General features: G+C 73.4%; 27 protein-coding genes (1 of these 27 running past the window's edge). 18 read left to right on the forward strand and 9 right to left on the reverse strand.

Annotation, left to right across the window (positions count from 1 at the left end):
- Positions 1–1130 (reverse strand): ALF repeat-containing protein (locus JXZ78_RS11235; RefSeq protein ID WP_238782833.1); only part of this gene is annotated, 1130 nt, incomplete at its 3' end.
- A 364-nt stretch (positions 1131–1494) separates the two neighbouring features.
- Between JXZ78_RS11235 and JXZ78_RS11240 the strand changes: the two genes are divergently transcribed.
- The 3 genes from JXZ78_RS11240 (at position 1495) to JXZ78_RS11250 (ending at position 4235) form a co-directional block, all read left to right on the forward strand.
- Positions 1495–2022 (forward strand): hypothetical protein, encoded by a 528-nt coding sequence (locus tag JXZ78_RS11240; protein WP_238782834.1) that lies wholly within the window; start codon positions 1495–1497, stop codon positions 2020–2022.
- 135 nt (positions 2023–2157) lie between these two features.
- Positions 2158–3693: a trypsin-like serine protease gene (locus JXZ78_RS11245; protein WP_238782835.1), complete on the forward strand. Its 1536-nt coding sequence runs from the start codon at positions 2158–2160 to the stop codon at positions 3691–3693.
- 287 nt (positions 3694–3980) lie between these two features.
- Positions 3981–4235: a hypothetical protein gene (locus tag JXZ78_RS11250; protein ID WP_238782836.1), complete on the forward strand. Its 255-nt coding sequence runs from the start codon at positions 3981–3983 to the stop codon at positions 4233–4235.
- Between the two features lie 101 nt (positions 4236–4336).
- Here the strand turns inward: JXZ78_RS11250 and JXZ78_RS11255 are convergent, their stop codons facing one another.
- Positions 4337–7114, reverse strand: a complete 2778-nt coding sequence (locus JXZ78_RS11255) for a helix-turn-helix transcriptional regulator (protein WP_238782837.1) — start codon at positions 7112–7114, stop codon at positions 4337–4339.
- 280 nt (positions 7115–7394) lie between these two features.
- On the opposite strand from JXZ78_RS11255, the gene JXZ78_RS11260 reads away from it, so the two are divergent.
- The 8 genes from JXZ78_RS11260 to JXZ78_RS11295 all read left to right on the forward strand — a co-directional run bounded on the left by JXZ78_RS11260 (position 7395) and on the right by JXZ78_RS11295 (position 17950).
- Complete coding sequence (locus JXZ78_RS11260) at positions 7395–9053, forward strand: Rossmann-fold NAD(P)-binding domain-containing protein (RefSeq protein WP_308280997.1); 1659 nt, start codon at positions 7395–7397, stop codon at positions 9051–9053.
- Complete coding sequence (locus JXZ78_RS11265; RefSeq protein WP_238782839.1) at positions 9043–10158, forward strand: Gfo/Idh/MocA family oxidoreductase; 1116 nt, start codon at positions 9043–9045, stop codon at positions 10156–10158. The genes JXZ78_RS11260 and JXZ78_RS11265 overlap by 11 nt, the downstream gene beginning before the upstream one ends.
- A gap of 418 nt (positions 10159–10576) precedes the next feature.
- The gene (locus JXZ78_RS11270) at positions 10577–11461 is read left to right on the forward strand and encodes a B12-binding domain-containing radical SAM protein (RefSeq protein WP_238782840.1); all 885 of its coding nucleotides are present in this window, start codon (positions 10577–10579) and stop codon (positions 11459–11461) included.
- Positions 11458–12606: a Gfo/Idh/MocA family protein gene (locus tag JXZ78_RS11275; RefSeq protein ID WP_238782841.1), complete on the forward strand. Its 1149-nt coding sequence runs from the start codon at positions 11458–11460 to the stop codon at positions 12604–12606. The genes JXZ78_RS11270 and JXZ78_RS11275 overlap by 4 nt, the downstream gene beginning before the upstream one ends.
- Complete coding sequence (locus tag JXZ78_RS11280; RefSeq protein WP_238782842.1) at positions 12603–13532, forward strand: class I SAM-dependent methyltransferase; 930 nt, start codon at positions 12603–12605, stop codon at positions 13530–13532. The genes JXZ78_RS11275 and JXZ78_RS11280 overlap by 4 nt, the downstream gene beginning before the upstream one ends.
- Positions 13533–13651: 119 nt before the next feature.
- Positions 13652–15313, forward strand: coding sequence for a serine hydrolase domain-containing protein (locus JXZ78_RS40710; RefSeq protein WP_238782843.1), 1662 nt, complete (start codon positions 13652–13654; stop codon positions 15311–15313).
- A gap of 82 nt (positions 15314–15395) precedes the next feature.
- Positions 15396–16481 (forward strand): methyltransferase, encoded by a 1086-nt coding sequence (locus JXZ78_RS11290; protein ID WP_238782844.1) that lies wholly within the window; start codon positions 15396–15398, stop codon positions 16479–16481.
- A gap of 188 nt (positions 16482–16669) precedes the next feature.
- Entirely contained in the window at positions 16670–17950 is a 1281-nt protein-coding gene (locus JXZ78_RS11295; protein ID WP_238782845.1) for a cytochrome P450, read from the forward strand.
- Positions 17951–18086: 136 nt separating this feature from the next.
- Here the strand turns inward: JXZ78_RS11295 and JXZ78_RS11300 are convergent, their stop codons facing one another.
- From JXZ78_RS11300 to JXZ78_RS11310, 3 genes are all read right to left on the reverse strand, one after another.
- Positions 18087–19328 (reverse strand): hypothetical protein, encoded by a 1242-nt coding sequence (locus JXZ78_RS11300; protein WP_238782846.1) that lies wholly within the window; start codon positions 19326–19328, stop codon positions 18087–18089.
- Positions 19329–19524: 196 nt separating this feature from the next.
- Positions 19525–19875 carry a hypothetical protein gene (locus JXZ78_RS11305; RefSeq protein WP_238782847.1) on the reverse strand — a complete coding sequence of 117 codons (351 nt, stop codon included), beginning with the start codon at positions 19873–19875 and terminating at the stop codon, positions 19525–19527.
- A gap of 100 nt (positions 19876–19975) precedes the next feature.
- On the reverse strand, positions 19976–20695 hold the full coding sequence (locus JXZ78_RS11310) for an SDR family oxidoreductase (protein ID WP_238782848.1): 720 nt from the start codon (positions 20693–20695) through the stop codon (positions 19976–19978).
- Positions 20696–20895: 200 nt separating this feature from the next.
- On the opposite strand from JXZ78_RS11310, the gene JXZ78_RS11315 reads away from it, so the two are divergent.
- A complete protein-coding gene (locus JXZ78_RS11315) occupies positions 20896–21048 on the forward strand; it encodes a hypothetical protein (protein WP_238782849.1) in 153 nt (50 codons plus the stop codon).
- A gap of 357 nt (positions 21049–21405) precedes the next feature.
- On the opposite strand, the gene JXZ78_RS11320 is transcribed toward JXZ78_RS11315, so the two are convergent.
- Positions 21406–22446 carry a serine hydrolase domain-containing protein gene (locus JXZ78_RS11320; protein WP_238782850.1) on the reverse strand — a complete coding sequence of 347 codons (1041 nt, stop codon included), beginning with the start codon at positions 22444–22446 and terminating at the stop codon, positions 21406–21408.
- A 304-nt stretch (positions 22447–22750) separates the two neighbouring features.
- Complete coding sequence (locus JXZ78_RS11325) at positions 22751–23587, reverse strand: helix-turn-helix transcriptional regulator (RefSeq protein WP_238782851.1); 837 nt, start codon at positions 23585–23587, stop codon at positions 22751–22753.
- A 198-nt stretch (positions 23588–23785) separates the two neighbouring features.
- On the opposite strand from JXZ78_RS11325, the gene JXZ78_RS11330 reads away from it, so the two are divergent.
- The gene (locus JXZ78_RS11330; protein WP_238782852.1) at positions 23786–25252 is read left to right on the forward strand and encodes an MFS transporter; all 1467 of its coding nucleotides are present in this window, start codon (positions 23786–23788) and stop codon (positions 25250–25252) included.
- A gap of 51 nt (positions 25253–25303) precedes the next feature.
- On the opposite strand, the gene JXZ78_RS11335 is transcribed toward JXZ78_RS11330, so the two are convergent.
- Positions 25304–26257 carry an aldo/keto reductase gene (locus JXZ78_RS11335; protein WP_238782853.1) on the reverse strand — a complete coding sequence of 318 codons (954 nt, stop codon included), beginning with the start codon at positions 26255–26257 and terminating at the stop codon, positions 25304–25306.
- Positions 26258–26411: 154 nt separating this feature from the next.
- On the opposite strand from JXZ78_RS11335, the gene JXZ78_RS11340 reads away from it, so the two are divergent.
- The gene (locus JXZ78_RS11340; protein WP_238782854.1) at positions 26412–27332 is read left to right on the forward strand and encodes a helix-turn-helix transcriptional regulator; all 921 of its coding nucleotides are present in this window, start codon (positions 26412–26414) and stop codon (positions 27330–27332) included.
- An 87-nt stretch (positions 27333–27419) separates the two neighbouring features.
- Here the strand turns inward: JXZ78_RS11340 and JXZ78_RS11345 are convergent, their stop codons facing one another.
- A complete protein-coding gene (locus JXZ78_RS11345; protein ID WP_238782855.1) occupies positions 27420–27848 on the reverse strand; it encodes a TetR family transcriptional regulator C-terminal domain-containing protein in 429 nt (142 codons plus the stop codon).
- A gap of 18 nt (positions 27849–27866) precedes the next feature.
- Between JXZ78_RS11345 and JXZ78_RS11350 the strand changes: the two genes are divergently transcribed.
- The 4 genes from JXZ78_RS11350 to JXZ78_RS11365 form a co-directional block, all read left to right on the forward strand.
- On the forward strand, positions 27867–28010 hold the full coding sequence (locus JXZ78_RS11350; RefSeq protein ID WP_238782856.1) for a hypothetical protein: 144 nt from the start codon (positions 27867–27869) through the stop codon (positions 28008–28010).
- Positions 28011–28801: 791 nt separating this feature from the next.
- Entirely contained in the window at positions 28802–35650 is a 6849-nt protein-coding gene (locus JXZ78_RS40205) for a non-ribosomal peptide synthetase (RefSeq protein ID WP_275127684.1), read from the forward strand.
- Between the two features lie 7 nt (positions 35651–35657).
- Positions 35658–51962: a non-ribosomal peptide synthetase gene (locus JXZ78_RS11355; RefSeq protein WP_275127698.1), complete on the forward strand. Its 16305-nt coding sequence runs from the start codon at positions 35658–35660 to the stop codon at positions 51960–51962.
- A protein-coding gene (locus JXZ78_RS11365; RefSeq protein ID WP_238782857.1) for a non-ribosomal peptide synthetase crosses the window boundary here: on the forward strand, positions 51959–57671 show its 5' portion. The gene runs 1406 nt beyond the window's last position; 5713 of the gene's 7119 nt are visible here — the first part of the coding sequence; the start codon lies at positions 51959–51961; its stop codon lies beyond the right edge, outside the window. The genes JXZ78_RS11355 and JXZ78_RS11365 overlap by 4 nt, the downstream gene beginning before the upstream one ends.

Genomic DNA, 57671 nt, shown 5'->3' on the forward strand with positions numbered 1-57671 from the left:
GCCGCCGCGTCGCGTGCCTGCTCGGCGGCCTGGCGGGCCGCCTTGGCCTGTCCGGCGTCCGACACCGCGGCGTTCGCCGCGCGGTAGGCGCGGGACGCGGCCTGGCTCGCCGCGGCAGCGGCGGAGGCGGCGTTGGAGGCGGCGCGCGCTGCCGTACGGGCCGCGGCCACCGCGTTGTTGGAGGCGCGGATGGCGGTACGGGCCGCATCGGCGGCGCCCTCGGCGGCCTGTGCGGCCTTGGTGGCGAAGCGGCCGGCCTTGTCCGCGTCGGACTTGGCCGCCGCGGTCTGCCGCGCCGCCTCCTCGGCGGCCGCCTTGGCCTTCGCCGCGGCCTTGTCCGCGACCTCGGCAGCTTCCAGTGCCTCGTCGGTCTGGACCTTGGCCTTCTTGCCGGCCTCGGTGGCGACTCGGGCCAGCTGCCCGACCGTCATCGATTCCTGGTCACGCGCCCGGGCCAGTTCCTGGCCGCGCTCCAGGAACTCGGCGATCTCCTCCGCGTCCCCGTTCAGCGCACGCTCGGCGGCCTGCTTGACGGCCGGTCCGCCGGAGTTCATCACTTGCAGGACTTCGAAGCGGTTGTCCTCGTTGGTGGCCTTCTCCAGGCCCTCCTGGAGGAACTTCTCCAGCACCGCGGGGGCGCCGTCGTCCAGGGCCCGCTGGCCCTCGCGGTTGACGGCCTTGCCGCCCGCGTTCATGGCGCGCAGGACCGCGAAGCGCCGGTCGTCCTGGAGCGGCTTCTCGTATCCGTCCTTGACGAAGGCGAGGACCTCTTCGTCGGAGCCGGTCAGAGCCTTGTCCGACGCGGCGGACACGCCCTTGCCGGCGCTCGCCATCGTCTTGAGGATGGCGAACCGGGCGTCTTCCACCTCGGCCCGGTGCAGCGCACCGCCGAGGAACGCGTTCATGTCGGCGGCCGAGCCGGTCAGCGCCTTGGCGGCCTCCCGCTTGGTCGCCGCGCCGCCGGCCTTCCAGGCCTCCACGGCCTGCGCGCGGGCGTCCCCGGCGGGCGCCCCTTCGCCGGGTTGTGCCGGGAGCGCGTGCGCCACGGTCGTACCGAATATCACCGCTGCCGTGGCCGCTGCGGCCACGGCGGTGAGTCTGCCGCGCAGCTGCCGAACTTGGCGCGACATGCTTGACGGTTTCATGTCAGGTGCTTCCCCATCCGGGATCTCTTGTTGAAGTCGAGAAGCGCGGCCACGCGTTCGGAAAGATGATCACACACGCAAAACCTTGACAATGGGGGCTTCTTGCGAGTGGTGAGCCCGTGAGCGGAAGCGGAGCGACGGGCGCGGAGCGTCAACCACCGCCCGGGTAAAGGGAGTTGGGGGTGGAGCGGTACCCGGGTATCGATGGATACGTGAGCCGATAAGTGGACGGGTGACGCTTTGATAACAAAGCTCCAGGGTTTGATGATGTGTGACGCCGAGTGATAATCCTTCCGCTGGGGGGCGGTTTGCTCCCTTCAGCCTTCACCAACCGAAACGTGAGTCATCGATGCGGATACCCCTGCGACCGCTGGCCGTCGGCCTGACCGGAAGCGCCCTCGTCGCCGGCGCCGTCCTGCTGACCGGAGCGGCCAGTGCCGCCGACCAGACCTCGGGCCCCCGCGCGGACCGGATCTCGGTCGCCGCCGGCTCGTCCGAGCAGCCCCCGCTCGCCATCGAGGACTTCTCCTACCCCGGTGCGGACCGCATCCTCAAGGAGAAGAACCTCAAGCTGAAGCACGGTGACGGCCACATCGTCCTCGCCGAATGCGACAGCAGCCCGAACCTGCTTCGGTTCATCGCCCGCGACCGCGCGGACTTCTGCTTCAAGGTCTCCGGGGACAGCGGCTACCTCGCGCTGGAGGTCCCCGCGGTCGGCGGCGTGCAGAGCCACGACTACAAGGCCAAGGTCAACATGACCGTCGGCACCGAGAAGAAGTCCTTCGACGTCCCGAAGAACTCCTGGAAGGGAATCGGCGAGAACGCCGACCCCGCGGGCCGGGAACACACGCTGCTCGAAATCATCGCGAGCAAGTAGTCCCGTCCGGGTCCGGGCTCCCCGCCAGGCGGGCCCGGGCCCCTGTCAGGCGCTGCCGTGCCGGCCCTCGTGTGCGCCGCGCGCCTTTCCCGCCCCCTCCCAGCAATCTCCCTCCCAAGAATTGAGGAAGCAAAAGTGTTTGGCAGACGTCCGCGCGCCGCGTGGCTCACCGGACTGGCCGCGACCACTGTCGCAGCCGGCGTCCTGACCGGCACCCCGGCCAACGCTGTCGTGGGTGACGCCGCCAAGGACGGGACGTACCCGTTCACGGCGAAGCTCGACATCGGCAGCGGCCAGCGCGCCTGCACCGGCGCCCTGGTCGATGCGCAGTGGCTGCTCACGGCCGCCAGCTGCTTCGCCGACAAGCCCGGCCAGGACCAGGTCGCCGCCGGCAAGCCGAAGCTGGCCGCCTCGGCCACCATCGGCCGCACCGACCTGAGCGGCAAGGGCGGACAGGTGCGCACCGTCACCGAACTCGTGCCGCGTACGGACCGGGACCTGGTGATGGCGAAGCTGTCCGCACCGGTCGACGACATCGCCCCGGTCACCGTCGCCTCCGCCGCTCCCGCCAAGGACGACACCCTGCGCGTGGCCGGCTACGGCCGCACCAAGGACGAGTGGGTCCCCGGCCGCCTGCACAGCGGCGGCTTCTCCGTCGACGCGGTGGACAAGACCACGCTCGCCGTCACCGGCAAGGACGGTGCGAGCGTCTGCAAGGGCGACACCGGCGGCCCGGCCCTGCGCGAGACGCAGACCGGCGGGTACGAGCTGGTCGCGGTCAACAGCGCTTCGTGGCAGGGCGGCTGCTTCGGCTCCGAGGAGACCCGTACGGGCGCCGTCGAGACCCGCGTCGACGACGTGCACCGCTGGGTCCAGCAGATCCGGCTGACGGCCCTGCACAGCGGTGTCACCGATGTCGTCACCAGCGCGGACTTCAACGGCGACGGCCGTCCCGACGTCGCAGCCGTCCTCGACGACAAGAACCTGCACGTCTTCTACACCGGCCCGGACGGCACGCTCGAATACGGCCGCGAGCTGTGGAACCACGACGGTTCCTGGGGCCGCAAGCGCGCGATGACCGCCGGCGACTTCGACGGCGACGGCCTGACCGACATCGCCGCCCTCAACGTCGACGGCTACCTCGACCTGTACCCGGGCACCAAGAGCGGCAAGCTGGGCTCGCCCCGCTCGATGGCCAAGGAAGGCTCCTGGAAGACCGTCTCCAAGTTCGCCCGCTACAAGGCCGACGACTCCGGCCGCGACGGCCTGGTGGGCATGTGGAACGACGGCTCGCTGTACGCCTACACCACCGCCGCCGACGGCCGCCTGTCCGGCTTCAAGCGTCAGGTCTGGCACGACAAGACCTGGTCCAAGAAGCACCTGACCACCGCCGACTTCAACGGCGACCACCGCGACGACATCGCGGCGGTCTCCCAGACCGGCGGCCTGGGCCTGTACACGGGCAACGCCAAGGGCGCGTTCGACTACGACAAGGCGATGTGGCCCGACGAGAGCTGGGGCGGCTTCCGGGCCGTCATGGGCGGTGACTTCAACGGCGACGGCAAGGCCGACATCGCCGCCATCAACAGCTCCGGCGGCCTGTACCTCTACCCGGGCAACGGCAAGGGCTCCCTCGGCTCGCGCACTGCCATGTGGCCCAGCACGTCCTGACCCCCGCACCAGCGCATGACGAGAGGGGCACCCGGCCAGGACGGCCGGGTGCCCCTCTCCGTTCTGCCCCCTGGCCAGGCAGGCGCCCCGCGCGGTGCTCGCTCGTTACGGCTGGTCACGCTCGACGGTGGCGGATGAGACGCGCCGCGATTGCGGTGCGGGCCGGAAAGTGTTCCAGCGCCGCGTCCACGTCAGCTCACCGCCAGGCCCGGCCTGGTCATTCCGTACCGTCGCCAGCGCGGCCGGGCCGAACTCCCGGCGTGGAAGCCACCTGGCACGATGACCTCATGAGTGCCAATGAATCACGGGAATCCGTGCCGACCGTCAACGTGCGGCTGTGGCGCGCCGATGCCCTCGTGCTGTTCGACTGGCTGAAGAGCACCGACCTGAACGCCGTGACGATCACGCACCCGGCTCAGAAGCAGGCGCTCGCAGATCTGCTGTCCCGGTTCGCGTGGGCATGCGATGCAGACATCACGGAATCCACTGCGGAAGAGATCGCCGCAGCCCAGGAAGAGGTGGCCAAGGACATGGGCTGGTAGATGTCTGGGACGGTGCGTGGCGAACCCATGGACGATGGGGGGAGCTGACCGGAGCGTTCCTGCCGGTAGGCAGGTCGGTCGCGGTCGCGGTCGGGCGCCGGTCACCGTACCTCGTCGAATGCCATTCCGCGCAGTTCGGCGCGGGACCCCACACCCAGTTTGGGGAACGCCTTGTAGAGGTGGTAGCCCACGGTACGGGGACTCAGAAAAAGGCGCGCGCCGATTTCGCCGTTGCTCAGCCCTTGTGCCGCGAGATGTACGACCTGATGTTCCCGCACGGTGAGGGAGGTCTCGTCGGCGGCCTTGGCAGGCGCGGCGGCCCGGGCGGAGCGGTCGCCCGCCGCTGCCAGTTCCATACGGGCCAGCCGGGCCCACGGCAGGGCGCCGATCCTGTGCAGATGGTTTTCGGCCAGCCGCAATTGCTTGCGGGCGAACTTGATGCGGCGCTCGCGGCGCAGCCACTCGCCGTACAGCAGCAGGGTGCGGCCCGTTTCGAAAGGGGAGACGTCGGCCTTGTCCAGGGCGGCGGTGAAGAGTTCTTCGGCGCGGTCGCCGTGGGCGAGCAGGGCTTGACAGCGCAGCCGGGCCGCGAGCAGATGCGGGCCGTCGTGCGGGTGGAGGCCGCCGATGCGCCGTAGTGCCTCCTCGGCGCGCCGGGGTTCGCCGGCCCGGACGCCGGCCTCGACGTAGTCGGGGAGGACGAGGCGGCGCAGCATGAAGTGGCCGGCCGTACCGCCTTCCGCGCAGACCTCGCCCAACAACTGCGCTGCGTGCGCCGGCCGGCGCTCGGCCAGGCTGTTCAGGCCCAGTGCCCAGTGGCCGAGCGTCACCGCGCTGGCGATGCGGCGCGGTACGGCGATGTCCAGGGACTCCCGCGCCAGGAGCAGACAGCGGGCACTGTCACCCTGGGCAGCGGCCATCCAGGCGAGCATCGCGCGGAGGTGGCTCGCGGCGCCGAGCTGTCCGGTCTCCAGGGCCAGGGAGAGGGCTTCGTTGCCGTGGGCGGTGGCCTCGGACCACGGGCCGGTGACCATTTGGAGGGCTACCAGCGGCGCCAGAGACATGGGCAGCGCGCCGATCGCGCCGTTGCGGCGCAGGGTGTCCACGGCCCGTTGGAGGGTGTCGCGCAGGGGCAGGGTGGCGTTCAGCAGGTGCGGCAGGAACGTCGGCGGCCAGACCCACGGGCGGGGGTCCTCGGGGCGGATCCAGGTGTCGGGGATGCGCGCGCCGCGTACGTCGGCGTCGGCGGAGCCCGGGGGAGCGGTGGTGCGGTCGGCGGCCAGGCCGCTCAGGTACCGCAGGTGCCGGGCGAGCGGATCGGGGGACTCGCCCCGCTGAACGCCGGTACGGTCGCCGTCCGGCGTGGCCAAACGTTCCAGCAGACCGGCCACGTGTGCCAGCCGGCCGGGATCGTCGGCGACCCACGCGGAGCGGGCGGCCATGGCCAGGGTCTCCCGGGCGTGGTACGGATCGGAACGCCCGGTCAGCTCGGCGCCTTCGAGGAGTGTCACGCACGCTATGGACGGGTCGCCGGAGGCATGGGTGATGGTGCCGCGCACCCGCACCAGCCGGGCCCGCAGAGCCGGCCGGTCCACCAGCGGCTCCGCCTCCTTGAGGAGGGCCTCGGCCTCGGCGGCCTGGGCCGCGGTCCAGGCGCAGTCGGCGGCGTCGATGAGCAGCTGGGCCCGTAAAGGGGGCGACGGCGCGAGGGCGGCGGCGCGGCGCAGGGCCTTGGCGGCGGTGGCGACGCCCCCGGTGGACCGGGTCCGGGCGGCCATCTCCGCCAGCAGGTGGCAGACCTGCTGGTCCGGGCCCACGGCTGCGGCGGCTCGATGCCATACGTGCCGGTCGTCGCCCGCGTCGAGGGTCTCGGCCAGGGCGATGTGCGCGGCGCGGCGCAGGCTCAGGGGCGCGCCCTGGTAGAAGGCGGAGCGGACCAGGGGATGCCGGAAGCGCAGGTGCTGCTGGTCGAGGGTGAGCAGGCCCGCGCTCTCCGCGGCGGCCAGTTCGTCCATGGCCCGGTCGGTGTCGCCGGCGGCGCGCAGGATCACGGCCAGTTCACCTTCGCCCTCGGCCGCGGCCAGCAGGCAGGCGTTGCCCGGCCGGGCGAGCAGGTCGCTGATCCGGTGCCGGTAGAGCCGTTGCAGCCGTTCGGTGAGCGGCAGTTCCTCGGGCAGCGCCGCCGCGCCGTCGAGCTGGGCGCGGCTGAGGGCGAGGGGGAGTTCCGTCAGGGCCAGCGGATTGCCGCCGGCCGCGCGCAGCAGCCTGTCGCGGGTGGCGGGGGCGGTGTGCGGCAGGTGCCGGGCCAAGAGGGTCGTGGCGGCGGCGGGGGCCAGCGGGCCGACGGGCAGCTCGGCCAGGCCCGGTGCGGGAAAGGGGCGCGAGCCGTCGCGTACGGCGAAGACGATGCCGACGGCTTCCGCGCCCAGACGCCGGGCGACGAACAAGAGGGCGTCCGCCGACGGGGCGTCGAGCCATTGGGCGTCGTCGACCAGGAGCAGCAGCGGGGTGGTACGGGACGCCTCCGACAGGAGGGTGAGCGCGGCGAGCGCCACCAGGAACCGGTCGGCGGGGGCGCTCTGCAGGCCGAAGGCCGAGCGCAGGGCGACGCTCTGGGGCGGCGGAAGCCGGTCCACGGAGCCGAGTAAGGGCAGGAGTAACTGATGCAAAGCAGCGAAGGGGAGTTCGGCCTCGCTCTCGACGCCGACCGCGCCGAGCACCGTCACGTCCGGCTGCGCCTCGTGCCTCAGCTGCTGCAGCAGTGCGCTCTTGCCGATACCGGCCGCGCCTCTCAGGACAAGAGAGCCGCTCCGGCCCTCCCGCAATGCGGCAGCGATCTGCGTCAGTTCACGTTCTTCCTGCTCACGCCCGACGAGCATTCGGTGTGCCTCTCTCGGTGACCGCCCCCCGTCGACTGATGCATTGACTGATGCGCGGCGGTTCATGCCGTCCCGTTACGTGATCCTCGCCCGCCGTGCCGTACAGAAAGCGCACAGAAAGACTCGTAACCCGACAGATGCCCGGCCGTCGGTCCCCGGCGGAAGGTAGCTGCCGAGGCCGATCACCGGATGCTTTGCACAGAGCACCGACTCGGCCGCACAGGACCGTTCTCACGAGGAATGCACGCCTGGCGTGGGTGGATATATGTCGGTATCTGAAGTGGATTCGAGTCACGCTCAGCATGCGGCGGAAGCGCCGCACTCCGGCCCACCGGGCCCGTTCGAGGTGGTGGACGGCCGGCTGGAGCCCGCCGAGATCCTGGCGGCGGTGCGTACGGTGATCGCCGGCCAGACCTGGCCCCGGGGGCCGGCTCGGCTGGAGGACGAAGGGCCCGGCCGGTGCACCGTGCGCGTCGAGGACACCGCCTTGACGATCCGCAGCGCCCCCCTGCCGCACCGGCCACCCGGCACGCTCGACCCCGTTCCGTCGGGACCCGGCGACCGCCGCGTGCTGGTGACGGCGTCCGGACCGCTGCCTCCCCGTGCGCAGACGGTGTTCGCCGCGCTCGTGGAAGAGCTCGGCCGGCGGGCCCGCTGCTACACCGACGCCGAGATCGCTTCCATCGTCGACGCGATGCCGCTGCTCAGCCGCTTCGACGCCCCCGAACCGGCCCTCGCCGACTGGGCCCTGGTCTTCCGCGACCACTACGTGGAGAACAGCGTCGGCTTTCTGCTCGCCATGGAAAGGGCCGGGCTCGACCCCGCGTGGGTCTACGCCCTGTCCAAGGGCGACCGCACCCTGCACCGCGACCGGGTGCACGCGTGGTTCGTGCATCGCGGCTACGCCAGCGACGTGCTGGACAACTCGGTGATCAACGGTACGGCGGACGAGTCCGCCCGTGCCGAGGCGCTGGCGGTCGACGCCCGTGTGGAGGACTTCATCCGCCGGGCGCACGCCGTCGGCCGCAGGGTCCTCGTCATCGACGACGGCGGCCTGCTCGCCCAGGGCCGCGGGAGCGACAACGGCCTCGTCGAGCGGGTGGACGCGGCCATCGAACTCACCGTCAGCGGTCTCAAGCGCATCAGGAACGCCCCGGGCCGGCTCGCCGTCCCGGTACTGAACATGGCCCGCTCGCGCCTGAAGTCGCACCTGGGCTACAACGAGATCGCCGACTCCTGCATCCGCCGGCTGCGGGCCATCGTCCCCGGCGAGAAGTTCATCGGACGGCACGTCCTGCTCCTCGGTTACGGCACGCTCGGCAAGCGCGCGGCGCAGGCGCTGCGCGGGCTCGGCTGCCGCGTCCACATCGTCGACACCGACATCCTGGCGCTCATCACCGCCGCGGAAGACGGCTTCGAGACGCACCGCACCATCGCCCAGGCGCTCACCCTGCACCGCCCTTTCCTCGTCGTGGGCAGCAGTGGCGGCACCGCCATCACCGAGCAGGACGTACCGCTGCTGCCCGACGGCACGTTCCTGGCAGGCTTCGCCACCAAGGACTTCAGCGTGCTCAGCGAGGGCCGCTGCGGTGCCACGGCGACACCCGTCCCGCACGTCGGGGTGCGCCACCACCTGCCGCACGGCGCGACGGTCACCCTGCTCGGCGACGGCCGCTCACTCAACCTCTTCGAGTACGAGGGCATCGCCAACCGGGGGTACGACGCGTACCGGGCCGGAACCCTGCTCGCGGCGAAGAGACTCTGCCGCGACGCGGATTCCTTCCCCCCGGGGGTCCACCTCGACGTCGTCGACGAACTCATCGACGAGGCTGGACTCTTCGCCGCGTACTACGACTGCTACCTGCGCGACGGGCAGCCCGGCGGCACCCGCCCGTACGGCACCGCCGCCGCGCCCGCGGGGGACGCACATGCCCACTAGGACACACGTGTGCGTCATCGGCCACGGTGTCGCGGGCCGGCTGCACCACCAACTGCTCACCGGGCTGGGCGTACGCGTCACCGTCGTCGACCCGTTCGCCGCCACGCTGCCGTCCGCCACCCCCGCCGTCACCCGGATCGAGGACGTACCGCACGATCCGCCGGTCGACGTCTGGTCGGTGTGCACGCCGACCGCCGCGCACCTGGAGACGGTCGCCGCCGTACTAGAGCGGGACCCACGCGCCCGGCTGCTGGTGGAGAAGCCGGTCTGCCGTTCCTGGGAGGCTCCCGAGCTGTCCGCCCTGCTCGCCACGTACGACGAGAGCCGTCTGGTGGTGATGAACCAGTACGCGCACACCACGGCACTGGGCGTACTCAAAGCCGCCATGAAGGAGTGGGCGCCGGGCCACCCCGTCGACACCGTCCGGATCGCCTTCGCCAAGGACCGGCGGGCGGACATAGCGGCGGGCCGCTTCGTCGACCGGGACTACGGCGTGTTCGGCTACGAGTGGCTGCACATGCTCGCCCTGTTGGGCGGGATCCTGCCGCGCCACGTCCAGCACCGCTACCTGACCGCCGACCCCCGCCCGGGGGACCTGCGGGTCGCCCATGACCCGGAACTGACCAGCGTCGCGGCCCACGACCTGTCCCGCCCGGACGGTGGCCCCACCGTGGAGCTGTACTCGACGATCACCGGGCCCCGGGCGGCACCCGGCTGGACGGTGCCCGCGTGGTGCCCCCGTCCGCTGCCGGGCCGCGAGAGCCGGCAGCGGCTGGTACAGGTCGGTGCCGGCCCGGTGCGCTTCACCCTCGAACTGGCCCCGGTCAGCCTGCCCGGCGGCACTCCACTGCCCCGCAACATGCACCGGCTCACCATGTGGCGGCCCGCAGGCGAGCGCGAGTGGCTCATCCACGACTCCCCCATGGAGAACGCCCTGCGCTGGGCCCTGTCCGCGCTGTTCGCCCCGGGAGTGCGCCCGGAGGCGGACCTGCGCGGCATCGGCCGTATCAGCCGGCTCGCCGCCCTGGCCCGCAGCCGTGAGCGGCTGCCCGTCGGCGCGCTCAGCCGCCGTGTCCCGGACCCGACTGTGGAAGTGAAGCCATGAGCAGTGTCTGCCTCGTCATCCCCAGCAACCCCTTCGACCAGTACTTCATCCAACTGCCCCTGGACGCGGTGACCGCGGCCGGCCAGTTGCGGGCCGCGGGCCACTCCGTCACCATCTGGGACCAGCGCCTCCAGGACGCGCCGGCCGACGCCGCGTATGACGTACTGGTCGTCTTCACGGCCATCGCGGACCGGGCCCAGTGCTACCCCCTCGACCTGGACCCGGTACGGGCGGCCGTGGAACGGGCCGTCGCCCGCTTCCCCGCGGCCCGCACCGTCGCGGTCGGCCCGCACGGCACCCACCTGCCCGGATCGACCCGCGCCGACCTCGCCGTCGATCACATAGCCGTCGGCGAGACCGACTCGGCGACCGTCGGCGCGGTCGCCGACGTACTGGCGGGCGTCGAAGAGCCGGTGCTGTGCGACCGCGGCGCCCCCACAACCTGCTGGACTCCCCGGACTCCCGCCCGCGGCCCTACCCCAACATCCCCCTCGACGCCTTCGCCTTCCCCGCCTTCGACCTGGTGCCCACCGCCGACTACACCGCCGAGGTCATCTCCGGCGGGCTGCCGCTCCCCGGCCCGTGCGGCATGGTCCTGGCCGCCCGCGGCTGCACGTACGGCTGCACCTTCTGCCACCTGCCGTTCGGCACCCGCATGCGCAACCAGCCGCTGGACCGGGTGCTGGCGGAGATCGGCGCCCAGCAGGCCGCGGGGCTGGAGTTCGTCTTCTTCCTCGACTATGTCTTCGGCATCAACCGCACCTTCTACGGCGAGCTGTGCGAGCGACTGCGCGGCCGCGGCCTGGGCTGGGTGGGACAGACCCGGGCGGAGATCGTGCTCAAGAGCGACGTGTCCCAGTGGGCGCGGGCGGGCTGCCAGGGCATGTGGCTGGGCGCCGAGTCCCCCGCCATCGCCGGTACCGGCGTGCGCAAGCGGGTCAGCGAGGAGCAGATCAGCCAGGCGGTGATCAAGCTGCGCGACGCCGGCATCGTGCCCTTCGCGTTCGTCCTCATGGGCCTGCCGGACGACGAGGCGTGCGTCTCGGGCCGGCTGGTCGACTGGGCCGCCGGACTGCCGGCCTGGTTCGGCATCAACCAGCTCTACCTGCGGCCGGGCACCACGCTCTACGACCAGCTCGCACCCGCGCACAACGGCGGCCGGACACCGACGACCTGGCGGGAGGTGCAGGAAGTCACCCGGCACTACCGCGCCACCTACCCGGCCGACCTGGACGCCCAGCAGCAGAGGCTGACCGAGCTGCCGAACTACCTGGGCAACGCCATCGTCCCGGCGGCGGGGTGAGCGCCGTGCTGCGCTTCGGCATCATCGGATGCGGTGTGCTCGGCTCCTTCCTCGGACGGCTGCTGACCCATGAGCGGGAGGGGCTGCCGGACGCGGCCCGGCTGACGGCGGTGGCCGGCCGCGACCCACAGCGCACCAAGGACACGGCCGACGCCCTGGGCTGCGACCCGCTGACCGTCACCGACCTGCTCGCCCGTCCGGACATCGATGCCGTGGTCGTGTGCACCCCGAGCGGCACCCACGCCGAGCTGGGCGTCCGGGCGCTGCGCGCGGGCAAGCACGTACTGGTCGAAAAGCCCATCGACGTCACCCCCGAGGCCGCCGACCGGCTGCTGCGTGCCGCACGAGAGACCGGCCTGACCCTCGGCGTCGTCTCCCAGCACCGCTTCGACCCCGCCGTCCGCATCGTCAAGTCCGCCGTGGACAACGGCCGCTTCGGGCGTCTGACCTCGCTCGTCGTCGAACTGCCGTGGTGGCGCGAGCAGGCGTACTACGCCGTCGGCTCCTGGCGCGGCACCCGGGAACTGGACGGCGGCGGCGCCCTGATCAACCAGGCCGTGCACCTGGTCGACCTGGCCCAGTGGCTGGCCGGGCCGGTCACCGAGGCCACCGCCCACACCGGGCTGCTGGCACACCACGACATCGAGGTCGAGGACGTGGCGACCGCGAGCCTGCGGTTCGCCTGCGGCGCGCAGGGCGTGCTGCTGGCCACCACGGCCGCGTACCCGGGACGCACCGCTCGCCTGGCGGTGCACGGCGACCGCGGCAGCGCGGTGATCGACAACGACGAGCTGGTCTACTTCCACGCGGCCCGGGACGGCGAACACGCCGCGGTCTACGGGGCGTTCGACGCGGGCAACCAGGTCGCGGACATCCTTCCACGGCAGCGGACCGAGCTGGTGCGCGACCGGAGCGGGCTGTTGTACCAGCCGCACCGCGACCAGATCGCCGACTTCTGCGCCGCCGTGCGCGAAGGCCGTCCACCCCTGGCCGACGGACCCGGCGCCCGCCGGGCGCTGGAAGCGGTGACCGCCGTCTACGCCTCGGCCCGCGCCGGCACCGCGGTCCGTACCCGCCATGACGCTCCCACGGATCCTGCCGGCTCCGCCGACAGGCCGGACGCCCCCGAAAGGACAGCACCGTGACCGAGACCGCGCCCGCGCAACTCGTCACCGACGCCGCGCCGCGACCCACCGCGCAGGACCGCAAGGCCGCGCTCGCCGGGCTCTTCGACCGCAGCGCGCCGACCTACGAGCGGGTCGGCGTCGACCACTTCGCCGAGCTGGGGCGGCGCCTCGTCGGACACGCCGCAGTCCTCCCCGGCGACCGGCTGCTGGACGTCGGGTGCGGCACCGGCGCCGTACTCGTCCCGGCCGCCGAAGCGACCGGCTCCACCGGCAGTGCGACCGGCGTCGACCTGTCCTCCGGCATGGTCGCGCGCTCTCGCGAGGCGCTGCGTGAGGCGGGCCTGACACACGCCCACGCGGTGGTCGCCGACGCCGAGACGATCGACTGGGACGCCGGGGAGCACGCGGTGCCGCCGCCCGCGAACGGGTCGCTCGACGCCGTGTTCGCCGGCATCTCCCTGTTCTTCTTCCCGCACCCGCACCAGGCCGTGGCCCGCTACCGGGAACTGCTGTCCCCCGGGGGCCGGCTCGCCATCTCGTGGTGGGGACGGCCGGACCCCCGCTGGGACCCGGTCTTCGCCGCCAGCGCGCCCTACGGACGGGGAGGCTCCTCGCACGCCTTGCCCGAGGACAGCCCCTTCCGCTCCGTCGACGCGCTGCACACCATGCTGAAGGAGGCCGGTTATGCCTCCGTGGAGACGGACGAGCAGCAGTACGTGACCCGTTTCCGAGGAGCGCACCAGTGGTGGGACTGGGTGTGGTCCACCGCCGGGCGGATGTTCTGGGAAGGCGTACCGGCCTCGTCGATGGAGCGCGCCAAGGCGGCGGTCGACGCCGAGCTCGACCGGCTGCGGGCCCCCGACGGCAGCCTGACCAACACCTCGGCGGTGCGCTTCACGATCGCGCGTACGCAGCCGTCGACGGCCACGGAGACGATGCCGTGACGGGGGTCGGCGAGACGGTACGGGCCGATACCCGGGCAAGCTGTGAGGCGGCACGGGCCGATGCCGGGGCGGGGAGCCGTGAGGTGGTACCGGCCGATGCCCGGACAGGGATTCATACGGTGGCACAGGCCGATGCCCGGGCGGCCACCGCCCCTGCCCCCTGCCCCCTCTTCTCCCCGCGCTGGCTCCGGTGCGCCGCCGAACTGACGGGCGCCGGCCCCCTGGACACGTCATCGGCGCCGGCCCTGGGCCTGTGCCTCACCGACGCCCCGGCCGGCACCGCCGATCGCATCCTCGTCCGGGCCGACCTGTCCGCCGGCCATCTGCGCTTCACCGGCGAGGGCTGGGACGAACGGCCCACCCTGGTACTCACCCTGAGCGTCGCGGACGCCGCCGTCCTGTTGTTCGGGGACGGCAGACAGCGGGTGCAGTTGTTCGAACATGGTGGGCTGCGTCTGGAAGGCGTCTTCCTGTTCGTCTTCTTCTTGGACCGCATGCTCCAACAGGACCGGTCCGGCGTCCTGGCCCGGCTGCGGACCGTGACCGAGGGCCTGGCTCCTGCCGCGGGCCACGGCCCGGCCGCCGCGCAGGGGACATCCGCGGGAACCGGTCGCCGCCCGTCGTACCCGCCGGAGTCCGAAACCGGCGACGAGGACCCGGACACGGAGGCGAGAAGGCAGGCTGAACGGCTGCTGCCGCGCACCATGTCCGTACTGCGCGACGAGATCGGCCGCAGTACGCCCGGCGCGCAGTTCGCCATCGCGCACCACGACTCGGGCACCAGGCTGTCCGTGGCCCTCGGCGACTGCCGGCCCGGCGTACCGTTCACCCGCGACGCCCTGCCGATCTGGTACTGCTGCTCCAAGCCGGTCGGCGCCGTGGCTGTCGGCCGGCTGTGGGAGCGGGGCCTGCTCGACCCGATGCGGCCGGTCGCCGCGTACCTGCCGTGGTTCACGGGCGACGGCAGGGAGACCGTCACCCTGTACCAACTGCTCACCCACACCTCGGCCGTGCCGATGGGGCTCGACCCCCTGCACGGCACCATGGCCGCACCCGTGGCGCTCCGCCGCGAGCAGCTGCGCGCGATGACGGTGCCCCGCGACGTCCGGCCGGGCACAAAGATCACGTACGGACCGTGGTGGGCGTGGTTCCTGCTCGCCGATGTGGTCCGGGCGGTCGACGGACGTGCCTACGAGCAGTTCCTCGCCGAGGAGGTCCTGGCGCCCTGCGGCATGCGCGACACCCGGGTCGTCCTCACACCGCGGGAGTACCGGCGTACGGCGGACCGGCTGCCGCTGATCCATGTCGCCGGGGGCGGCGCCCCCATCCAGCCCACCCACTGGTACGCCACCGAAGCGTCCTGCACCCGGCCCATCCCCGGACTCAACCTGCGCGGCCCGATGTCGGACCTCGCGCTGTTCTTCGAGGCGCTGATGAACGGCGGCCAGGGCCGGGTGGACCGCGTACTGCGGCCCCAGACCGTCATGGCGCTCACCGCCCGCCACCGGGTGGGCCTGGTCGACCCCTTCGGCAACGCCGACTGGGGACTGGGCTTTCGCAACGAGTCGCACCATCTGGGCGACATCTGCACGGCCTTCAGCCGCCACGCCTCGCTGCGCACGTTCGGCCACTACGGACTGTGGACTTCGGCGGCCTTCGCGGATCCTGACGCCGGACTCGTCGTGGCGCTGCACCTCAATGGCAAGACGTGGCAGGAGGAGCATCAGCAACGCATGATCGCGATCGGCGACGCCCTCTACGAAGACCTGGGCCTGGCGTGACCCGACCGTTTTCTCTCCTTCCTCCTCCCTCGGCCTTCCGGCCGACGGCCCTCCTTACTCACGACCACGAACGGAGTCCCGCATGACCAAGCCCCCGGTGTCCGACTCGCCGCACGCCATCATCGATCTCGCGGTCGCCCTCTGGAAGTCGAAGGTCCTGCTGAGCGCCGTGGAGCTCAACGTCTTCGCGACCCTGGCCCGGCAGCCGGCGACCGGTGCGGAGCTGTGCGCCCGCCTCGGCATCACCGGCCGCGGCGGCGCCGACTTCCTCGACGCCCTGGTGTCGATGGGCCTGCTGGAGCGGCAGGACGGCGTCTACCGCAACTCCCCGATGGCCGACCGTCATCTCGACCCCGGCAAACCGGGCACCGACATCTCGGGGTACCTGGAGTTCCTCAACGCGGGCTTCCCCTGCTGGGCCGGTCTCACCGAAGCCCTGCGCACCGGCGGACGGCTCGACTTCTCCCGCGCGCTCGCCGTATCCGGCGGTTCCGGCGAGGCGGCACCGGCCGACCCCGAACCGCTCGCCTCCGACGCCGGCAACGACACCTTCGGTGCCGCGTTCGCCGCCCCGGACCAGGTGACCGGCTTCCTGCGGGCGATGACCGGATACAGCATGGGCGCCAACCACGCGCTGGCCGAGACGTACGACTGGCGCACGGTCGGCTCCGTGGCGGACGTGGGCTGTGCCGAGGGCGCTCTGCTGGCCCAGATCCTCACCCGCCACGAGCACGTGGAAGGCATCGGCTTCGACCTGCCCGCGGTCGAAGCGGGGTTCACGGCCCACACCAAGCAGCTGGGCATCGCCGACCGGGCGCGGTTCGAGGGCGGGGACTTCTTCACCGGGCCGCTGCCGACGGCCGACGTCCTCATCATGGGCCACGTCCTGCACGACTGGGACCTGGACACGAAGAAGATGCTCATCCGCAAGGCGTACGACGCGCTGCCCCAGGGCGGTGCGCTGCTCATCTACGAGTCCCTGATCGACGACGACCGCAAAGCCCGTACCACCGGCCTGCTGATCAGCCTCAACGTCTCGCTGGTCTCCGCCGGGGGACTGGGATACACCGGCGCCGACTGCCGGGCGTGGATGGACGAGGCCGGTTTCCGGAACGCGTCCGTCCGCCACCTCGACGGTCCGGAGTACCTCGTCGTCGGTACCAAGTAGCCGGCATCGAAGGAGCGGGCGTGACGGGAGCGGCAGACGGGTGACGTGGGGGCGGGTGACGTGGGGGCGGGCAGGCGGACAGCCCGGCGTCCGGCTGCCGCCGTACGGTCGTTCGTCCGGCCGTCCCCGTCCGACCGCCTCCTCCGGGCTGCCCCACCCACCCCTCCACGGGGAGAGAGCGAGCACCGATGAACCACCCGGCCCGGCCCGGCGAGGCCGCACCTGACAGTCCCTGTGTCCCCGTTCCCCCCACGCCCGCCGACCACCTCGACCTCGCGAGAACCACCCAGCGCGGGCCGCTTCCCGATTTCCTGCCCACCGGGGACAGCGTCGCGGACGTCGTCCCCGTCGTCGCTCCCACGGGTGACCACATCTGGCTCGTCACCGGCTTCGGCCTGGGCCGCAAGGTCCTCACCGACGACCGGTTCAGCCGCGCCGCGGCGGTCGCCCCCACCGCACCGGCCATCCACCCGTTCCGGCCCGACCCGGCCGCCCTCACCAGCCTCGATCCGCCGCAGCACACCCGGCTGCGCAGACTGGTGAACCGATCCTTCACCCCGCAGGCCGTCGCCCGCCTGGAGGACGGCATCCGGCACACGGCCCGCCGGCTGCTCGCCGGCCGCACCCGCATCGACCTCGTCGCCCAGTACGCCATGCCCCTGTCGGCCATGACGATCTGCCGCGTACTCGGCGTCCCGGAAGCCGACCACGCGCGTTTCGCCGGCTTGGCGGACCGCGCCCTGGGCATCACCACCGGGATCTTCGAGGAGCAGAGCCTGGCCCGTGACGCGCTGCGCGACTACATCAGGGATCTGATCACCGAAGCCCGGCGCCGCCCCGGCGGCCACATGCTGGGCTCGCTGGCCACCGCGCACGACGAGAGCGGAGCGCTGAGCCACCAGGAGCTGACGGCCCTGGTCGAGCTGCTTCTCAACGCGGGCTACGAGACCTCCGTCGGCCAACTGGGCCTGGCCGTCGTCGCCCTGCTCGACCACCCCGAGCAGTGGCGCCTCCTGGCCACGGCGGCGCACCCGGAGCGCGCGTCGTCCGCGGCTGTGGAGGAAATGCTGCGCTACGCCCCCGTCGTACCGATGAGTTTCTCCCGCGTCGCGCGGCAGGACCTGGTCCTCGGCACGGTCCGGATACGTGCCGGAGAAGCCGTCGTGGTGTCCCTGCTGCACGCCGGTTTCGACCCGCGTACGCATCCGGACGCCTCCCGGCTGGATGTCACCCGCCCTCACGCCCGCCACCTGACCTTCGGACACGGCGCCCACACCTGCCTGGGCGCCCAACTGGCCCGCACCCAGCTGCGCGTGGCCCTGGAGGAACTGGCCGCGGCGGCTCCCGGCCTCACCCCGCGGGTCCCGCTGCCCTCCCTCCGCTGGCGGCGGCCCGAAGCAGTCGTCCGCGGGCCGGTCGCACTGCCGGTGACCCTCTCCGGGGACGCCTCGGGTACAAGGACGGGTTGACCGGTTGTCGAGGGCGTCGCGCTTGCGGCCGGCACCGGTGGTGTCGAGGCCGGGCTCGGAGCAGGGATGCGAAGGGCCCCGCACGGAACCGGGAGGTCCGGGTTCACGTGCGGGGCCGCTCACGGAGTGTGGGTCGTCAGACTCCGATCAGGGTGTACGTACCCGTACCGTCCGGCCGGCCGCTGGAGTACTGGCGTATGAACTCCCCGTCCGCGTACCGGTCATGGCCCATCATGGAGCCGGTGTACTTGTTCTGCACACCGATCTTCGAGCTGCCGGGTACGTCGCGGTAGATGTAGAACCGCTGGAGGTCGTCCTCCGCGCAGGGGGCCGTCTGCAGGACCGCCCGTTCGGTGGACGCGTTCTGCGAGGCGATGGTCGCGCACCCGCCGTTGCCCCAGTTCCACAGGGACGCCTCAAGAACCCCGTCGCGCTCCGTCACGTTGCACAGGCGCCAGTTGTCCAGGTGGGCGCTGAAGATCGACGAGGGCCGCAGGCGGACACCGTCGGCCGCCAGGAGCGGGGCGCCCCAGGACAGGGGCTTGCCGGGTACGGCGATCTTGTAGACCTGGGCCTGGCAGTCGAGAGCGGCCCGCGCGCCACGCCCGGTGGCCTTGGACTGTTCGGCAGACGTGCTGCCGGTGAGCGCCGGGTGCTGTACGGGGCGGTCCCGCACCTGCTTCGCCGTCGGCGCCACCGCACCCGCCGGGTGCTCGGCCTTCGCGGCGGCCGAGCCGCAGTCGAGGAGGGCCTGTGCCTTGGCCATGATGCTGCCCGGGGGCACCTGGTCCTGGCAGCGCACCGCGCCTTCCTCAAGGGTGGTGTAGGTGGTGAAGTTGCCGCCGTCGGGACCCTCGGTCCACTTCAACGCCCAGCTGCCGCCGCTCTGTTGCACGCGGTTGCAGTTGAGGCTCGCGTAGGTGCCGGTGACCTTCTTGGTGCCCTTGTAGGCGCCGTAGTAGCCGGGCTGGTTGAAGTTCCACGTGACCGCGTTCGACTCGGTGCTGGTGGAGGTGTAGTCGACCTTGACGTCCAGGCCCAGGGTCGCGCCGACCTTGCCGAGGGCCTCGGTGCCGAAACCGCCCTCGACCTTGCCGCTGAGGCCGACGGAGACCGTGATGGTCGTCTCGGTGGTGGTGGTGACGGTCTGGGTGCCGGTTGTGCCTTCGGTGACGTACCAGCCCTTGAAGTGGGTGATCGTCGGGGACACTTCGGTGGACTTGATGTACGGGTGGCGTCTGCCGAGGTCGGCCGCCGTACAGGTGTCGCCGGGCGCGGGCGTCTGCGCCGTCGTGGTGGTGGGTGCCGCGGCAGCCGGTGAGGCGGCGAGGCCCATGGCGGTGACCGCCACGGCGGCCGCCGTGGCGGTCACCGCCATGGGCGATCTTCCGACGTGTCTGACGGGTCTGGTGGGGCGCATCGTTGCCCATTTCCCCCTGGTCGTGTACATGTCCGGTCGTGGGTGAATGTAGCGGCCACAGGGGTGGTGACGTGAGGCCGGAACTGGCCACAAGAGCCGTGGAGGGGCTTATTCCGCCCTGGCGCAACCGGGCCGGTTCAGTCAGGGCCGGGCTTCACAGCCACCGCTTGGCTGCCTCGACGCTGTCGCCGCCGCTGGTGTTGAACGCGAGGGAGGCCCCTGGCGCATGCCGCCGGACCAGGTTCACGACCTGCTCGAAGAACGTCACAAGGGGTTCGGGCTTGCGTATCCCGCCCCCGATGACGACGACGTCCCACTCTTGTCGGGAGAGTGCCGCGACCACCGTGGTCTCGGCTGATGCGTCCGGCGCGATCAGCGTCATGGACGCGTCGATGGCATGGTCGCCGAAACGGGCCAGTTCCTTGTCCAGGACAGCGCGCATGGCGTCCCCGTCCATACCAGGCACTGCGTGAGGGTCGAAACCCAGAATGAGAACGGAAGGCATGCTGTACTGGACGATCAGTCCAGCGTGTCGGTTCCCGATACACGAAGTTGCCGTTCCCGCGTGAGACGGCAACTTCGCTCACCACCTTGTGAACAGCGCTCTAACGGCCGCCGAGACTGCTTCCGCCGTCGACGTCGAGGACGTGGCCGGTGATGAACCCCGCGTCGTCGGACAGCAGAAAGGCCACGGCCGCGGCGACGTCGTCGGGAGTGCCCAGGCGTCCCAGCGGGACCGAGGCGATGGCTGCGCGTTCCGCTTCGCTGCCGACGGGACGCGTACGGCGGAACAGTTCGGTCGCGGTGGGGCCGGGCGAGACCGCGTTGGAGGTGATGCCGTCCGGCGCGAGCTCCAGGGCCCAGGCACGGGTGCACCCCACGAGCGCGCTCTTGGCCGCCGCGTAGGAAGTCCGGTTCCTGGCACCGTACGTCGCCCGCGAGGTGATGTTGACGATGCGGCCGAAGCGCTCCGCGCGCATGCCCGGCAGCAGGGCCTGGACGATCTGGACCGATGCCCGCAGGTTCAGGTCCACCACCTGATGCAGGGTCGCCAGATCGAGGTCCTGGAGGGGCTGGGGCTCGGCGATTCCGGCGTTGTTGACGACCCGGCACACCGCGCGTTCCCGGGTGACCTCGTCCAGCAGCCGCGCGGTGGCGTCGGTGTCGGAGAGGTCGCAGCACAGGAACGTACCGGGAAACTCGCCTTCGGGCGCGGTCCGGGCCACGCCGATCACCTCGTACCCCGCCTTCGCGAGCCGCCGGGACAGCGCGAGCCCGATGCCCTTGCCGGCGCCGGTGACCAGTACGCGCGATACCTCTGACATGCCGTTCACCTTGCTCCCCGGTCTTCCGCTTGCCATGTTGTGCCGCGCCGTCGCGCCGGTCGGCGGCAAGGACCATCGTGGCTGGACAGCACCCTTGACCCTGCTGAAACGTGACAGCGAGTCTGTTCGAGGACAGAAGGCTCAGAAGCCTACTCCAGTCTCATGCTCCACCCCCGTATGGAGGTTGCATGGACGTCCGGATGAGCATCGAGGTCGACGGCGACCTCGGTGAACTTGAGGTACGTGAGATGGACGAGCTGCAGGTCAGCGGTTCGTCCACGGCCTACAACCACATCGCTGAGAACGTTTCAGGACGGATGGCATGGACCTTCTGCTGCTCTTTCCGCCGCTGACGGAGGCAACCCTGCTCTTCGAAGACGGTGGCCAGACCGTGCACGTCGTACCGCACGCCGTCAACCAGGACCTCCTGCGCTGGGTGAGGCATGGGATTCCTCGAAGTCACCGACCTGCGCCAGGGAACACAGCGGCGCGTCAGCATGCGCAAAGTGAACAAAGGGAAGCCGACGGCACTGTTGGACGGTGCCTCTGCCTCTGATTTTCGGCGAGGAGACATCGCGGCGTTCACGAAGGCAGGCCTCTTCACCAGATCGGCTCCCCTCCGTGGTGGCTGCCCTCCCGCATCACCCGCTGGCCGGTCGTGGGGTGACGGAGCGGAACAAGGGCCGCGAGAGCTGAGACCTGGGAGACGGTCAGTCGCACAGGGCGGCTGCGGGGGCTTTCTGCAGCCCCTTGCTCAGCGGGAAGGGGGGCTTTCCCTCCAGCTCGGCGCCGAGGTCGTAGACGTTGGCGGCGAGGACCAGCTGCCGTGCGCCGTCGGCGGTGGTCAGGGCGATGCTGAAGAACCCGGGACCGCCGCCGTCGGTCTCCCAGGCCGTGACCGAGTTGGCGTCCGGCTCCGTGCCGCACGACACGTCCATGCGCTGCACCCCGAGCCCGTACGCGGGAGCATCGGGAAACCGCACCGTGGTCTGGAGCTCGCGCTGCTGGGCCGGGCGCAGCAAGGCGCCGGTGAACAGCGCCCGGTGGAAGCGGGCCAGGTCGTCGGCAGTGGAGATCATGGCTCCGGCCGTCCAGTCGTAGGACGGGCTGAAACGGGTCAGCTCCCGGCCCTTGAGGTCGTAACCGTGCAGGTGCGGGCCGTGGATGTCCGGGTCGGTCAGCGGGAAGGAGGTGTGCCGCAGGCCGAGCGGCGCGAGGATCCGCCGTTGGATCTCGGCGGGCGCGCCGTGGTGGGTGACCGCCTCGATCACCAGCCCGGCGAGCAGGTAGTTGGTGTTGGAGTACTTCCAGCCGGTGCCGGGCGCGAAGTACGGTGCGTGCCGGACGGACCGGGCGATCACCTCGCGCGGGGTGTAGACGTGGCCCCAGTCGTGGTCCTTCAGGTAGGGGGCGAAGAACTCCGGCTCGTTGGTGGGGTCGTAGATCCCCGACGTGTGGTTGAGCAACTGGCGGATGGTGATGGCCGCGCCGTCGTTGCCGTTGCCCTGGACGACGCCAGGCAGCCACCTCTCCACACTGTCGCCGAGCGAGAGCCGCCCCTCGCCCTCCAACTGCAACAGCACCGTCGATACGAACGCCTTGGTGTTGCTGGCGATCCGGAACCGATGGTCCGGCCGCGCCCGCTCGCCGCGCGCCGTGTCCGCGAGTCCGGCCGCCGGCCGCGACTGCCGCTCTCCGCGCCTGACGTACGCCACCGCACCCGGGAAGCCGTCCGCGACCATCTGCTCCATGGCCTCCTGGAGACGGGCGGACGGTGAGGCCGGCGCCGTGGACCCGGCGGCAGCCGATCCCGTCTTCGCCAGAGGTACGGGACCGGCCACCGCCGGGACGGTCCCTGCCACCCCGACCGCCACTGCCACCGCGCACACTCCCGCCCACCGTGTCGCGGCCCTTGCCCGTGCCTTCACCACTGCTCCCGCATCTGTCGCCCGCATCGTTCGTGCCCCAGCGTGCCGTGCTGCCCCATCAGTCGCCCATCCTGCTGACACCCGGGCTGTACGGGGGAGAACCCCCGTACGGCTGATGGCCCGCCGTTCAGGCCGACAGACGCAGCAGCGCCTCGTGATCCGGTGTCCCCGGCGGCGCCTGGTAGACGATCAGCCGCTGGCCTTCGCTGCGGGCCACGTCGTACGCCTCGTAGGTCAGCGACAGCCGGCCCGCCACCGGGTGGCGGTACACCTTGCGCCCGTTGGTGCGCGCCCGGACGTCGTGACGCTGCCACAGGGAAGCGAAGGCGGCGCTGCGGCCGGAGAGCTCGTCGACGAGTTCGCGGAGGTCCGGTGCGCCGGGGTGCAGCACCACGGCGGCGCGCAGGTGGGCCACCACGCCGTGGGCCACGTCCTCCCAGTCGGCGTACAGCTCCCGGGCGGAAGGGTGGAGAAAGGCGTAGCGCGCGGTGTTGCGTTCCCGCTCGGGCCAGTCATCGATGCCGGGGAAGAGGCGCAGCGCCCCCTGGTTGGCGGCCAGCAGGTCGCTGGACCGGCTCAGCACACAGGCCGGGTACGGGTGCGTGATGTCGAGCATCCGGCGTACCTCTTCCCGGACCGTGCGCGCGGCACTGCCCGTCCGCGCGTCGGTGAACGGGGCCGGCGGCCGGCCGCGGCTCAGCTCCGCGAGATGGCGGCGCTCGTCGTCGGTCAGCTTGAGCACCTGCCCGATCGCCTCCAGCACCGCCGGACTCGGCCGCTGCTGCTTGCCCTGCTCCAGGCGTCGGTAGTACTCGATGCTGACGCCGGCCAGGATCGCGACCTCCTCACGCCGCAGCCCGGCCGTACGCCGACGCCCCGCCGACGGCGGCAGACCTGCCTCCTGCGGCGCGACGCGGCCCCGCCGGCTGCGCAGGAAGTCACCCAGCTCCGTTCTGTTCCCCATCGGCACGTTGCTCACAGCGGCAGTATGCATTCACCGGGCCGGGCGAGGGGGGCCCTGCCAGGGCACCCCTCGGCAGGGCCTCCCTGCGGCCGGGCTTCCGGGGCACGCTGAACCCACCGCGGCGATCTGCGCGCGGCGGGCAGGGAACCTGACAGGGGCGACGCGGAGGCCCACGAAGAAAGGACGGTGGGCCCGGCTGTGTCCACTCAAGCCGAACTCACCCGCCGGGGACGCCATCTCGTCCTGGCGGTCTGTTGCACGAGCGTCTTCCTCAGCAACCTCAACAACACGGTGCTCAACGTGGCGCTGCCGGCGATGCAGCGTGATCTGGGCAGCCCGCTCTCGGGACTGCAATGGACCATCGACGCCTACCTGATCGTGCTGGCCGCGCTGCTGATGCTCGCCGGTTCCGCCGGGGACCGGCTCGGTCGCCGCCGCGTCTTCCGGACCGGCCTGGCCCTGTTCACCCTCGGCTCGCTCCTGTGCGGCCTCGCCCCGGGCCTGGGCTGGCTCATCGCCTTCCGCACGGTCCAGGCGGCCGGGGCCTCGATGCTCAACCCGGTGGCCATGTCCATCCTCACCAACACCTTCACCGGACCACGGGAACGCGCCCGGGCGATCGGTGTCTGGGGCGCGGTGATGGGGGTGTCAATGGCGGTGGGCCCGATGGTGGGCGGGGTGCTCGTCCAGGGCCTGGGCTGGCGGTCGATCTTCTGGCTCAACCTGCCGATCGGACTGGCCGCGTTCGTCTGCGCCGCGCGCTTCGTACCGGAATCCCGTGCGCCCCGGCCGCGCCGGATGGACCCGGTCGGACAGGCCATGGTCACGGTGCTGCTCGGCTGCCTGACGTACGCGATCATCGAGGGCCCCGGCACCGGCTGGACCGCCCCGCGCACTCTCGCCTGCGCCCTGGCCGCACCGGCCGCGCTCCTCGCGCTCGTCCGCTACGAACGGCGGCGCACCGAACCACTGGTGGACCTGCGGGTCTTCCGCAGCGCCGGGTTCAGCGGCGCCAGTGTCACAGCGGTCTGCTCCTTCTTCGTACTCGGTGGCTTCCTCTTTCTCAACACGCTCTACTTGCAGAACGTACGCGGCCTGTCGGCCATGACCGCGGGCCTGTACCTGCTGCCCATGGCGGTCATGAACATCGTCACCTCGCCGCTCTCCGGACGGCTGACAGCCACCCGCGGGCCCCGGCTGCCGCTCCTCCTGGCCGGGGCCGCCACCACCGCGGGCGGTGCCCTGCTCGCCACCGGCGGCGCTCTCACGACGGACACGCTGCTCTTCACGGCGTACGTCCTGATCGGCGTCGGTGTCGGACTGGCCAACACGCCGGTCACCGACGCGGCCATGTCCGGCCTGCCGCGGGAACAGGCCGGTGTGGCCGCGGCGATCGTTGCCACCAGCCGCCAGTTCGGGCAGGCACTGGGGGTCGCGGTGCTCGGCGCGGTGCTCACCGCCAACCTGCACCGATCCGGTACGCCGTTCACCCGGGCGGTGCTCCCGGGATATTGGATCGTCACCGGCTGTGGCCTGGCCATGGTCGTCCTCACGTTGGCCACCACACGCCGTACCGCGCCCGCCGCCGGGGCCGCCGCGCCCGCGCGGCAGCCGTCGGCTCCGGAGGTGGCCGAGGTGGCCAAGATGCCCGAACCGCGGGCTTGACGCGGGCCGGGCCCGGAACGGACGCGGTCCCTCCTCCGGTTCCGGCCGCTGCTACATCTCCTGCTCCCACCAGCCGCGCGTGTCGACGCCCGCCGCATCCGCCAGCGCCTCCAGTTCCGCGACCTCCTCGTCGGCGAGCTCGATGCCGCGGGCGCGGACCAACCCGTCGAGGTAACCCGCCTTCGTGACCCCGATGACCGGGGTGGTTCCCTTGGCGATGGCCCAGGCGGTGGCGACATCGGCGGCGGAGGCGCCCCGCTCCTTGCCGATCACCCCCATCCGGTCCGTCAGCGCCCGCAGCTGGGGCAGGATGCCGTTGTACACGGCCGCCCGGCTGCTCCCCTCCGGCAACGGATTCGCCGGGCTGTACCTGCCGCTCAGCGCTCCTTGTTCGAGGACCATGTAGGAGAAGAACCGCACGTCGTGCTCGCGGCAGTGGTCCAGGATGCCCGCGCGCTCGGAGTTCCGGTACAGGAGGCTGTAGTGATTCTGGACCGCCTCCACGCGGAAGCCGGCCTCGCCGAGGATCCGATCGGCTTGAGCGATCTCCTCCTTGTTGTGGTTCGAGACGCCGACATGCTTGATGGTGCCGCTCTTGAGCAGCGGGATCAGAGACGGCGTCCATCGCGCCACGTCGGCAGGGTTGTGGATCCAGAAGAGATCCACGTAGTCCGTACTCATGCGGTCGAGGCTCTGCCCCAGCATGTCCGCGACCGGATCGTCGCCGTCGCCCGCGAGCTGCGGGGTGAACTTCGTCGACAGTTGGTATGCGCTGCGGTCATAGTCCGACAGTGCCTTGGCGAGGACGGTCTCCGAGCGGCCCATGCCGTACGCCACCGCGGTGTCCCACAAGGTGAGCCCGTTCGACTGCGCCTTCTCCACGACCTCTCGCAGGCCGGACTCGCTCAGCTGACTGCCGAAGTAGCCGTCGCCCGCCTGGCCGCTGTCTCCCCAGGCCCAGGTGCCCAACGCCACCGGCGGCACCGTCAGCGCCTTGCTCGTCATGTCCGGTCTCCGTTTCTCCGTTGTCTGTTCCGGGAACGTGTCGGAACGTTCGCACCCCAGCAGACCGCGACCGCCGCCACCGGAGAAGGTCGCGTCTATGGGGGGTACAACCTCAACCCCCCTCGCGCCGTGGCCGGTGGCTACCATGGAGGACATGGACCAGCAGCCCGGAAACCGCGGCGAGATCCGGGACTTCCTGGTCAGCCGACGCGCCAGGATCACCCCGGCGCAGGCCGGACTGCCGACCAGTACCCGCCGCCGGGTCGCCGGGCTGCGGCGCGAGGAGGTCGCCGTCCTCGCCGGCGTGAGCACGGAGTGGTACACGCGGTTGGAGAAGGGCCACATCGGCGGCGTGTCCGAAGACGTCCTCGACGCGGTCGCTCGTGCCCTGCGGCTGGACGACGACGAACGCACCCACCTGTTCGACCTGGCCCGGTCGTCGCGGCACACGAGCCGCACGCCGTCGCGTCGCGGGGACGTCGAGGTGCCGACCCGGGTCCAGTGGCTGCTCGACTCCATGACGATGTCCTCGGCGTTCGTACGCAACGGCCGTACGGACATCGTCGCCGGCAACCCCCTGGCCCGGGTCCTGCTCGCGCCGATGTTCGACAGCGCCACCATCGACAAGCGCGGCCGCCCCAACATCGCCCGCTATGTCTTCCTCGACCCGGGCGCGCAGGACTTCTTCGCCGACTGGGGCGCCGCCGGCGTCGCCACCGCCGCCCTGCTGCGCGCCGAGGCCGGGCGCGAGCCCCGTGACCGGGCACTGCGCGAACTCGTCGGCGAGCTGTCCACCCTCAGCCCGGAGTTTCGCAGCCAGTGGGCCGCGCACGACGTCCTGATGCGCCACGACGGCGTCAAACGGCTGCGGCACCCCGACGTCGGCCACCTGGAACTGACCTTCCAGTCCCTCGGCCTGCCCCTGCCGGGCCGAGCCGTGCACGACCTGATCATCTACACCGCCGAACCCGGCACCCCGTCCGAGGACCGGCTCAAACTCCTCGCCATCTGGGCAGCCACGGAATCCCGGGCGGCACAGCCCACCCGCGATGCTCCTCGGTCCGGGCCGCTCTGATCCGTCGCGGTTCCGTCCGCCACGAGGCGACCGTTCCCGTCGCCGCCGGCCATGACCGGCTGTGAACCAGCGCACGGGAAACGCGCCCTACCGCGCGCCCGGCTTCTCGGAGGTCCGTGCCGGGATCAGTGCCTCCAGCCCGCGGTCCAGGGCGCGTACCAGGACGTCGTGGGTGTGGGGTGTGTACAGCATGCGCAGGGCCAGCCCGTCGGAGAGGGCGATCACCGCGTCGGCGATCGCCAGACAGTCCGCGGCGGGGTCGGGGCCCTGACCGTATCCGGCGGAGGCGAGCCAGTGTGCGAGGGGTCTCCCGGACCTCCCGGTCGACCCGGCGGCGTACTTGGGCGAGTGGTGCGTGGTGTGCGGCACGGACGGCGAAGACAGCTGGGCCGCTGCCTCGGCCCGGCGTTCGGCGTCCACGGGCAGGGCGGTCAGCACCAGGGCTCGAAGGGCCGCGCGCGCCGGCAGTCCGGGATCGACGGCGGCCGTCCGTGCCTCGATGCGCTCGCCCGCCATCTCGGCGGCGGGGTGATCATGTCGGCGGTCTGGGGTGTGCGGTGCCTGCGCAAGGAGGAGCTGGCCTTCTACTGGCCTGTGACGCCGTTGGGGACCTGGGCCGCGGTGCTGGTCGCCATCGCCCTGTGGCCGCGGAGTGAGGGGGAGGGCGGGGAGGGGTGAGGGGGACTGTGTGGTGCGGCCGAAAGTTGTTTCTTCGACGTTAACTTTCCCGCTTTCGGGCGGTGTTGGGGTTTGAGTGAGGCGTTGTGGGGTGCCGTGGGGTGCCGCGTGGGCTGATGTGCCGGGGGTCGGTCCGGCAGTGGGGGCGGTGGGGCACCTCCGCGTGCACCGGAAGTGCCCTTCCCGTGGGTCCGACTGCCCTTTCCGTGCGATGGAGATGCCCTTCGCGTGCGCCTGAATGGCCCTTCCCGTACGCCGGATTGCCCTCCCCGCCCCGGCCTGTCGGCGCCGCCGGGTCACGTTGCTTCCGTGGTGCCTCCCGGGGTTCCGTGGCGACCGGAATGACGTGTGCCGGGTGCGTCGGCGCAATGACTCAAATCGCATGGGACGGGCGGTCGGTTTTCGTCATGATCGTTCGGTTCGCGCCGTGGGTAACCATGTAACCGGTTTCATGTCTGCCACTCTGACCAGCGAAGGCGTCTCGCGGCGCGGTGTCGGTGGGGGTTAAACGTGACGTGAGGCACGTGGTGTTCGAATGTTGAACCTCTGTATCGTCCTTCGCGTCGGGCAGGTTATGCCCCTCCGACCCGAAATCCGCTCATTCGAACATCACACTGCCGCTCTCCCGGGGCGGCCCGCAGGCCGCACCGTCTCGTCGGCGGCCCGTACCGGCACCCCGAACCCGCGCGACCCGCCACGGCATGCGGTACCCCGCACGCCCACGGGCCGTCCGCGCCAGGGCAGCGGCGCGGTTTCCACCTGCTCCGCCGCCCGGCGGGCATCGCAAGAAGATGGGAAGGGTAGTGCCCGGTACTCCGCACCACAGCCGGCCCCTGTCGTCGGCGCAGCGTGGCATCTGGTTCGCGCAGCAGCTCGACCCGGACAGCCCCAGCTATCACACCGCCGAGTACGTGGAGATCGAGGGCCCCCTCGATCTGCCCGCGTTCGAAACCGCGGTGCGGCGGGCGGTGGCGGAGACCGACTCGCTCAACGTCCGCTTCACCGACGACGGTCAGGGGCCGCACCAGACGGTCGAACCCGTGGGCGACTGGCCGTTCCGCATACTCGACGTCGGTGCGGAGCCGGACCCGCGTGCGGCTGCCGAAGCCTGGATGCGGGCGGAGACGGCCCGGCCGGGTGGCCTGGAGGCGGGCCGGACGGTCACCTTGGCGCTGCTGCTGGCCGGGGCCGGCCGCACCTTCTTCTATCTGCGCGCCCATCACCTCGTCACCGACGGCTACATGTGCGCGCTGTTCACGCACCGGGTGGCAGAGATATACACGGCTCTGGTCACCGGGGCGCCACAGCGCGAGGACGGCAGCGGCTCGCTGGACCTGCTGCTGGCCGACGACGCCGCGTACCGGGAGTCGGAGCGCTTCGCGCGTGACCGGGACCACTGGCTGGACCGGCTGGAGGGCCGTCCCGAGCCGGTGAACCTCGCGGGCCGGACGGCCCGGGTCTCGCGGAGTTTCCTGCGGTACGGCACTCGCGTACCGGACGCGACCGCCGACGGCCTGCGGGCGTTGGCACGACGGCTGGGCGTCGGCCTGCCGGTGCCTCTGATCGCCGCCACGGCGCTCTACCTGGGCCGGATGACCGGCGCCGACGAGGTGGCTCTCGGTATTCCGGTGACCGCGCGCAACGGTGGCGGCCGGCACATCCGCGGACCGATGTCCAACGAACTGCCGCTGTGGGTCGAGGTCCGGCCCGGCATGAGCGGCCGGGATCTGGTTCGCCAAGTATCCGACGAGGCCCGGCAGTTGCTCAGGCATCAGCGGTACCGGTACGAGGACATCATCCGCGATCTCCGGTCGGTCGGCGGCGAGCGCCGCCTCTTCGGCCCGACCGTCAACATCATGTCCTTCGCCTCCGAACTGACCTTCGGCGAGGCCAAGGCGACCGCCCACAACCTGTCCATCGGGCCCGTCGCCGACCTCTCCGTCCGCGTCGACGACCGCCTGGGCGGCGGCGCGCTGCACCTCGACATCGACGCCAACCCGGCCCTGTACGACGCGGCGGAGACCGCCGCGCACCAGCAGCGCTTCCTGCGCCTGCTGGAGAGCTTCGCCACGGCCGACCCGGAACGGCCCGTCGGTCGTATCGACTTTCTGCTGCGCGGCGAGCATGCAGCGGTGCTGCCCGCGCAGCCTGCGGCGAACGGCTTCAAACAGGGTTCCAAGGCGGCGGACGGCACTGAGCCCGGCGCTCCCGGCCTCACCCTGCCGCTGCTGTTCGAGGAGCAGGCGGCGCGCACCCCCGGCGCCGTCGCCGTCGTCACCGAGAACGGCGAGCTGACCTACGCCGAACTGAACGAGCGCGCCAACCGGCTGGCCCGACTGCTGTTGAAGCGGGGAGCGGGCCCGGAGCGGCTGGTGGCCGTGGCGCTGCCGCGCTCCGCCGACCTGGTGGTGGCGCTGCTCGCGGCGGTGAAGACGGGCGCCGGGTACCTGCCGGTCGATCCTGGTCACCCGGCGGAGCGCATCGCACTCATGCTCCGTGACGCCGACCCCGTGTGCCTGGTCACGACGGGCGAACCGGCCGGCGGGACTCCGTACGGAGCGGACGGCGTGCGGGTCGTGCGGCTGGACGGCGACGCCACCGTCCGGGCCCTGGCCGACGGGCCCGGAGGCGACCTGACCGACGCCGAGCGGGCCGGGCGGCTCGATCCCGCCCATCCGGCCTACGTCATCTACACCTCCGGGTCGACCGGCACCCCCAAGGGCGTGTCGGTCCCGCACCGCAACGTGGTGCGGCTGTTCCGGCAGACCGAGGCGTGGTTCGGCTTCGGCCCCGACGACGTGTGGACGCTGTTCCACTCCTACGCCTTCGACTTCTCCGTGTGGGAACTGTGGGGAGCGCTCCTGCACGGCGGCCGCCTGGTCGTCGTCCCGCAGGACGTGAGCCGTTCGCCCGAGCGTTTCCTCGACCTGCTCGTACGCCACCGGGTGACGGTGCTCAACCAGACGCCGTCCGCCTTCTACCCGCTGATCCAGGCCGATCAGGATCACCCGGAGCTGTCCGCGCGGCTGGCCCTGCGCACGGTCGTCTTCGGCGGTGAGGCGCTGGACCCCGGCAGGCTGCGCGAATGGTACCGGCGCCACCCGGCCGACACACCGCGCCTGGTGAACATGTACGGCATCACCGAGACCACCGTGCACGTCACCCACGCCCCGCTGGACGAGCGGGACGCCGCCGCCGACCCGCCCCGCAGCGTGATCGGCGAGCCGATACCCGACCTGCGTGCCTACGTGCTCGACAACGCCTTACGGCCGGTTCCCCCGGGCGTCACCGGTGAGCTGTACGTGGCGGGCCCCGGCCTCGCCCGCGGCTACCTCGGCCGTCCCGGCCTGACGGCGGAGCGGTTCGTGGCCTGCCCGTTCGGCGCGCCGGGCATGGGGGTCCCCCCGGCCGAAGGCTGGGGGAGGATGTACCGCACCGGGGACCGGGTGCGCAGGCACGCGGACGGCCGGCTGGACCACGCGGGACGGGCGGACGACCAGGTCAAGCTGCGCGGGTTCCGTATCGAGCCGGGAGAGGTCGAGGCCGTACTGGCCCGGCACGAGACGGTGGCGCGGGCCGTGGTGCTGCTGCGCGAGGACCGGCCCGGCGACCGGCGGCTGGTGGCCTACGCGGTGCCCGCTGACGGCCCCCGCCCTGAGCCCGCCGCACTGCGTGAGTTCGCCGGGCGGCACTTGCCGGGACACCTGGTCCCGGCGGCCGTCGTCGTCCTGGACCGGCTGCCCCTGACGGCCAACGGCAAGCTGGACCGGGCCGCCCTGCCTGCTCCGGAGTACACCCCGGCCGCTGTGCGGCGCCCGGCGCGCGACGCGGCCGAGCGGGTGCTGTGCGACCTGTTCGCCGAGGTCCTCGGCGTGGATCAAGCGGGTGTCGACGACAGTTTCTTCGACCTCGGCGGGGACTCCCTGCTGGCGACCCGGCTGCTGAGCCGGATACGGACCGTCCTCGGCGCCGAACTGCCGATCCGCGTCCTGTTCGACACGCCGACCGTGGCGGGACTGGCCACGGCGGTACGGGAATCGGGCGCGGAAGCCCGGCCGGTCGTGCGGCGCGCGGAGCGGCCCGAGGCACTGCCGCTGTCGTTCGCCCAGCGGCGGCTGTGGTTCCTCAACCGGCTGGAGGGCCGCGAGGCCGGAGCCGACTACAACATGCCGTTCGTCCTGCGGCTGGAGGGCGCCCTCGACCGGGCCGCCCTGGAGGCGGCGCTCACCGACGTCGTCACCCGGCACGAGAGTCTGCGTACGGTCTTCCCCGAGGCCGACGGCGTGCCGCGGCAGGTGGTGCGCGACCCCGGTGCCGCCGCCGTCACCCTGCCGGTGCGCGACATCGGCGCGGCCGAGCTGGCGGAGGCCCTGGCGGAGGGCGCCGCCACCGGCTTCGACCTGACCACCGAACTGCCGCTGCGCGCCGCGCTGTTCGCGCTCGGCCCGGACCGGCACGTGCTGTCGCTGGTGGTGCACCACATCGCGGGCGACGCCTGGTCCATGGTGCCCCTGGGCCGCGACCTGTCCACCGCCTACGCGGCCCGCCTGCGCGGCGAGGAGCCGTCCTGGGCCCCGCTGCCGGTGACCTACGCGGACTACACGCTGTGGCAGCTGGAGCTGCTGGGGGAGGAGCGCGACGAGGACAGCCTCATCGCGCGGCAGGTGGCGTACTGGGCCCGCACACTGGCCGGGCTCCCCGACGAACTCGCTCTGCCCGCCGACCGCCCCCGCCCCGGCGTGGCGAGCCACCGTGGCGGCACCGTGCCGCTGCGCCTGGACGCAGCCCTGCACGCGCGGCTCGCGGCGCTGGCCGAGGCCCACGGGGTGACGCTGTTCATGGTCCTCCAGGCCGGGCTGGCAGCGCTGCTGACCCGGCACGGCGCGGGCACCGACATCCCCCTCGGCTCACCCGTCGCGGGACGCACCGACGACGCCCTGGACGACCTGATCGGCTGCTTCGTCAACACCGTGGTCCTGCGCACCGACACCTCCGGCGACCCGGGCTTCGGCGAACTGCTCGCCCGCGTACGGGAGACGGACCTGGCCGCCTACGCCCACCAGGACGTGCCCTTCGAGCACCTCGTGGAAGTGCTCAACCCCGCCAGGTCGCTGAGCCGGCACCCGCTGTTCCAGGTGCTGCTGACGCTCACCGGCCGGACGGCGGCGCCGGAAGCGCTGCCCGGACTGCGCGCCGAGGCCGAGCGGGTGGATTCGGGCACCGCCAAGTTCGACCTGACGTTCAACCTGACCGAGGCCGCGGACGCCGAAGGCGGCCCCGGTGGTGTCGAGGGGTACGTCGGCTACAGCGCCGACCTGTTCGAGCGGGGCACCGTCGAGGCGCTGGCGGACCGTTTCGTACGGCTGCTGGTGGCCGCGGCGGCCGATCCTGAGCTGCCGCTGGGCGCCCTGGAGATCCTCGGCGAGCCCGAACGCCACCGCCTGCTGACCGAGTGGAACGGCTCCGGAGCCGCTGCCGAGGGCGCCCTGCCCGCCGTGTCGGTGCCGGAGCTGTTCGAGCGACAGGCCGCCGCCACCCCGGAGGCCCGCGCGGTCGCCGCACCCGACGCCGAACTGTCCTACGCGCAGGCCGACGCCCGGGCCAACCGCCTGGCCCGCCTGCTGATCTCCCGGGGCATCGGCCCGGAGCGGGTGGTCGCCGTCGCGCTGCCCGGCTCCGCCGGACTCGTCGTCGCGCTGCTCGCGGTGCTCAAGACCGGCGCCGCCTACCTGCCGCTCGACCTGGCGCAGCCCGGTGCCCGTATCGCCGGACTGCTCGACGACGCCGCCCCCGCCCTGCTGTTGACGGACGGCCCGTCGGCGGCCGGGCTTCCCGAAGGCACCGCCCCCGCCCGCCTGCTGCTCGACCACCCCGACACCGTACGGGCGCTGGAGCGGCAGTCCGCGACCCGCCCGACCGACACCGAGCGGAGCGCCCCGCGGCTGCCGGACCACCCCGCGTACGTGATCTACACCTCCGGCTCCACGGGCCGCCCCAAAGGCGTGGTGGTCACCCACCGCGGCCTCGCGCACTACGTGGCCCGCGCCCGGCGCGTCTACACCGGCCTGGACGGGACGGTCCTCGTCCCCACGTCCCTGGCCTACGACCTGGCCGTCACCGGACTGTACGGAGCGCTGACCTCCGGCGGGTGCGCGGTCGTGGCCGGGCTGGACGACGACCCCTGGCTGACGGCGCTGCTGGCCCGTACCCCGGCGACGTTCATGAAGGCGACCCCGAGCCACCTGGGCCTGCTGGCCGCGCTGCCTGCCGGGTTCTCCCCGGTGCGGCAGCTCGTGCTCGGCGGTGAGGCGCTGCCCGCCGGCCCCCTTCAGGAGTGGCGCGCACGCCACCCCGAGGTGGCCGTCGTCAACCACTACGGGCCGACGGAAGCCACCGTCGGATGCCTGGACCTCCCCCTGGCCCCCGGCGGGACGACGGGCGGCGCCACCGTCCCCGTCGGCCGGCCGATGGCCGGTATGCGGGCGTACGTCCTCGACGCCGGGCTGCGTCCGGTGCCGCCGGGCGTGCCCGGGGAGCTGTACGTCGCCGGGCCGCAGCTCGCGCGCGGCTACCTCGGCCGCCCCGGCCTGACGGCGGAGCGCTTCGTGGCCTGCCCGTTCGGCGCGCCGGGGGAGCAGATGTACCGGACCGGGGACCTCGCCCGGTGGACCGCCGACGGCGTGCTGCTCTTCGCCGGCCGCGCCGACGAGCAGGTCAAGATCCGCGGCCACCGGGTCGAGCCCGGCGAGGTCGAGGCCGCGCTGGCCGGTCACCCCTCGGTGGCGCGGGCGGCGGTGACGGTACGGGAGGACCGGCCCGGCGACCAGCGGCTCGCGGCGTACGTCGTACCGGCCGACGGGGCCGGTGCGGAACCGGTGGACCCGGCGGAGCTGCGCGCGTACCTGGCGCGGCGGCTGCCCGAGCCCATGGTCCCGGCGCTGTTCACCACCCTCGGCGCGCTGCCGCTGACCCGCAACGGCAAGGTGGACCGGCGGGCTCTGCCCGCCCCCGCCCTGGCCCCGGCGAGCACCGGCCGCCCGCCGCGCAGCCCGGAGGAGGAGATCCTCTGCGGCCTGTTCGCCGAGGTGCTGGGCGTCCCCAGGGCCGGTGCCGACGACGGGTTCTTCGCCCTCGGCGGCCACTCCCTGCTCGCCACCCGCCTCGTCAGCCGGGTGCGGACCGTGCTCGGCGCCGAACTGCCCGTCCGGGCCGTGTTCGAGACGCCCACGGTGGCCGGGCTCGCGGCCCGGCTGAAGGACCGGTCCGGCCGCAGGCGCCCCCCGCTCCGGCCCTTCGCCCGGCGCCCGGAGACGGTGCCGCTGTCGTTCGCGCAGCGCCGGCTGTGGTTCCTGCACCAGCTCGAAGGGGCGAACCCCAACTACAACCTGCCCTTCGTCGTACGGCTGGAGGGCCCGCTCGACCGCGCAGCGCTCACCGCCGCGCTCGGCGACGTGGTGGCCCGGCACGAGAGCCTGCGCACCGTCTTCCCGGACAGCGGCGGCACACCGCGGCAGGCCGTCCTGGACGCCGGTCCGGCCGCCGCCTCCGTCGAGCTGCCGGTACGGCACGTCGCGGACGGGGGACGAACTCGCCGCGACCGTCGCCGCGGCGGCGACCCACCGTTTCGAGCTGACCCGTGAACTGCCGCTGCGCGCCGAGCTGTGCGCGCTCGGCCCGGACCTGCACGTCCTGGTCGTGGTCGTGCACCACATCGCCGGCGACGGCTGGTCGAACGGCCCGCTGGCCCGCGACCTGTCCGAGGCGTACGCGGCCCGCCGGGCCGGGCAGGCGCCGCGCTGGGAGCCGCTGCCGGTCCAGTACGCCGACTACACCCTGTGGCAGCAGGAGCTGCTGGGCCACGAGGACGACCCGGACAGCCTGGCCGCCCGGCAGCTCGCCTACTGGTCCCGTACGCTCGACGGCCTGCCCGAAGAGCTGGACCTGCCCGCCGACCGGACCCGCCCGGCAGTGCCCGGCTACACCGGCGGGATCGTGACCGTCTCCGTCGACGCCGGGCTGCACGCCCGGCTGGAGGAGCTGGCCCGCACCTCGGGCGCGAGCCTGTTCATGGTGTTGCAGGCCGGTCTCGCCGCCCTGTTCACCCGCCTCGGCGCGGGCACCGACATCCCGCTCGGCAGCGCCATCGCCGGGCGTACCGACGACGCGCTCGACGACCTCGTCGGGTTCTTCCTCAACACCCTCGTGCTGCGCCTGGACACCTCCGGCGACCCGGCCTTCGAGGAACTGCTGGGCCGGGTGCGGGAGACCGCGCTGGCCGCCTACGCCCACCAGGACATACCCTTCGAGCACCTGGTGGAGGTGCTGAACCCGGCCCGCTCGGCCGCCCGGCACCCGCTGTTCCAGACCATGCTGACGCTGCACAACAACGCCCGGCCCCAGCTCGACCTGCCCGGACTGCGGGTGAGCCCGGACATGGCCGAGGTCGGCACCGCCAAGTTCGACCTGTCCTTCGGGCTGGTCGAGGAGCGCGGCCCGGCCGGCGAGCCCGCGGGCCTCGGCGGCATCCTGGAGTACAGCACCGACCTCTTCGACCACGCCACCGCCGAGGAGCTGGTGGCCCGCTTCGTCCGGCTGCTCGGCGCCGCGGCCGACGGGCCCGGACGGCGCATCGGGGAACTGGACATCCTCTCTCCGCCGGAGCGGCAACGGATTCTGGGCGCCTGGGCCGGCACCCCGCAGGACGCGCCCGCGCTCACCGTCCCCGAGCTGTTCGAACGGCAGGCGGCGCTGACCCCCGACGCGTCCGCCGTCGTCGCGGGCGGCACGACGCTGACGTTCGCCCAGCTGCGGGCGCGGGCCGACGGGGTGGCCCGGCGGCTGGTGGAGCACGGCGTGGGCCCCGACACGCTGGTCGGGCTGTGCGTGTCCCGGTCCGCGTGGATGGTTCCGGCGATGCTGGGGATCTGGAAGGCCGGCGGGGCGTGCGTCCCCCTGGACCCGGACTACCCGGCCGAGCGCCTGGCGTTCATGGCCGCCGACTCCGGGGTGCGGGTGCTCGTCACCGAGCCCGCCCTGGCCGGTGTGCTGGCGGACCACACTGCGGAAACCGTCCTGCTGGGGGCGGCGGAACGGCCGGACGCGGACGGCGAGCCGTTCCCGATGCCCGCCGTGCACGCCGACCACGCCGCCTTCATCGTCTACACCTCCGGGTCGACCGGCGTGCCCAAGGGAGTGGCCGTACGGCACGGCGGCATCGCGAACCTGTTCGCCAACCACAGCGAGCGCGTCTTCGCCCCGGCGGCGCGGGCGGCGGGCGGCCGGCTGCGGGCCGCGCACACCGCGTCGCTCTCCTTCGACGTGTGCGTCGGACAGCTGCTCACGCTCCTCGCGGGCCACGAACTGCACGTCGTGGACGAGGACACCCGCCGCGACGCCGCCGCGCTGGGCGCGTACATCCAGGCGCACGGGATCGGCTACCTGTCCATCACCCCGACCCTCACCCAGGAACTGCTCGGCCTCGGCCTGATCGGCGCGGACGGGCACCAGCCCGCCGCGATCCTGCACGGCGCCGAGGCCACCGGCCCGGGACTGTGGCAGCGGCTGCGGGATCTGCCCGCCACCGAGGTGCACAACTACTACGCGCCCAGCGAGTGCACGGTCGACGCGGTCGGCGCCACCGTCTCCGGCAGCGAACGGCCCCGCATCGGACGGCCCGTCGCGGCCATGGCGGCGTACGTCCTCGACGCCGGGCTGAACCCGGTGCCGCCGGGCGTCCGGGGCGAGCTGTACCTGGCGGGCGCGCAGCTCGCCCGGGGCTACGTGAACCGGCCGGGCCTGACCGCCGAACGGTTCGTCGCGAACCCCTTCAGCGGTGTGCCGGGCGCCCGGATGTACCGGACCGGGGACCTCGCCCGGTGGACCGCCGACGGCGCGCTGGAGTACGCCGGCCGGGCCGACGACCAGGTCAAGCTGCGCGGCTTCCGTATCGAACTCGGCGAGGTGGAGGCGGTGCTGGCGCGGCACCCGGACGTGCTGCACGCCGTGGCCGTCGTCCGCGAGGACCGGCCCGGCGACCGCAGGCTGGTCGCCTACACGGTCGCGCCGCGCGGGGCCGTGCCGGACCCGGCCGGGCTGCGCGCCCATGCCGCCCGGACGCTGCCCGAGTTCATGGTCCCCTCCGCCGTGGTACCGCTGGACGCCCTGCCGCTCACCCCGAGCGGCAAGGTGGCCCGCCGCGCCCTGCCCGCCCCCGGTTCCGCCGCACCCCAGGGCGGTCGGGCACCGCGCACGGCCCGCGAAGAGATCCTGTGCGGGCTGTTCGCCGAGGTGCTGGGCTGCGCACGGCCCGGCGTCGACGAGGGGTTCTTCGACCTCGGCGGGCACTCCCTGCTGGCGACCCGGCTGCTGTCCCGCGTCCGCGCCGTACTAGACGTGGAGCTGACGGTACGTGACGTGTTCGAGGCGCCCACGGTGGCCGCCCTGGCCGCGCGGCTCGACGCCGGAGGCACGGCGCGGCCCGCCCTGCGCCCGGCCGAACGACCCGGTACGCTCCCGCTGTCGTTCGCGCAACGACGGCTGTGGTTCCTCAACCGGCTGGACGGCGCCGGCGCCGCGTACACCATGCCGCTCGCGCTGCGCCTGCGCGGCGATCTCGACCGTACAGCGCTGGCCGCCGCCCTCGCCGATGTCGTCACCCGGCACGAAGTCCTGCGCACGGTCTACCCCGAGACCGCCGGCACCCCCGAGCAGGTCGTCCTCGCCCCGGACCGGGCCGCGCCCGGGCTGCCGTGCCGCGCCGTGGACGGGACCGGCCTCGCGGCAGCGGTCGCCGCCGCGGCCGGGCACCCGTTCGACCTGGCCACCGAGCCCCCGCTGTACGCGGAACTCCTCGCCCTCGCCCCCGACGACCACGTCCTGGTGCTCGTGCTGCACCACATCGCGGGCGACGGCTGGTCCAACCTGCCGCTCACCCGGGACGTCACCGCCGCCTACGCCGCCCGCCACGCGGGCAAGGCCCCGTCCTGGACGCCGCTGCCGGTCCAGTACGCCGACTACACCCTCTGGCAGCACCGCCTCTTCGGCGACCCCGCCGACCCGGACAGCCTGATCGCCCGGCAGACGGCGTACTGGACGAAGACGCTGGCCGGCCTCCCCGAGGAACTGCCGCTCCCCGCCGACCGGCCCCGTCCCGCGGTGGCCCGCCACCGGGGCGGCCGGGTGCCGTTCACCCTGGACGCCGCCGCGCACGCCGGGCTCGCCGACCTGGCCCGCGCCGGCGACGCGAGCCTGTTCATGGTCGTGCAGGCCGCACTCGCCGCCCTGCTCAGCAGGCTCGGGGCGGGCGACGACATCCCCATCGGCACACCGGTGGCGGGACGCACCGACGACGCGCTGGACGACGCGGTCGGGTGCTTCGTCAACACCCTCGTGCTGCGCACCGCGACCGGCGGCGACCCCGCCTTCACCGAGCTGGTGGCGCGGGCCCGCGAGACCGCCCTGGCCGCCTACGATCACCAGGACGTGCCCTTCGAGCACCTGGTGGAGCACCTGGAGCCGGCCAGGTCGCTGGCCCGCCACCCGCTCTTCCAGGTGATGCTGGCGCTGCGGAACACCGGTGCGGCGCCGCTGGGCCTGCCGGGGCTGGCGGTGAGCGCGGTGCCGGTGGACACCACGGCCGTGAAGTTCGACCTGGCGTTCACGGTGAGCGAGCGGACCGGCCCGCGGGGCGAGGCCGCCGGACTCGACGGCGAACTCGACTACGCCAGCGACCTGTTCGACGCGGAGACGGCGCACCGGATCGCCGCCCGCTTCGTGCGGGTGCTGGAGGCGGTGGCGGCCGACCCGGCACGGACGCTCGACGACCTGCCGGTACTGGACGAGGCCGAGCGGGAACTGGTCCTGGCGGGGTGGAACGACACCGCGCGGCCGTTGCCTTCCGTCACGTTGCCGGAGCTGTTCGAGGCGCAGGTGGCCCGTACGCCGGGCGCGGTGGCCGTGGTCGGCGAAGGCGGCACCCTGTCGTACGCGGAGCTGGACGCTTGGGCTGACCGGCTGGCGCACACTCTCGTTCAGCGGGGCGCTGGACCGGAGCAGGTGGTGGCCGTAGCCCTGCCGCGTTCCGTGGAGCTGGTGGTGGCGCTGCTGGCGGTGCTCAAGAGCGGCGCGGCCTACCTGCCCGTCGACCCCGGTCACCCTGCCGAGCGGACCCGGGCGATGCTGGACGAGGCACGTCCTGTGTGTGTCCTGGACGATTTGGACGGCGTGCGGAACCCCCGGCTTGAGACGGCGAGCACCGCGCGTACGGTACCGCTCTCCCCGTCGCACCCGGCCTACGTGCTCTACACCTCGGGTTCCACCGGTACCCCCAAGGGCGTCGTCGTCCCGCACGCGGGCGTCGTCAACCGGCTGCTGTGGGCGCAGGCCGAGTACGGGCTGGACGCCTCGGACGCCGTACTGCAGAAGACCCCGTACGGATTCGACGTGTCCGTCTGGGAGTTCTTCTGGCCGCTGATCGCCGGTGCCCGGCTCGTCGTCGCCCGGCCGGACGGGCACCGCGACCCGGCGTACCTGGCCGCGTTGATCCGCGAGCACGCGGTGACCACCGTGCACTTCGTGCCGTCGATGCTGAGGGCCTTCCTGGACGAGCCCGCCGCCGCCCGGTGCACGAGCCTGCGGCGGGTGCTGTGCAGCGGCGAAGCGCTGCCCGCCCAACTGGCCGCACACGGCAGGGACGTCCTCGGACCGAAGCTGCACAACCTCTACGGGCCGACCGAGGCGTCCGTCGACGTCACCTCCTGGACCTGCGCGGACCGGCCGGGCCCGGTGCCGATCGGCCGCCCGGTCCACAACACCCGGGTGTACGTGCTGGACGCCGCCCTGCGGCCCGTCCCGCCGGGCGTGACCGGGGAGCTGTATCTGGCCGGTGTCCAGCTGGCCCGTGGCTATCTGGCCCGGCCGGGCCTGACGGCGGAACGATTCGTCGCCTGCCCGTACGGCACGCCGGGCATGGGGGTCCCCCCGGCCGAAGGCTGGGGGAGGATGTACCGGACCGGCGACCTCGCGCGGTGGACCGCGGACGGGGTGCTGGAGTTCGCCGGGCGCGCCGACGACCAGGTCAAGCTGCGCGGCTTCCGTATCGAACTCGGCGAGATCGAGACCGCCCTGTCCCGGCACGAGGCCGTCGCTCAGGCGGCCGTCGTCCTCCGCGAGGACCGGCCCGGTGACCAGCGGCTGGTGGCGTACGTGGGGCTCGTACCGGGAGCCGGTCCGGAGCCGGAAGCGCTGCGCGAGTCCGTCGCCCGCACGCTGCCCGCCTACATGGTGCCGGCCGAGGTCGTCGTCCTCGACGCGCTGCCGCTGACGCCGAACGGGAAGCTGGACCGCCGCGCCCTGCCTGCTCCGGATGCCACAGTCCAGGCTCCCGGGCGTGCTCCGCGCACCCTCCACGAAGAGATCCTGTGCGGAATCTTCGCCGACGTGCTGGACCGCCCTCTGCCCGGCATCGACGACGGGTTCTTCGACCTGGGCGGACACTCGCTGCTCGCCACCCGGCTCGTCTCCCGCGTCCGGGCCGCCCTCGGCGCGGACCTGTCCGTACGCGACGTGTTCGAGGCGCCCACAGTGGCCGGTCTGGCCACCCGCATCGGCACCGGGGGCAGTCGACGACCTGCCCTCCGACCCGCCGCGCACCGTCCTGACGCCGTACCGCTGTCCTTCGCGCAGCGCCGGCTGTGGTTCCTGCACCGGCTGGAGGGCCCCAGCCCGACCTACAACATGCCCTTCGCGCTGCGGCTGTCCGGCACGCTGGACACCGCTGCCCTGCGCGCTGCCCTGGCCGATGTGGTGGCCCGGCACGAGACCCTGCGCACCGTCTTCCCCGAGATCCAGGGCGCTCCCGGACAGGTCGTACTCGGCCCGGACCAGGCCGCCGTGGAACTGCGCACCCACCGCACCGACGAGGCCGGACTCACCGGGGCGCTGGCCGAGGCGGCCGGGTACCGCTTCGACCTGACCGCCGAACCGCCGCTGCAAGCCGACCTGTTCGCGGTCGGCCCCGACGATCACGTACTGCTCCTGGTCCTCCACCACATCGCCGGCGACGGCTGGTCGAACGTCCCGTTCGCCCGGGACCTGTCGACCGCCTACACGGCCCGGTGCGCGGGCCGGGCTCCGTCATGGGAGCCCCTGCCGGTCCAGTACGCCGACTACGCGCTGTGGCAGCACGACCTGCTCGGCAGCGAGAACGACCCCGACAGCTTGATATCCGCCCAGGTCGCCCACTGGACCGAGGCGCTGGCGGGACTGCCCGAGGAGCTGGCGCTCCCCCTCGACCGCCCCCGTCCGGCGGTCGCCGCCCACCGGGGCGGACGGGTGGTCTTCACCCTGGACGCTGAGCTGCACACCCGGCTCGCCGGGCTGGCCCGCGAGCACGGCGCGACCCTGTTCATGGTGGTGCAGGCCGGTCTCGCCGCCCTGCTGACCCGGCTCGGCGCGGGCACCGACATCCCCCTCGGCTCCGCCGTCGCCGGCCGTACGGACGCGGCCCTGGACGACCTCGTCGGCTTCTTCGTCAACACCCTCGTGCTGCGCCTGGACACCTCCGGCGACCCTGCCTTCAGCACCCTGCTGGACCGGGCCCGCGAGACCGACCTGGCCGCCTACGCCCACCAGGACGTGCCCTTCGACCACCTCGTGGAACTGCTCAACCCGGCCCGCTCGGCAGCCCGGCACCCCCTCTTCCAGGTGATGCTGACGCTCCAGAACAACGCCACGCCCGAGTTCGCCATGGCCGGCCTGCGGGTGACGCCCGACGTCGCCGAGCTGGCCGCGGCCAAGTTCGACCTGCTGTTCAGCCTCACCGACCACTACACCGAGGACGGCGCCCCCGACCGGGTCGACGGCGTGCTGGAGTACAGCGCCGACCTGTTCGACCACGGCACCGCCGAAGCCCTCACGGCACGCTTCGTCCGGCTGCTGCACGCCGTGACGACAGCACCGGACCGGCCGATCGGCACCGTCGACCTCACCGACGCCGCCGAGCGTGAGCGGCTGCTGGAGACCTGGAACGGCACCGGCCTCACCACGCCGCCGGTGACGCTGCCCGAGGCGTACGAGGCGCAGACGCGGCGCACGCCGGACGCGGTGGCCGTCACCGACGGCACCACGCACCTCACCTACACCGCACTCAACGCGGAGGCCAACCGGCTGGCACGGCTGCTCGTCCGGCGCGGCATCGGCCCGGAGCAGCTCGTCGCTGTCGCCCTGCCGCGCTCGGCCGAGCTGGTGGTGGCGCTGCTGGCCGTCCTCAAGACCGGCGCCGCCTACCTGCCCCTCGACCCGGCGCACCCGGCCGAACGGCTGCGCTTCCTGCTCGGCGACGCCCGTGCCGCCTACGGGATCACCAGCTCCGGCCTCGCCGCAGGCCTGCCCGCGACGGACACCCGCTGGCTCACGACCGACAGCGACGAGGCCCGGCGGGAGGCCGGGGAACTGCCGGAGCACGACGTGACGGACGCCGAGCGCACCGCGCCGCTGCGCCCGGAGCACCCCGCGTACGTCATCCACACCTCCGGCTCCACCGGCACGCCCAAGGGCGTACTCGTCGAACACCGCGCCCTCGCCGCCTACCTGGCGTTCGCCCGTGAGGCGTACCCCGGCACCGCGGGCACCGCCCTGCTGCACTCGCCCGTCTCCTTCGACCTCACCGTCACCGCGCTGTACGCGCCGCTCACCGCGGGCGGCCGGGTGCTGATCGGCGACCTTTCCGCCGGCGCGCCGGCCCCGGGCCCGTACACCTTCCTCAAGGTGACGCCCAGCCACCTCGCGCTGCTCGGCACCACCCCGCCCGGCCCGGAGACGGCGGTCGCCGACCTCGTCGCGGGCGGCGAACAGCTCACCGGCGAACAGCTCGCGCCCTGGCGGCGGGCACAGCCGCAGGCCGCCGTGGTCAACGAGTACGGGCCGACCGAGGCCACCGTGGGCTGTGTCGTCCTGCGGATGCCGCCGGGCGCCACGGCCGGCGACGGTCCGCTGCCGATCGGGCGGCCGGTGCCCGGAACCCGGGCGTACGTGCTGGACGAGCGGCTGCGGCCGGTACCGCCCGGCGTGCCGGGCGAGCTGTACCTGGCGGGCGCGCAGCTCGCGCGCGGCTACCTGAACCGGCCCGGCCTGACCGCCGAACGCTTCACGGCCGACCCGTTCGGCGCGCCGGGCGGGAGGATGTACCGCACCGGCGACCTGGCCCGGTGGTCCGCCGCGGGCGAACTGCACTTCGCCGGCCGCGCCGACGAACAGGTCAAGGTGCGGGGCCACCGCATCGAGCCGGGCGAGGTCGAGACCGCGCTGCTGCGCCACCCGGCCGTCGCCCGGGCCGCCGTCGTCGCCCGGGAGGACCGGACGTCCGGCACACAGCTGGTGGCCTACGTCGTCCCGGCGGACGGCGAGCGGAACGGGGACACGGCCGCACGGGCCCAGCTCGACGCATGGCAGCAGGTCTACGACTCCCTGTACGGGGGCGTCGGCCACCAGGAGGCGGAGCCCGCGCCGTTCGGCGCCGACTTCAGGGGCTGGACCAGCAGCTACGACGGGCGGCTCCTGCCGGTCGGGCAGATGCGCCGGTGGCGGGACGCCACGGTCGCCCGCATCCGCGAACTGCGCCCGCGCCGGGTGCTGGAGATCGGCGTGGGCAGCGGACTGCTGCTCTCCCAGGTCGCCCCCGAGTGCGAGACCTACTGGGGCACCGACATCTCCGCCGACGCCGTCGACCGGCTGCGGTCCCAGGTGACCGGACGGCCGGACCTGGCCGGGCGGGTGGAGCTGCGGGTGCAGGCCGCCGCCGACGCGGACGGCCTGCCGGCCGGCTCCTTCGACACCGTCGTGATCAACTCGGTCGCCCAGTACTTCCCGGACGCCGGCTACCTCACCGACGTGCTCGGCACGGCGCTGGGGCTGCTCGCCCCCGGCGGGGCCGTCTTCCTCGGCGACGTGCGGGACCTGCGGCTGCTGCGGTGCCTGCACACGGCGGTGCAGCTGCGCCGCGCCACGCCGTCCGCCGACCCCGCCGCCGTCCGCCGCGCCGTGGAGCAGGCCGTCCTGCTGGAGAAGGAACTCCTCCTCGCCCCCGCGTTCTTCACCGCGCTCGCGGCGCGGCACCCGGACATCGCGGGCGTCGACCTGCGGGTCAAGCGCGGCGCGTACGTCAACGAGCTGAACCGCTACCGGTACGACGTCGTCCTGCACAAACGGTCCGCCGCAGCACTGACGGACCTGACGGACGCAGCGACGGGCCTGACGGCCGTACCGACGGATCTGACGGCAGTACCGGAAGCGCGCTGGGGCCACGACGTGTCCGGACCCGACGACCTCGCCCGGCGCCTCACCACGCAGCGCGTGCCCGCACTGCGCGTGACCGGGGTGCCCGACGAACGGCTGGCGGATGAAGCCGGTGCCGCGCGCGAACTGGACGAGGGACGGCCGCTGGCCGACGTCCTCGCCCTCCTCGGCCCCGCCGAGCAGCCGACCGCGCCGGACCTCGGCCCGGACACCTTCCACGAGCTGGGCGAACGCGCCGGCTACCGGGTCGTGGTCACCCGCTCCGGCGACGCCGCCGAACTCCTCGACGTGCTCTTCACCGACCCGGCGGCGACCGCCCTCGACGGCGTCCACCGCCCGGCGGCGAACGCCGTGACCGAGCCGTCGCCCACGCTTGCCAACGACCCGGCGGCCTCCCGGCAGCGCGGCGAACTGGTCGCCTCGCTCACCGCGTCACTGCGCGCGGAACTGCCCGCGTACATGGTGCCCGCCGCCGTACTGGTCCTCACCGAACTCCCGCTGACCGGCAACGGAAAGCTCGACCGGGCGGCGCTGCCCGCCCCCTACCTCGGGTCCGTCGCGGGTTCGCGCGCGCCGTCCACCCCGCGCGAACGGGTGCTGTGCGACCTGTTCGCGCAGGTGCTGGGCCTGGCGGCGGCCGGCGTCGACGACAACTTCTTCCACCTCGGCGGGCACTCGCTGCTGGCGACCCGGCTCATCAGCCGCATCCGTACCGCCCTGGGGGCCGAACTGCCCGTCCGCGCCCTGTTCGAGACCCCCACGGTCGCCGGACTGGCCGCGCGGCTGGACGACGAGGAGACCCGGGACACCACACGGCCCGCACTGCGGCCGATGCCCCGTCCGGAGACCCTTCCGCTGTCGTTCGCCCAGCAGCGGCTGTGGTTCCTGCACCGGCTGGAGGGCCCGAACGCCACGTACAACATGCCGATCGCCCTGCGCATGCGCGGCGCCGTGGACCGTACGGCACTGCGCGCCGCGCTGGCCGACGTGGCGGCCCGGCACGAGAGCCTGCGCACCGTCTTCCCGGTGACGGACGGAGTGCCCCGCCAGCTCGTCCTCGACGCGGACGGCGCGCGCCCCGAACTGCTCGTACGGCACACCGACGAGACCGGGCTGCGCGAGGCCGTCCAGGCGGCGGCGCGCTACCCCTTCGACCTCGCGGCCGACCTGCCACTACGGGCCGAACTGTTCGACCTGGGCGCGCGGGAGCACCTGCTGGTGCTGGTGGTGCACCACATCGCCGGTGACGGCTGGTCGATGGCCCCGCTGGCGAGGGACCTGGCCACCGCCTACGCAGCGCGGACCCGGGGCCGGGCGCCGTCATGGACGCCACTGCCCGTCCAGTACGCCGACTACACGTTCTGGCAGCGCGCGCTGCTCGGCGACGAGACCGACCCCGACAGCCCGTTCGCCCGACAGGTCGCCTACTGGAGCGAGACCCTGGCCGGCCTGCCCCAGGAACTCGCCCTCCCCACGGACCGCCCCCGGCCCGCCGTCTCCACCTACCGCGGCGAGACGCTCGGCTTTGACCTGGCCCCCGCACTCCACCGCCGTCTGGCGGACCTCGCCCGGGACACCGGGACCAGCCTGCACATGGTGCTGCACGCCGGCCTCGCCGCCCTGCTGACCCGGCTCGGCGCGGGGACCGACCTGCCGATCGGCAGCGGTGTCGCCGGGCGCCACGACGAGGCGCTCGACGACGCGGTCGGCCTCTTCGTCAACACGCTCGTGATGCGCACCGACACCTCCGGCGACCCGTCGTTCGGCGCACTGCTCCGGCGCGTACGGGAGACGGCCCTGAACGCCTACTCCCACCAGGACGTGCCCTTCGAGCACCTGGTGGAGGCGCTCAACCCGGTCCGCTCCCCGAACCGTCACCCCCTGTTCCAGGTGGCGATGGTGCTCCAGAACACCCCGGAGGCCGGACTCGCGCTGCCCGGCGTCGAGGTGACGCCCGAACCGGCCGCCTCCGGGACCTCACGGTTCGACCTGTTCTTCAGCGTCACCGAACGCGGCTCTTCAGGGGGCGTACGCGGGACGCTGGAGTACAGCACCGATCTGTTCGACCGGCGGACGGTCGAGGCGCTGGTGGAGCGGTGGACACGGCTGCTGGAGGCAGTCACCGCCGACCCGGCGCGCCCCATCGGCGAGGCCGACGTCCTCACCCCCGCCGAACACGCCCGCGCTTCGGGGGCTGACGGCCCGCAGGTGCCGCCCACCACCGTGCCCGAGCTGTTCGCGCGCCAGGTGGCCCGGCACCCCGGAGCCCCGGCGGTGCTGTCCGCGTCCGGCACGCTGACGTACCAGGAGCTGAACGCCCGGGCCAACCGCCTGGCCCGTCTTCTGCTGTCCCGCGGCATCGGCCACGGGCACGTCGTCGCCCTGGCGTTTCCTCGCGGCGCCGACCTGGTGGTGGCGGTCCTCGCGACGCTCAAGGCGGGCGCGGCCTACCTCCCCCTCGACACCGGGTACCCAGCCGAACGCCTGGCGTTCATGCTCGACGACGCCCGCCCGTCGCTGCTGCTGACGGGCATCGCGGGCCAGGAGGTACCCGGCTCCGGCCACCTGCCCCGGCTCGACCTGGACGAGGGCGACGGGCACCTGGCCGGGCAGCCGGACACCGACCCCGGCACCGAGCAGCCCGGATGCCCCGACCCCGCGCACCCGGCCTACGTGATCTACACCTCCGGCTCGACCGGCGTACCCAAGGGCGTGGCCGTCACCCACGCGGGCGCGGCCGCCCTGGCGGCGACGCAGGCGGACGCTTTCGGCGCCGGGCCGGGCAGTCGGGTCCTCCAGTTCGCCTCGCCGAGCTTCGACGCGGCGTTCTGGGAGCTGTGCATGGCGCTGCTGACCGGTGCGGCCCTGGTGGTGGTCCGGGCCGAACGCCTCCTGCCGGGGCCCGACCTCGCGGCCGTGCTGGCCGAGCACGACGTGACCCACCTGACCGTCCCGCCGGTGGCGCTGGGCGTCATGACGCCCGATCAGCTGGCACCGGTGACCTGCCTGGTGGTGGCGGGAGAGAGCTGCCCGCCGCAGACGGCGGCGGCCTTCGCCCCCGGCCGGCGGATGATCAACGCCTACGGGCCGACGGAGGCGACGGTCTGCGGCACGATGAGCCGGCCGCTGACCGGCGAGGGCACCGTCGCTCCCATCGGTACGCCGATCACCGACACCCGCGCCTACGTGCTGGACGCGGCGCTGCGCCCGGTGCCGACCGGCGTGGCGGGCGAGCTGTACCTGGCGGGCGCCGGACTGGCCCAGGGCTACCTGCGGCGGCCGGGGGTGACCGCCGAGCGGTTCACCGCCGACCCGTTCGGCGCGCCGGGCACCCGGATGTACCGCACCGGGGACCTCGTGCGGTGGAACGCCGACGGCGAGCTGGAGTTCGCCGGGCGGACCGACGACCAGGTCAAGATCCGCGGCCACCGGGTCGAACTCGGCGAGGTCGAGGCCGCGATGGCCGCCCACCCCGAGGTGGCGCAGGCCGTCGCGGCGGTCCGCGACGACGGCCCCGGCGGGACCCGCCTGCTCGGGTACGTGGTCCCGGCGGCGGACGGCCCGCGGCCCACGGAGTCCACCGGCGACCCCGGGCCCGCGAAGCCCGCCGACGGCGCGCCCGAACGGGTCCTCGGCGAGTGGCGGCAGCTCTACGACACCCTGTACGGGACGACGCAGACCGCCCCGTTCGGCGAGGACTTCACCGGCTGGAACAGCACCTACGACGGGGAGCCCCTGCCCGTCGACGAGATGCGGCAGTGGCGGGAGGCCACCGTCGCGCGCATCCGGGACCTGCGGCCCCGGCGGGTGCTGGAGATCGGCGTCGGCCGCGGCCTGATCCTGTCGCGGCTCGCCGGGGAGTGCGAGGCGTACTGGGGCACCGACCTGTCGGCGGCCGTGATCGGGTCGCTGACGGCACAGGTCGCCGAACGGCCCGCGCTCGCCGGCCGGGTGGTGCTCCGGGCCCAGCCCGCGGACGACCTCACCGGACTGCCGGAAGGTTTCTTCGACACCGTCGTCCTCAATTCGGTGGCCCAGTACTTCCCGGACGCCGCCTATCTGACCGACGTGATCGGCGCCGCGCTGCGGCTGCTGACGCCGGGCGGCGCCCTGTTCCTCGGCGACCTCCGCAACCTGCGGCTGCTGCCGAGCCTGCGGGCGGCCGCCGGAGCCACCGCACCCGAGCGGGAACTGCTGGTCGACCCGGACTTCTTCCCGGCCCTGCCCGCCACCGTCCCCGAAATCGGCGCCGTCGACGTGCGCCTCAAGCGCGGGACGTACCACAACGAGCTGTCCCGGTACCGCTACGACGTCGTCCTGCGCCGCGCGCCGCTGACCGCACCGGCCCGGCCGTTCGCCGACGCGCCCGCCCTGCCCTGGCACCCGGGCCTGGGCGGCGCGGCGGAGATCGCCGCGCTGCTGGCGGAACGCCGCCCGGACCGGCTGCGCCTCACCGGCATCCCCAACGCGCGGCTGGCGGGCGAGGCCGCGGCCGGGCACGCCGTGACCGTGGATCCCGAGACGGTGTGCGCGACGGGGGAGCGGCTGGGCTTCTGGACGGCTGTCACCTGGTCGGGTACGGCGGGTGACGACTGCTTCGACGCCTTGTTCGCCGCTCAGGACGCCGCCACGCCGGACGGTCCCACGCCGGACAACACCGCTCCGTACGACAGCGTCCCGGTCACCGACGTGTACGTGCCGGCGGCCGACCGCACCGCACCGCCGTCCTTCACCAACGACCCGGCGGCGGCCGCCGCGCCGTCGGCCGCCCTGGGCTCCTCGGTGCGCGCCTGGCTGCGCCGACGGCTGCCGGAGTACCTGGTGCCCTCGGTGATCGTCCCGCTCGACGCCCTGCCGCTGACCCCGAACGGCAAGGCCGACCGTACGGCGCTGCCCGCGCCGGAGACGACGGCCGGGGCCACGGCGGGCCGCCCCCCGGCGACCGCCGGGGAACGGCTGCTGTGCGACATCTTCGCGGAGGTGCTCGGCCGCCCGTCCGTCGGCGCCGACGACGACTTCTTCGACCTCGGCGGTGACAGCATCGTCTCCATCCAGGTGGTCAGCCGGGCCCGGGCCGCCGGGCTGGCGATCGGACCGCAGGACGTGTTCCGGCACAAGACCGTGGCGGCCCTGGCCGTCGCCGCCGGGACACCGGACGCGGCGCCCGTCGCCACGGAGGCACCGCAGGCGGGCATCGGTGTGGTGCCGCTGACACCGGAACTGCACGCGTTGCGGGAACGCGACGCCGACCCCGGCACCGGGTACGAGGCGATGACCGTACCGCTCCCGGCCGGGCTCGGCGACGACGCGCTGGAGACCGCCCTCCAGGCGGTTCTCGACCACCACGACGCGCTGCGGGCGCGCCTGACCTCCGGCGGGCCCGCCGAGGCGGACGGACCGGGGTGGCTGCTCGAAGTGCTGCCGCCCGGCACCGTCCGGGCCGCTGACCAGGTGCGCCGCACCGGCACCGCACCGCACGAGGCCGCCGTCGCCGAGGAGGAACGGGCCGCCGCGGCCCGGCTGGCGCCGGAGTCCGGGGTGCTGCTCCAAGCGGTCCGCTTCGACGCCCGGCCCGGCAGCCCCGGTCTGCTGCTGCTCGTCCTGCACCGCCTCGTCACCGACCCGCAGACCTGGCGCACCCTGCTGCAAGACCTCACGGACGCCTGCGAGGCTGCCGCCGAGGGACGGCACCCCCGGCCGGCTCCCGTCGGCACGTCCTTCCGGCGCTGGGCCCAGCACCTGCGCACCCAGGCACGGGACCCCCGGCGGGCCGGGGAACTGTCCCGGTGGGCCGGCATTCTCACGGGGCCCGGCAGCCCGGACGACGCCCCGGACGCGCGGGCGGCCGACCGCCCGGACGGCCTCTCGGCACAGGCGGCCGGAGACGGCACGCTGACGACCCTCCTGTCCGCCGAACACACCGGGCGGGTCCTCACCGACGTACCGGCGGCCTTCCACGCCGACGCCGAGGACGTGCTGCTGACCGCGTTCGCGCTGGCGGTCGCCGACTGGCAGCGCCGCCGCGGTACCGGCGGCGACGGCACCGTGCTCGCCGACGTACGGCGCCCGGGCCGCGTACCCCTCGGCGAGGGCATCGACCTGTCCCGCACCGTGGGCCGCTGCACGGCCACCCACCCGGTCCGCCTGGACCTGGGCGACCCGGGCGGGGACGCGCTGCGGGAGGGCGGCGGGCACGCTGCCGCGACGGCGCTCAAACGTGTCAAGGAGGAGCTGCGGTCCCTGCCGGACGGCGGTCTGGGGCACGGCCTGCTGCGCCATCTCAACCCCGAGACCGCCCCCGGGCTGGCGGCCCTGCCCACTCCCCGGTTCGCCTTCCACTACCTCGGACAGCTGCCGCAGGTCCCGTCCGGCCCGGACGCGGCCGACGAACCGGCGCGCTACTGGGCCGAGGTGGACATCACCGCCGTGGACGGCCCCGGCGGGCCCCGGCTGGCCGCGACCTGGCGCCGGGCCCACGCGCCCCTGACAGGCCGTGACATGAACGACCTGGCCGCGGCCTGGACCCGCGCGCTCGAAACGCTGGCCGCCCAGGCCGCCCGCCCCGACGCCGGTGGCCGCACCCCGTCCGACGTACCGCTGGTCCGGCTCAGCCAGGACAAGCTCGAACAGCTCGAAGCCGCATGGAGGCGATCACAATGACGCAGCCGGAACTGGAGGACATCCTCCCCCTGGCACCACTCCAGGAGGGGCTGCTGTTCCACGCGCTGTACGACACGGCAGCGCTCGACCTCTACACCTTGCAGAGCGCGTACGACCTGGACGGCGACCTCGACGCGACGGCCCTGCGCGAGGCCGCGCGCACGCTGCTGCGGCGCCACGCCGCCCTGCGCGCCGGCTTCTGGCACGAGGGCCTGGACGAACCGGTGCAGATCGTCCCGCGCGACGTCACCCTGGCGTGGCGTCAGGCCGACCTCACCGCGACCGCCCCCGAGGAGCGGGAGGCCGAGGCGGAGCGGATCGCGGCCGAGGACCGGCTCCGCCGCTTCGACCCGGCCCGCCCGCCCCTGCTGCGCTTCGCACTCCTGCGGCTCGGCCCGGCACGGCACCGGTTCGTCGTCACCGCGCACCACCTGGTGCTCGACGGCTGGTCCGTACAACTGCTGCTGGACGAGCTGTTCCAGCTGTACGTGCGGGGCGGCCGGGAGGACGGGATGCCGCCGGCGGCCCGCTACCGCGACTACCTCGCCTGGCTGGCCGGGCAGGACCGGGCCGCCGCCGAGGACGTCTGGCGCCGGGTGCTCAAGGGCGTCGAGGAGCCCACCCGAGTGGCGCCCGCCGATCCGTCCCGGGAACCGGCCCTGCCCGGCCAGGTCCTGCGCGACCTGCCGGACGGCCTCAGCACCGCGCTGGACGCCCTCGCCCGCCGCGAGCGGCTGACCCTGAGCACCGTCTTCCTGGGCGCCTGGGCCGTCGTCCTGGGCCGGCTGACCGGCAAGGACGACGTGGTCTTCGGCACCACCGTCTCCGGCCGCCCGCCCCAGGTGCCCGGCGTCGAGCGGATGATCGGCCTGTTCGCCAACACGCTGCCGGTACGGGTACGCCTCGACCCGGAACAGCCGCTGACCGGGATGCTGGCCAGGCTCCAGGAGGAACAGACCCACGTGCTGGCCTGCCAGCACGTGGGACTCTCCGGCATCCAGCGCACGCTCGGCTCGGGCGAACTGTTCGACACCGTGACCGTGTTCGAGAACCTGCCCGCCGGGGAGAGCGGACTCGCCGCCACCGCGCACGGCAGCGCGCTGCGGGCGACGGCGAGCCGGAGTCAGGGCGTCACCCACTACCCGCTCAACTTCATGGTGATGCCCGGCCGGCCGCTGCGGCTGCGCCTGGACTACCAGACCGACCTGTTCGACCGGGACACCGCCGAGGCGATCATGGCGCGGGTGGTCCGGGTCCTGGAGAACCTGGCCGCGGACCCCGGCCGGCGGATCGGCGCGCTGGAGCTCCTGGCTCCGGCCGAGCGGGCGCGGGTGCTGGGGGAGTGGAGCGGTACGGCCGGCGAGCCGCCGGCCGAGCTGATGCCGCAGACGTTCGCGGCCCGGGTGGCGACGGCCCCGGACGCGGTGGCCCTCGTCTGCGGCGAGGAGTCCTGGACGTTCGCCGAACTGGACGCGCGCGCGGACCGCCTCGCGCGGCGCCTGGCCGCCCGGGGCGCCGGGCCCGACGTCCTGGTCGGACTGTGCGTGCGCCGGTCGGCGGACATGCTCGCCGCCCTGCTGGCCATCTGGAAGGCCGGCGGAGTGTGCGTACCGCTGGACCCCGGCTTCCCGGCGGAGCGGCTGGCGTTCATGCTGGCCGACACGGCCGTACCGCTGGTACTGACCGAACGGGAGTCGGCCGGGCGGCTCGGGGAGGACCGGGCGGCGTCCCTGGTGCTGCTGGACGATGACGATCCGTCCGAAGCCGCCGGTGCCCTCCGTACCCCGCCCCTGCGCGGCGACCATGCCGCGTACATCGTCTACACCTCCGGCTCAACGGGCGTGCCCAAGGGCGTCGTCGTCACGCACCTGGGCCTGGCGAACCTGTACGCCGACCACCGCGACCGGGTGTTCGACCCGGCGGCCGGCGCCGTGGCCGCCTCGTCCGGACGGCGGCTGCGCGTGGCCCACACGGCGTCGGTGTCGTTCGACGCCTCCATGGGACAGCTGGCCGGACTCGTCGCCGGCCACGAACTGCACCTCGTGGACGAGGACACCCGCCGCGACGCCACCGCGCTGCTGTCCTACGTACGCGAGCGGAGCATCGACTACCTGGGCGTCGCCCCCTCGCTGATGCGGGAACTGACCGCGCTCGGGCTGCTGGACGGCCCCGGACACCGCCCGGCGGTGATCCTCCTCGGCGCGGAGGCCGTCGACGCGGCGCTGTGGGAGACGCTGCGGGCCCGCCCGGGGACCGAGGTGCACAACTACTACGGGCCGAGCGAGTGCACGGTGGACGTCGTCGGCGCCCGGGTACGCGACAGCGCGCGGCCCGTGATCGGCCGGCCGGTCGCCAACACCCGGGCCTACGTGCTCGACGCGCGGCTGCGCCCGGCCCCGCCCGGCGTGGTGGGCGAGCTCTACCTGGCCGGCATCCAGCTCGCCCGCGGCTACCTGAACCGGCCCGGCCTGACCGCCGCACGCTTCGTCGCCGACCCGTTCGGCGCGCCGGGAACCCGGATGTACCGCACCGGAGACCTCGCCCGCTGGACGGCCGACGGGCAGCTCGCCTTCGCCGGACGGGCGGACGACCAGGTCAAACTGCGCGGTTACCGGATCGAACTCGGCGAGATCGAAACGGTGCTGGCCCGGCACGCCACCGTCGCGCACGCGGCCGCCGCCGTACGCGAGGACCGGCCCGGCGACCAGCGTCTGACCGCCTACGTGGTGCCCGCGCCCGGCGCCCGGGCGCACGCGGGGGAGCTGCGCGAGTTCTGCGCCGGGACGCTGCCCGATTTCATGGTGCCCGGCCAGATCGTCGTGCTCGACGCCCTGCCGATGACCCCCAGTGGCAAACTGGACCGCCGCGCCCTGCCCGCCCCCGGCACGCGCACCACCGGCGGCCGCGAGCCGCGCGACCCGGTCGAGGACATCCTGTGCGGCCTGTTCGCCGAAGTCCTCGGCGTGCCCCGGGTCGGCGTCGACGACGGCTTCTTCACCCTCGGCGGCCACTCCCTGCTCGCGACCCGGCTGGTCTCGCGCGTCCGCGCGGCCCTCGGCGCCGAACTCGCCGTACGGGACGTCTTCGAGGCCCCGACCGCAGCCGGGCTCGCGGTCCGGCTCGGCACACCGAGCGAGGACGCCCGGCGACGGCCGCCGCTGCGGCCCGCCGACGAGCGCCCGGCCGAACTGCCGCTGTCCTTCGCCCAGCGGCGCCTGTGGTTCCTGCACCAGATGGAAGGCCCCGCGCCGACGTACCACATGCCGTTCGCGCTGCGCCTGACCGGCGTGCTCGACGTCCCGGCCCTGCGCTCCGCCCTGAACGACGTGGTGGCCCGGCACGAGGTCCTGCGCACCGTGTACCCGGACACCGGGGGGACCCCGCGCCAGCACGTACTGGAGCCCGCCGAAGCACCCCCCGCGCTGCCCGTGCGGACGGTCGCCGAGGACGCCCTCGCGGCGGCCCTGGCGGACGCGTACGCGCGCCCCTTCGACCTCACCCGCGAACCCCCGCTGCACGCCGAACTGTTCGCGCTCGGCCCCGACGAGCACGTCCTGCTGCTCGTACTGCACCACATCGCGGGCGACGGCTGGTCCAACCTCCCGCTCGCCCGCGACCTGTCCACCGCCTACGCGGCCCGCCGTACGGGCGAGGACCCGGCCTGGACGCCGCTGCCGGTCCAGTACGCCGACTACACCCTGTGGCAGCGCGACCTCCTCGGCGAAGAGAGCGACCCGGACAGCGCGCTCTCCCGCCAGGTGGCGTACTGGCGGACGGCGCTCGACGGACTGCCGGCCGAGTTGGAGCTGCGGCACGACCGGCCCCGGCCGGAGGTGTCCGGCCACCGTGGCGCGACGGTGCCGCTGCACGTCGCTCCCGCCACCCACGCCCGGCTCGCCGGGCTGGCACGGGCGAACGGCGCGAGCCTGTTCATGGTCGTCCAGGCGGCCCTCGCGGCACTCCTGACCCGCGAGGGCGCCGGCACCGACATCCCGATCGGCACGCCGGTCGCGGGGCGCACCGACGAGGGCCTGGACGATCTCGTCGGCTGCTTCGTCAACACGTTGGTGCTGCGCACCGACACCGGGGGCGACCCGCCCTTCACGGACCTCCTCGACCGGGTCCGCCGGACCGGCCTGGCCGCGTACAGCCACCAGGACGTGCCCTTCGAGCACCTGGTGGAGGTGCTCAACCCGCCCCGCTCGGCGGCCCGGCACCCGCTGTTCCAGGTGCTGCTGTCCCTCCAGCACGCCGCGGACCTGCCGGTGGAGCTGCCCGGACTGCGCGTCCGGGCCGAGGGGACACAGTCCCGCTCGGCCAAGTTCGACCTGCTGTTCCGGCTGGCCGAGCGGAACACGCCCGACGGCGCGCCCGACGGTCTCGAAGGCGGCGTCGAGTACAGCACCGACCTGTTCGACCGGGGCACGGTGGAGGGCCTGGTCACCCGCTTCGAGCGGCTGCTCGACGCCGTCGCCGCGGACCCCGGCCGGCGGATCCGGCGGCTCGACGTCCTGCCCCCGGCCGAGCGGGAGCTGGTGCTGACGGGGTGGAACGCCACCGCGCGGCCGTTGCCCGCGGTCACGCTGCCGGAGCTGTTCGCGGCGCAGGTGGCGCGTACGCCGGACGCGGTGGCGGTGGTCGGCGAGGGTGCCACCCTGTCGTACGCGGAGCTGGATGCGTGGGCCGACCGGTTGGCGCGGTCTTTGGCGGGGCGGGGCGCTGGGCCGGAGCGGGTGGTGGCCGCGGTGCTGCCGCGTTCCGTGGAGCTGGTGGTGGCGCTGCTGGCGGTGCTCAAGAGCGGCGCGGCCTACCTGCCCGTGGACCCCGCCCTGCCGGCCGAACGCATCCGCCTCCTGTTGGACGAGGCGTGCCCCGTGTGCGTCCTGGACGATTCGGACGACGTGCGGAACCCCCGGCTTGCGACGGCGGGCACCGCGCGTACGGTGCCTGTGCGGCTCTCCCCGTCGCACCCCGCCTATGTGCTCTACACCTCGGGCTCCACCGGCGCACCCAAGGGCGTCGTCGTGTCGCACGCGGGCGTCGTCAACCGGCTGCTCGGCATCCAGGAGGAGTTCGGCCTCGAACCCTCCGACATCTGCCTGTTCAAGGCGCCCGCCGCCTTCGACGCGTCCGTGTGGGAGCTGTTCTGGCCGCTCACCACTGGCGCACGCATCGTCGTGGCCGCTCCCGACGGACACCGGGACCCGGCCTACCTGGCCGCGCTGATCCGCGAACATGCCGTGACGACCGTGCACTTCGTGCCGTCGATGCTGCGGGCCTTCCTCGACGAGCCCGACACCGCCCGCTGCACGAGCCTGCGGCGTGTCCAGACCGGCGGCGAACCGCTGCCCGCCGAGCTGCGCGACCGTGCCGCGACTCTCCTCGGCGCGACCCTGAACCACCTGTACGGGCCGACGGAAACCACCATCCACGCCACGACTTGGTCCTGTGGGCGGCCCCCGGTCACGGCCTCGGACACCGCCTCCGCCCGCCCGGTGCCCATCGGCCGGCCGGTCCGCAACACCCGGGCGTACGTGCTGGACGCGGCTCTGGGCCCGGTGCCGCCGGGCGCGACGGGAGAGTTGTACCTGGCGGGTGTGCAGCTGGCCCGTGGGTACCTGGGGCGGCCCGGTCTGACGGCGGAGCGGTTCGTGGCCTGCCCGTTCGGAGAGCCGGGGGAGCGGATGTACCGGACCGGTGACCTCGCGC

This window comes from Streptomyces monomycini, from assembly GCF_022271435.1.
Lineage (GTDB): Bacteria > Actinomycetota > Actinomycetes > Streptomycetales > Streptomycetaceae > Streptomyces > Streptomyces monomycini.

Coding starts and splice junctions, on each gene's coding strand:
- JXZ78_RS11320 (WP_238782850.1), bottom strand. CDS start 22,446: ATGGAGCAGATGGTCGCGGACGGCTTCCCGGGTGCGGTGGCGTACGTC.
- JXZ78_RS11325 (WP_238782851.1), bottom strand. CDS start 23,587: ATGGGGAACAGAACGGAGCTGGGTGACTTCCTGCGCAGCCGGCGGGGC.
- JXZ78_RS11290 (WP_238782844.1), top strand. CDS start 15,396: ATGACCAAGCCCCCGGTGTCCGACTCGCCGCACGCCATCATCGATCTC.
- JXZ78_RS11315 (WP_238782849.1), top strand. CDS start 20,896: ATGAGCATCGAGGTCGACGGCGACCTCGGTGAACTTGAGGTACGTGAG.
- JXZ78_RS11340 (WP_238782854.1), top strand. CDS start 26,412: ATGGACCAGCAGCCCGGAAACCGCGGCGAGATCCGGGACTTCCTGGTC.
- JXZ78_RS11310 (WP_238782848.1), bottom strand. CDS start 20,695: ATGTCAGAGGTATCGCGCGTACTGGTCACCGGCGCCGGCAAGGGCATC.
- JXZ78_RS11345 (WP_238782855.1), bottom strand. CDS start 27,848: ATGGCGGGCGAGCGCATCGAGGCACGGACGGCCGCCGTCGATCCCGGA.
- JXZ78_RS11305 (WP_238782847.1), bottom strand. CDS start 19,875: ATGCCTTCCGTTCTCATTCTGGGTTTCGACCCTCACGCAGTGCCTGGT.
- JXZ78_RS11350 (WP_238782856.1), top strand. CDS start 27,867: ATGTCGGCGGTCTGGGGTGTGCGGTGCCTGCGCAAGGAGGAGCTGGCC.
- JXZ78_RS11300 (WP_238782846.1), bottom strand. CDS start 19,328: ATGGCGGTGACCGCCACGGCGGCCGCCGTGGCGGTCACCGCCATGGGC.
- JXZ78_RS11240 (WP_238782834.1), top strand. CDS start 1,495: ATGCGGATACCCCTGCGACCGCTGGCCGTCGGCCTGACCGGAAGCGCC.
- JXZ78_RS11250 (WP_238782836.1), top strand. CDS start 3,981: ATGAGTGCCAATGAATCACGGGAATCCGTGCCGACCGTCAACGTGCGG.
- JXZ78_RS11255 (WP_238782837.1), bottom strand. CDS start 7,114: ATGCTCGTCGGGCGTGAGCAGGAAGAACGTGAACTGACGCAGATCGCT.
- JXZ78_RS11295 (WP_238782845.1), top strand. CDS start 16,670: ATGAACCACCCGGCCCGGCCCGGCGAGGCCGCACCTGACAGTCCCTGT.
- JXZ78_RS11265 (WP_238782839.1), top strand. CDS start 9,043: ATGCCCACTAGGACACACGTGTGCGTCATCGGCCACGGTGTCGCGGGC.
- JXZ78_RS40205 (WP_275127684.1), top strand. CDS start 28,802: ATGGGAAGGGTAGTGCCCGGTACTCCGCACCACAGCCGGCCCCTGTCG.
- JXZ78_RS11335 (WP_238782853.1), bottom strand. CDS start 26,257: ATGACGAGCAAGGCGCTGACGGTGCCGCCGGTGGCGTTGGGCACCTGG.